54 protein-coding genes and 1 tRNA gene (1 of these 55 running past the window's edge) are annotated in these 56,930 nt (G+C 55.7%); 24 read left to right on the top strand and 31 right to left on the bottom strand.

The window, feature by feature from the left end; genetic code table 11:
* Nucleotides 1-32 precede the first annotated feature (32 nt).
* Nucleotides 33-1,094, top strand: a complete 1,062-nt coding sequence (locus EDC90_RS08435) for a hypothetical protein (protein ID WP_132310491.1) — start codon at nt 33-35, stop codon at nt 1,092-1,094.
* A 70-nt stretch (nt 1,095-1,164) separates the two neighbouring features.
* Here the strand turns inward: EDC90_RS08435 and EDC90_RS08440 are convergent, their stop codons facing one another.
* On the bottom strand, nt 1,165-2,775 hold the full coding sequence (locus EDC90_RS08440) for a bifunctional metallophosphatase/5'-nucleotidase (RefSeq protein ID WP_207903879.1): 1,611 nt from the start codon (nt 2,773-2,775) through the stop codon (nt 1,165-1,167).
* Nucleotides 2,776-2,893: 118 nt separating this feature from the next.
* On the bottom strand, nt 2,894-3,517 hold the full coding sequence (locus tag EDC90_RS08445) for a hypothetical protein (RefSeq protein ID WP_132310494.1): 624 nt from the start codon (nt 3,515-3,517) through the stop codon (nt 2,894-2,896).
* A gap of 166 nt (nt 3,518-3,683) precedes the next feature.
* Between EDC90_RS08445 and EDC90_RS08450 the strand changes: the two genes are divergently transcribed.
* Nucleotides 3,684-3,986 carry a SelT/SelW/SelH family protein gene (locus EDC90_RS08450; protein ID WP_132310496.1) on the top strand — a complete coding sequence of 101 codons (303 nt, stop codon included), beginning with the start codon at nt 3,684-3,686 and terminating at the stop codon, nt 3,984-3,986.
* 11 nt (nt 3,987-3,997) lie between these two features.
* Here the strand turns inward: EDC90_RS08450 and EDC90_RS08455 are convergent, their stop codons facing one another.
* A complete protein-coding gene (locus EDC90_RS08455; RefSeq protein WP_132310498.1) occupies nt 3,998-4,591 on the bottom strand; it encodes a transglycosylase SLT domain-containing protein in 594 nt (197 codons plus the stop codon).
* 259 nt (nt 4,592-4,850) lie between these two features.
* Between EDC90_RS08455 and EDC90_RS08460 the strand changes: the two genes are divergently transcribed.
* A complete protein-coding gene (locus EDC90_RS08460) occupies nt 4,851-5,243 on the top strand; it encodes a TIGR02300 family protein (protein ID WP_132310500.1) in 393 nt (130 codons plus the stop codon).
* A 90-nt stretch (nt 5,244-5,333) separates the two neighbouring features.
* Here EDC90_RS08460 and EDC90_RS08465 read toward each other — a convergent pair whose 3' ends face one another.
* The gene (locus EDC90_RS08465; protein ID WP_132310502.1) at nt 5,334-5,969 is read right to left on the bottom strand and encodes an aspartate/glutamate racemase family protein; all 636 of its coding nucleotides are present in this window, start codon (nt 5,967-5,969) and stop codon (nt 5,334-5,336) included.
* A 360-nt stretch (nt 5,970-6,329) separates the two neighbouring features.
* Between EDC90_RS08465 and EDC90_RS08470 the strand changes: the two genes are divergently transcribed.
* A tRNA-Ala gene (locus EDC90_RS08470) sits at nt 6,330-6,405 on the top strand.
* Between the two features lie 260 nt (nt 6,406-6,665).
* Here EDC90_RS08470 and EDC90_RS08475 read toward each other — a convergent pair.
* From EDC90_RS08475 to EDC90_RS08490, 4 genes are all read right to left on the bottom strand, one after another.
* Complete coding sequence (locus tag EDC90_RS08475) at nt 6,666-8,081, bottom strand: hypothetical protein (RefSeq protein WP_132310504.1); 1,416 nt, start codon at nt 8,079-8,081, stop codon at nt 6,666-6,668.
* Between the two features lie 439 nt (nt 8,082-8,520).
* A complete protein-coding gene (locus EDC90_RS08480) occupies nt 8,521-11,178 on the bottom strand; it encodes an alpha-L-rhamnosidase (RefSeq protein WP_132310506.1) in 2,658 nt (885 codons plus the stop codon).
* Nucleotides 11,179-11,255: 77 nt separating this feature from the next.
* Nucleotides 11,256-11,927 (bottom strand): GntR family transcriptional regulator, encoded by a 672-nt coding sequence (locus tag EDC90_RS08485; RefSeq protein WP_132310508.1) that lies wholly within the window; start codon nt 11,925-11,927, stop codon nt 11,256-11,258.
* A gap of 24 nt (nt 11,928-11,951) precedes the next feature.
* The gene (locus tag EDC90_RS08490; protein WP_132310510.1) at nt 11,952-12,845 is read right to left on the bottom strand and encodes a dihydrodipicolinate synthase family protein; all 894 of its coding nucleotides are present in this window, start codon (nt 12,843-12,845) and stop codon (nt 11,952-11,954) included.
* A gap of 167 nt (nt 12,846-13,012) precedes the next feature.
* Here EDC90_RS08490 and EDC90_RS08495 point away from each other — a divergent pair, with 167 nt between their 5' ends.
* The 7 genes from EDC90_RS08495 (at nt 13,013) to EDC90_RS08525 (ending at nt 20,846) form a co-directional block, all read left to right on the top strand.
* Entirely contained in the window at nt 13,013-14,002 is a 990-nt protein-coding gene (locus EDC90_RS08495) for a DctP family TRAP transporter solute-binding subunit (RefSeq protein WP_245510995.1), read from the top strand.
* 5 nt (nt 14,003-14,007) lie between these two features.
* Entirely contained in the window at nt 14,008-14,514 is a 507-nt protein-coding gene (locus tag EDC90_RS08500) for a TRAP transporter small permease (protein WP_132310512.1), read from the top strand.
* A 15-nt stretch (nt 14,515-14,529) separates the two neighbouring features.
* The gene (locus tag EDC90_RS08505; protein WP_132310514.1) at nt 14,530-15,834 is read left to right on the top strand and encodes a TRAP transporter large permease; all 1,305 of its coding nucleotides are present in this window, start codon (nt 14,530-14,532) and stop codon (nt 15,832-15,834) included.
* Nucleotides 15,835-15,974: 140 nt separating this feature from the next.
* Nucleotides 15,975-16,280, top strand: coding sequence for a hypothetical protein (locus EDC90_RS08510; RefSeq protein WP_132310516.1), 306 nt, complete (start codon nt 15,975-15,977; stop codon nt 16,278-16,280).
* A 46-nt stretch (nt 16,281-16,326) separates the two neighbouring features.
* The gene (locus tag EDC90_RS08515; protein ID WP_132310518.1) at nt 16,327-17,949 is read left to right on the top strand and encodes a fucose isomerase; all 1,623 of its coding nucleotides are present in this window, start codon (nt 16,327-16,329) and stop codon (nt 17,947-17,949) included.
* A 117-nt stretch (nt 17,950-18,066) separates the two neighbouring features.
* Nucleotides 18,067-19,692 carry an FGGY-family carbohydrate kinase gene (locus EDC90_RS08520; protein ID WP_132310520.1) on the top strand — a complete coding sequence of 542 codons (1,626 nt, stop codon included), beginning with the start codon at nt 18,067-18,069 and terminating at the stop codon, nt 19,690-19,692.
* Between the two features lie 149 nt (nt 19,693-19,841).
* Complete coding sequence (locus EDC90_RS08525; protein ID WP_165972787.1) at nt 19,842-20,846, top strand: LacI family DNA-binding transcriptional regulator; 1,005 nt, start codon at nt 19,842-19,844, stop codon at nt 20,844-20,846.
* A gap of 32 nt (nt 20,847-20,878) precedes the next feature.
* Here the strand turns inward: EDC90_RS08525 and EDC90_RS08530 are convergent, their stop codons facing one another.
* From EDC90_RS08530 to EDC90_RS08550, 5 genes are all read right to left on the bottom strand, one after another.
* A complete protein-coding gene (locus EDC90_RS08530; RefSeq protein ID WP_132310524.1) occupies nt 20,879-21,622 on the bottom strand; it encodes a hypothetical protein in 744 nt (247 codons plus the stop codon).
* Nucleotides 21,623-21,819: 197 nt separating this feature from the next.
* Nucleotides 21,820-22,638 carry an SDR family oxidoreductase gene (locus EDC90_RS08535; protein ID WP_132310526.1) on the bottom strand — a complete coding sequence of 273 codons (819 nt, stop codon included), beginning with the start codon at nt 22,636-22,638 and terminating at the stop codon, nt 21,820-21,822.
* A gap of 104 nt (nt 22,639-22,742) precedes the next feature.
* Nucleotides 22,743-24,278, bottom strand: coding sequence for a tripartite tricarboxylate transporter permease (locus tag EDC90_RS08540; RefSeq protein WP_132310528.1), 1,536 nt, complete (start codon nt 24,276-24,278; stop codon nt 22,743-22,745).
* Nucleotides 24,275-24,748: a tripartite tricarboxylate transporter TctB family protein gene (locus EDC90_RS08545; protein ID WP_132310530.1), complete on the bottom strand. Its 474-nt coding sequence runs from the start codon at nt 24,746-24,748 to the stop codon at nt 24,275-24,277. The genes EDC90_RS08540 and EDC90_RS08545 overlap by 4 nt, the downstream gene beginning before the upstream one ends.
* Before the next feature lie 20 nt (nt 24,749-24,768).
* Nucleotides 24,769-25,746: a tripartite tricarboxylate transporter substrate binding protein gene (locus EDC90_RS08550; RefSeq protein WP_132310532.1), complete on the bottom strand. Its 978-nt coding sequence runs from the start codon at nt 25,744-25,746 to the stop codon at nt 24,769-24,771.
* 119 nt (nt 25,747-25,865) lie between these two features.
* Here EDC90_RS08550 and EDC90_RS08555 point away from each other — a divergent pair, with 119 nt between their 5' ends.
* Both EDC90_RS08555 and EDC90_RS08560 read left to right on the top strand, forming a co-directional pair.
* A complete protein-coding gene (locus EDC90_RS08555; protein WP_165972788.1) occupies nt 25,866-26,636 on the top strand; it encodes a FadR/GntR family transcriptional regulator in 771 nt (256 codons plus the stop codon).
* 1 nt (nt 26,637) lies between these two features.
* Nucleotides 26,638-27,300: an RraA family protein gene (locus EDC90_RS08560; protein WP_132310536.1), complete on the top strand. Its 663-nt coding sequence runs from the start codon at nt 26,638-26,640 to the stop codon at nt 27,298-27,300.
* 66 nt (nt 27,301-27,366) lie between these two features.
* On the opposite strand, the gene EDC90_RS08565 is transcribed toward EDC90_RS08560, so the two are convergent.
* The 6 genes from EDC90_RS08565 to EDC90_RS08590 are packed head-to-tail and all read right to left on the bottom strand — an operon-like array spanning nt 27,367 to nt 33,816.
* Nucleotides 27,367-28,362: a LacI family DNA-binding transcriptional regulator gene (locus tag EDC90_RS08565; RefSeq protein ID WP_132310538.1), complete on the bottom strand. Its 996-nt coding sequence runs from the start codon at nt 28,360-28,362 to the stop codon at nt 27,367-27,369.
* Between the two features lie 14 nt (nt 28,363-28,376).
* Nucleotides 28,377-28,970: a dual specificity protein phosphatase family protein gene (locus tag EDC90_RS08570; protein WP_132310540.1), complete on the bottom strand. Its 594-nt coding sequence runs from the start codon at nt 28,968-28,970 to the stop codon at nt 28,377-28,379.
* Nucleotides 28,971-28,972: 2 nt separating this feature from the next.
* Nucleotides 28,973-29,998, bottom strand: coding sequence for an MBL fold metallo-hydrolase (locus EDC90_RS08575; RefSeq protein ID WP_132310542.1), 1,026 nt, complete (start codon nt 29,996-29,998; stop codon nt 28,973-28,975).
* Nucleotides 29,986-31,728: an ABC transporter permease gene (locus tag EDC90_RS08580; RefSeq protein ID WP_165972789.1), complete on the bottom strand. Its 1,743-nt coding sequence runs from the start codon at nt 31,726-31,728 to the stop codon at nt 29,986-29,988. The genes EDC90_RS08575 and EDC90_RS08580 overlap by 13 nt, the downstream gene beginning before the upstream one ends.
* 5 nt (nt 31,729-31,733) lie before the next feature.
* Complete coding sequence (locus EDC90_RS08585) at nt 31,734-32,708, bottom strand: ABC transporter substrate-binding protein (protein ID WP_132310544.1); 975 nt, start codon at nt 32,706-32,708, stop codon at nt 31,734-31,736.
* A 25-nt stretch (nt 32,709-32,733) separates the two neighbouring features.
* A complete protein-coding gene (locus tag EDC90_RS08590; protein WP_132310546.1) occupies nt 32,734-33,816 on the bottom strand; it encodes an ABC transporter ATP-binding protein in 1,083 nt (360 codons plus the stop codon).
* 671 nt (nt 33,817-34,487) lie between these two features.
* Here EDC90_RS08590 and EDC90_RS08595 point away from each other — a divergent pair.
* The 7 genes from EDC90_RS08595 (at nt 34,488) to EDC90_RS08625 (ending at nt 42,675) form a co-directional block, all read left to right on the top strand.
* A complete protein-coding gene (locus tag EDC90_RS08595) occupies nt 34,488-34,697 on the top strand; it encodes a hypothetical protein (protein ID WP_132310548.1) in 210 nt (69 codons plus the stop codon).
* Nucleotides 34,698-35,125: 428 nt separating this feature from the next.
* Nucleotides 35,126-36,982, top strand: a complete 1,857-nt coding sequence (locus EDC90_RS08600) for an ABC transporter ATP-binding protein (RefSeq protein ID WP_132310550.1) — start codon at nt 35,126-35,128, stop codon at nt 36,980-36,982.
* 103 nt (nt 36,983-37,085) lie between these two features.
* Nucleotides 37,086-38,948 (top strand): ABC transporter ATP-binding protein, encoded by a 1,863-nt coding sequence (locus EDC90_RS08605; protein WP_132310552.1) that lies wholly within the window; start codon nt 37,086-37,088, stop codon nt 38,946-38,948.
* 191 nt (nt 38,949-39,139) lie between these two features.
* Complete coding sequence (petA, locus tag EDC90_RS08610; protein ID WP_132310554.1) at nt 39,140-39,718, top strand: ubiquinol-cytochrome c reductase iron-sulfur subunit; 579 nt, start codon at nt 39,140-39,142, stop codon at nt 39,716-39,718.
* A 17-nt stretch (nt 39,719-39,735) separates the two neighbouring features.
* Nucleotides 39,736-41,016, top strand: coding sequence for a cytochrome b (locus EDC90_RS08615; protein ID WP_165972790.1), 1,281 nt, complete (start codon nt 39,736-39,738; stop codon nt 41,014-41,016).
* A 16-nt stretch (nt 41,017-41,032) separates the two neighbouring features.
* Nucleotides 41,033-41,893: a cytochrome c1 gene (locus tag EDC90_RS08620; protein WP_132310558.1), complete on the top strand. Its 861-nt coding sequence runs from the start codon at nt 41,033-41,035 to the stop codon at nt 41,891-41,893.
* Nucleotides 41,894-42,135: 242 nt separating this feature from the next.
* Nucleotides 42,136-42,675: an adenine phosphoribosyltransferase gene (locus EDC90_RS08625; protein WP_132310560.1), complete on the top strand. Its 540-nt coding sequence runs from the start codon at nt 42,136-42,138 to the stop codon at nt 42,673-42,675.
* A 34-nt stretch (nt 42,676-42,709) separates the two neighbouring features.
* Here the strand turns inward: EDC90_RS08625 and EDC90_RS08630 are convergent, their stop codons facing one another.
* Nucleotides 42,710-43,192 (bottom strand): glutathione peroxidase, encoded by a 483-nt coding sequence (locus EDC90_RS08630; protein ID WP_132310562.1) that lies wholly within the window; start codon nt 43,190-43,192, stop codon nt 42,710-42,712.
* 122 nt (nt 43,193-43,314) lie between these two features.
* Nucleotides 43,315-44,418: a redox-regulated ATPase YchF gene (gene ychF, locus EDC90_RS08635; protein WP_132310564.1), complete on the bottom strand. Its 1,104-nt coding sequence runs from the start codon at nt 44,416-44,418 to the stop codon at nt 43,315-43,317.
* Between the two features lie 238 nt (nt 44,419-44,656).
* On the opposite strand from ychF, the gene clpS reads away from it, so the two are divergent.
* Nucleotides 44,657-44,968: an ATP-dependent Clp protease adapter ClpS gene (gene clpS / locus EDC90_RS08640; protein WP_132310566.1), complete on the top strand. Its 312-nt coding sequence runs from the start codon at nt 44,657-44,659 to the stop codon at nt 44,966-44,968.
* 114 nt (nt 44,969-45,082) lie between these two features.
* Here clpS and pth read toward each other — a convergent pair whose 3' ends face one another.
* From pth to EDC90_RS08650, 3 genes are read right to left on the bottom strand one after another with little or no spacing between them, the layout of a single operon-like run.
* Nucleotides 45,083-45,814: an aminoacyl-tRNA hydrolase gene (pth, locus tag EDC90_RS08645; protein WP_132310568.1), complete on the bottom strand. Its 732-nt coding sequence runs from the start codon at nt 45,812-45,814 to the stop codon at nt 45,083-45,085.
* Nucleotides 45,815-45,845: 31 nt separating this feature from the next.
* Entirely contained in the window at nt 45,846-46,013 is a 168-nt protein-coding gene (locus EDC90_RS20860) for a hypothetical protein (RefSeq protein ID WP_165972786.1), read from the bottom strand.
* Nucleotides 45,979-46,611: a 50S ribosomal protein L25/general stress protein Ctc gene (locus EDC90_RS08650; RefSeq protein WP_132310570.1), complete on the bottom strand. Its 633-nt coding sequence runs from the start codon at nt 46,609-46,611 to the stop codon at nt 45,979-45,981. The genes EDC90_RS20860 and EDC90_RS08650 overlap by 35 nt, the downstream gene beginning before the upstream one ends.
* Before the next feature lie 351 nt (nt 46,612-46,962).
* Here EDC90_RS08650 and EDC90_RS08655 point away from each other — a divergent pair, with 351 nt between their 5' ends.
* On the top strand, nt 46,963-49,047 hold the full coding sequence (locus EDC90_RS08655) for a putative bifunctional diguanylate cyclase/phosphodiesterase (RefSeq protein WP_132310572.1): 2,085 nt from the start codon (nt 46,963-46,965) through the stop codon (nt 49,045-49,047).
* Between the two features lie 201 nt (nt 49,048-49,248).
* On the opposite strand, the gene EDC90_RS08660 is transcribed toward EDC90_RS08655, so the two are convergent.
* The 6 genes from EDC90_RS08660 to lgt all read right to left on the bottom strand — a co-directional run bounded on the left by EDC90_RS08660 (nt 49,249) and on the right by lgt (nt 55,545).
* Nucleotides 49,249-50,181, bottom strand: coding sequence for a ribose-phosphate pyrophosphokinase (locus EDC90_RS08660; protein WP_132310574.1), 933 nt, complete (start codon nt 50,179-50,181; stop codon nt 49,249-49,251).
* 140 nt (nt 50,182-50,321) lie between these two features.
* Nucleotides 50,322-51,206, bottom strand: a complete 885-nt coding sequence (locus EDC90_RS08665) for a hypothetical protein (RefSeq protein ID WP_132310576.1) — start codon at nt 51,204-51,206, stop codon at nt 50,322-50,324.
* A gap of 84 nt (nt 51,207-51,290) precedes the next feature.
* Entirely contained in the window at nt 51,291-52,442 is a 1,152-nt protein-coding gene (locus EDC90_RS08670) for a M24 family metallopeptidase (RefSeq protein WP_132310578.1), read from the bottom strand.
* A 128-nt stretch (nt 52,443-52,570) separates the two neighbouring features.
* A complete protein-coding gene (gene pgeF, locus EDC90_RS08675; protein ID WP_132310580.1) occupies nt 52,571-53,362 on the bottom strand; it encodes a peptidoglycan editing factor PgeF in 792 nt (263 codons plus the stop codon).
* Between the two features lie 222 nt (nt 53,363-53,584).
* Entirely contained in the window at nt 53,585-54,685 is a 1,101-nt protein-coding gene (locus EDC90_RS08680) for a class I SAM-dependent methyltransferase (protein WP_132310582.1), read from the bottom strand.
* Nucleotides 54,682-55,545 (bottom strand): prolipoprotein diacylglyceryl transferase, encoded by an 864-nt coding sequence (gene lgt / locus EDC90_RS08685; protein WP_132310584.1) that lies wholly within the window; start codon nt 55,543-55,545, stop codon nt 54,682-54,684. Before lgt ends, EDC90_RS08680 begins: the two co-directional genes overlap by 4 nt.
* 195 nt (nt 55,546-55,740) lie before the next feature.
* Between lgt and EDC90_RS08690 the strand changes: the two genes are divergently transcribed.
* Nucleotides 55,741-56,007, top strand: coding sequence for an accessory factor UbiK family protein (locus EDC90_RS08690; protein WP_132310586.1), 267 nt, complete (start codon nt 55,741-55,743; stop codon nt 56,005-56,007).
* A gap of 63 nt (nt 56,008-56,070) precedes the next feature.
* On the opposite strand, the gene EDC90_RS08695 is transcribed toward EDC90_RS08690, so the two are convergent.
* Nucleotides 56,071-56,505: a DUF4174 domain-containing protein gene (locus tag EDC90_RS08695; protein ID WP_132310588.1), complete on the bottom strand. Its 435-nt coding sequence runs from the start codon at nt 56,503-56,505 to the stop codon at nt 56,071-56,073.
* Nucleotides 56,506-56,855: 350 nt separating this feature from the next.
* Between EDC90_RS08695 and EDC90_RS08700 the strand changes: the two genes are divergently transcribed.
* Nucleotides 56,856-56,930, top strand: the 5' end (the start) of a protein-coding gene (locus EDC90_RS08700; RefSeq protein ID WP_132310590.1) for a YbjN domain-containing protein. The gene runs 426 nt beyond the window's last position; 75 of the gene's 501 nt are visible here — the first part of the coding sequence; it begins with the start codon at nt 56,856-56,858; the stop codon falls past the right edge of the window.

Genomic DNA, 56,930 nt, shown 5'->3' on the forward strand with positions numbered 1-56,930 from the left:
TGCCAGCGGCAATCAGGATGATAACATCACAAATGACGCGACATAGAATCTCAGACAGATTGTCGCCGGCGTCTCAGACAGATTGTCGCGCTATAGATGATACTTCCGCTGGCGACGAACCGCGTGTCAGCAGCCTAAGCCGCGCCTTTGAAACGCTTTCAATACCGCGTTCGATGATCCGGACCGATCCTGCGACCGGTGCGCAGACCGTCACGGTTCTCAACAGTGAGTTACAGCAGAGCAGGCTTGCCTATCAGCCTTCTGTCGCGCAGATCCGTGCTGCATTTTACACCACCGGCCAGCCTTCGGAGAAAACTGAGATCTACAGGTTTGATGAGCAGGCCTATCTGAACCGCGACTATCTGCGCCAGTTCGATATCAACACCTATGCGCCACAGCAGCAGGATGCTGGTGCAGGCGATCAGGTTTCCCTCTCGACACTGCCGGCAGGCACACCTTTGCCTCAGGGAGATCCGGTGGCGGCATCCTCCACCGCGACAGCGCGCAGTAGCACCTCTTCCTCGAAGTCATCCAGCGCTGGCAAGACAACATCGGGCGGAGGCGCGTCATCATCCGGGAGTTGCTGGTCCGGCCGTTCTCCCGAAGGTCTTTCGCCAGCAGCTGCTGTTCAGCAGGCCTGGTGCCTGATGGACCTTGAACGACCGATGGAAGCGGCGAAGGCATTTGAAGTGGGACTGGGATCAGGATCGTCCAAAGTGCGGGAAGAGGCCGCCTATGGCCAGAGCCTTGCCTATATGCGCATGGGGCTGAACAGCAAAGCAGCTGTATCGGCATCGCAGGCACCACTAAACCGTGAAAGGCAGCTCGACGTTCAGATCCAGTTGCTGACCAACCGGGCGCTGGCAGCCTATCAGGGCGGTCATTATAACGATGCCCTGATGCTTCTCAGTCAGCGGGATCAGCTCGCCCCCCTTGAGGCCGGTCTGATGGTGATCCGTGGATATTCCTACTACAATCTCAAACGCTATTTCGATGCGCGTCAGGTCTTTGAAGCGCTGGCAGAGATGGGAAACCGCGATGGCATGGAAGGTCTGTCACTGGTCAATCAGGCGCTTGGTCTGGAAACGCAATAAGGCTTGGCGAAGAATATGATAAAGAATGAAAAGGCCCGGTTCAGTCGGGCCTTTTCCCGTCGTGGCTGCGTTATTCGGAAACGTTTTGAATGCGGCCGTCTGTCATCGGCTGATAAGGGCTGTTTTCAGCAAGATATTCAGCAACAACATCTTCCAGATTAGGACCGAAATCATAGGCGTTCATGCCAGCTTCGGCGAAAATCGCGTAACCGTCACCGCCGCTGCGAACATAGTTGTTGGTGACAACACCGTAGACCTTGTCAGCGTCAAGCGGAACGAATTCGCCGTTCTGCATGACCTCCACGGAGACAACGCGACTGCCGGGCTCCTTGCTCGGGTCATATGTGTATTTCATACCAGCAACCTGCGGATAACGACCGGCGCCTTCATCAATTTTCGAAAGACCGTTTTCGAGCGCTGCTTTGATGCCCGAGCCTTTTATCTGGAATGTGGCCAGCGTGTTCTGGAACGGCAGGACCGTCAGTACATCGCCCATGGTGACCACACCTTCGCCGATGGAGGCGCGTACGCCACCGCCATTTTGAATGGCGACATCAATGCCCTGGTCTTTGACGCGTTCGAGCATGGCATCGGCAACGAGATTGCCCATCGAGCATTCTTCAACACGGCAGACCGTGCGGTCTCCGTTGATCTGACCGTCGGTTTCACCGACTTCGCGTTTCTTCAATTCTTCAAGCGGTGCATCCAGTTCGGCGACACGCTCTGCAAATGCTTCGTCAGGTTTGATGCTGCCATCAAGCAGGATCGGATCGCCATTGGCCGCGGTCACAACGCCATCATCGTCAAAGGTCACCGAAAGGTCACCAAGATATTTCGAGTAGGCATAAGCTGTGACGACAGGAACCGCGACACCCGAGGGGTTTGTGACCATGGTCGGGTATGGTCCGGCTGCATCCTCATCCGAATTGGAAAGCAAGGTGTGGCTGTGACCGCCGACAATCACATCGATACCGTCGACAGCGGCAGCGATTTCCTGATCGCGCTTGTAACCGACATGTGAAAGCAGGATGATTTTGTTGACGCCCTGTGCCTCAATTTCAGGAACAACCTCTTTCAGGTATTCAATCTCATCCCGGAATGAAATCGCCGCACCCGGTGAAGAGGTTTCGCCGGTATCGGTTGCCAGCACAGAAACTACGGCAACCTGCTCACCGCCGACATCGAAAACCTTGTATCCGTCGAATTTGCCATGAACGACACTGTCTTCGCTGGCGATGGTATTGCCGGAAAGGATCGGGAAATTGATCGCGTCAATGAAGTTCAGAAGCTCTTCCGGGCCATCATCGAATTCGTGATTACCGATGGCCATGGCGTCAAAGCCGATGCCGTTCATGAATTCGGCGATCGGAGCACCCTTGTACTGGGTGTAAAACAGTGAGCCCTGAAACTGATCACCCGCGTCCAGAACCAGAATATTCTCACCGGACAGCGCTTCACGTTGCTGATCAACCGCGCTTTTTACACGGGCAATGCCGCCAAAGCATTTTCCCTCGGCATCATCTTCAGCCGAGCAGGTCGAATCATAGTTGTTGATCGGCTCAATGCGTGAATGCAGATCGTTGATGTGAAGGATATTCAGATCGTATTCGGCAAACGCACTACCTGCGGAAATCGCAAGCGCCGAAGCCCCCAGAAGCACGGCTCTGGAAAAAGACATCATGTCACACTCCTCGTTTGATGACACGCGGACCTACCCGAAAGGTCCGCGCTTCAAAAGCGAGCTTAACGTGGTTTTATGAAAATGCGATAGTGGCAAATCGTCAGAAAGTTGCGATGTGTCAGTAGTTCGCGTTCATGCTGGTTGACGGGAAACCGGTATTGCTCATCGAAGATGATGAAACCGGGCTGCTCATCGTCCCTGACATCGCTGGTTGTCCGGTCATTGGCTGGCCGGATACAGGCTGGCCCGGGACCTGTTGACCGGGAACCTGCTGGCCGTTCGCATTCGCTGCATTTGCAATGGCTGCAGGTGCATCTGCCAGCGTGAAACCGTAAGGGGCTGTCGATGGCTTGTAGAGTGAGAACTTGTCACCCTGGCTCGGCGTACAATTCATCAGGTAGTCTGAGATCACCGAGCAGTTGACCCGGCTGCGGGTCTGGCGCAGCACTGAGGTCAGGTCAATTTCGACCACATTTCCGGCGACCTCTGTGTAGGATCCCGTCGCAAGGATCTGATTGGAATCGGCTGTGCGCGTTTCAAAACGCCCGGCAGAAAAGTTTGAAATAATCCCGTTCTTATCAAGCCACCGACCATCAATGGCAGAGGTCGGAACCTGTGGACGAACAGAACCGGGGTTATACTGCGGTGTGGAATAGGTGGAGCAGCCTGCCACAATGACAGCGCCAGCGACAGCGGCGATCCGGATCGTTTTCTTGTGTGCGCTCAAGCGAAACTGTTTCATTTTGTGACAAAGGCCTCATCTGCCCGGAAGGCAATCATTAAAGGGTGAACGGATTTCAACAGCCTCAGGCTATCCTAAAATCACCAAAAGAAAAATGGCGTTCTGACTGTGTTGTCGGTCGCTGATCGTTTAAGCCTGCTGCATCGCTCGTGAACAGGAGGATTTTATGACCAACAAGCCTGAAGTCAGAATTACCTATTGCAGCATGTGTAACTGGCTGATGCGTTCGGCCTGGATGGCGCAGGAGCTGCTTTCGACCTTTTCGCACGAGCTGGCCGCAGTAAAGCTTGAGCCGGGAACCGGCGGTATCTTCGAGATCCGTGTTGATGAGGTTCTGATATGGGAGCGTAAGCGTGATGGTGGATTTCCCGGACCGAAAGAACTGAAACAGCTGGTGCGCGATGTCATCGATCCTGAGCGTGATCTTGGTCATGTAGACAAATACAATCCCGAACCTGAGACAGACTGAAATTCTGTTTGTCAGCCTGGGCAGCGGCGAAGCTGTGCTTCATATACCTGCGTCATTTTCTGCGCCCGCGCCGCCGCACTCTTGGCGACAGGTCTGTTTTTCCATACGCCGCGTGAATACCCGGCGTGGCCAGAGTGATAGGCTAGGTAGAGATTGTAAGGGTCGTTCAGCGCAATACCGTTCCTGATATGGCTTTGATAATGATACCAGGCGATAAAGTAGATCGCGTCTCCGAAATCAGTGCGGGAAACACCGCGCTGCCCGGTGCGCGATTTATACTCTGACCATGTGCCATCGAGGGCCTGGGAATATCCGAGTGCGCTTGAGGCGCGCGGCCCGGGAATGAAGCCCAGAATTTTCTTGCGTGGTGGCCGCGCATGAGAATCGAATGAGGATTCGACGTAAATCGTTGCCATCAGCACCGATACAGGCACGCCATAGTCTCTGGATGCTTTTTCCGCATCCCGCCGCCAATTTTCAAACAGGCCATTGCGTTGATCGAAAATGGCACAACTATTCCCGACGTTGCTGACGGTGGACGAGCAACCCGATAAAATGGCAAGGCCGAGAATAACGGCGACTACTGACAGGCGCGAAATAGACATGCGGCATTGTCTACCGGGCGCCTGTTAAGAAAAGGTTTTTAAAAATGGTTAACGGATCGGTGTTTTTTTTAAGACTGTAAAGTGAAACCCCTTTTTTGCCGGTGTTTTTCGGTTACATTCCACCCGTGCCGCAATCGATGAACTTAGTCTTTGACAGACAGCGCATAGCGCTATAAGGGGACCGCCTAAAGAAAGCGCGAAAACTGCTGGCGGATTAGCGCGTGCCAGCCTTTAATCCGGAATTTATGAGGGACTGAACGTGGCTAAAGCGGAATTGGGAACGAAAAGAACCTGCCCAGACACGGGCAAGAAATTTTATGACCTCAACAAGGATCCGGTGGTCTCTCCCTATTCGGGCAATTCCTGGCCGCTGTCCTATTTTGAGGATACGGCTTCGATGGCCGTGGTCGAGGAAGAAGAAGAAAACGACGTCGCCGAAGTCGATACGGAGAACTCGGATGTCGAAATGGTTTCTCTGGAAGAATCCGATGACGACAGCCCATCCGATAATATCCCGAGCGTCGATGGCGACGAAGACGACGAAGTCGAAATTTCAGACGATGACGACGATACCTTCCTCGAAACTGACGACGATGATGACGATGACGTTTCCGGTATCATCGGTGTTTCCGACGAAGACGAAGACAACTAAGTTCAGTATTTCCTGAACGTCTGATTTCCAGGAAAAGCCGCTGGCCAGCGATGGTCCGGCGGCTTTTTGTATGAGATGCGGCCGGGAGGTTTATGAAGACGCCTTTTTAACCGCGGCAGCAAGGCCGGCCTTGGGGCTCGTATATGGAGCGGGACCGTGCTTCACACGCTCTGCTGCGCCTGTCATGGAAGCCTGGGCCAGCGCGACAGCATCGGCCCCATCGCGGTAAGCCTGATCGGCGGCCTCGGAAATCATATGAAGGTATCCATCGCTGTCATCCGCCTTGAGCTTTTCCCAGGCACCTGGAACCAGCACCATCTGAAACTGTCCGCCATGTGCATTGGCTACTTTTGAGAAGAGCGCTTCGGTCGGTTCCATCGTGGTTTGCGCGGCACACAGCACGGTTAGTTTCCTGTCCGCTGCCAGCGCCGCTTCAGCAAGCGCTTCATCAACCCTTAGAACCGGCGCATCGGGAAAATCCTCAACAGCGGGACCGATTGAAGAACATGTCAGCAGCACGGCATCCGCCTCTTCGAGATGCTGGCGAAGCTCTCTTGCGACTTCTTCACGCAGTTGTGGTGTCAGCCATCCCTGTTCTTCTGTGGCCGCCAGCAGGTCCTGACGCAGATGGTGAGACAACGTCTTCGGCGGCAGGCCAAGCCCTTCGGCGGCCCTCTCGAAAATGTCGATATTGCCTTTGGCTGTGTGGACACAGGCGATGTGCATGGTGTGTTACCTCTTGTTCTAATCGTTTTGCAGCGCAGGTTGCTTTGTTCGCGGCCATAACCTTCCAATGCTGCAAAGTCATGAATCGTTTCATTTCCGACAGAACTTTCGGGTCACATGCCACGGACTGCGGGGAGGGGGCCTTAACGGCTGCGGTTCGGGCGTTTTCTTCGGCTGTTTCCAATGGCGCACAAGTGATTGCAGGCAACCAATGGAGGCTTTTGCGATTTGCTGGGCATTTTTTTATTTCTGGCGCTTTTTGGGGCTTGCATCTGTCATGAAACCTCAGTATCAAGCCGCCACCCGACGCGATCAAGCGTTATCACGAACCTGATTTTCCAGACGGGTTCGAATGTTGATGGGGCTATAGCTCAGCTGGGAGAGCGCCTGCATGGCATGCAGGAGGTCAGCGGTTCGATCCCGCTTAGCTCCACCAAATTCTCGAAAATTATCTCGATCAATCAGTCAAGCAAATCGCGTTTACCATGTTAGCGTGGGTATGCTGATATTGGCGGTGGCTTTCAACCTTCATCCGGGGACCAGTATTTTGGACATGGCCGGAAGCCGGGTTTTGCTGACGGTCGGAGGCATCCTGCTTGCCGTGCTGATGCTGCTGCTCCTTCCGAGGAAACAGTCCTCATAATGCCGCTGGCTGGCATGCCGCCTCCGCGAACAGAGGCGGTTGGGTTTAAAGCTTCAAAACCGTGTGATTTGCGCCCCGTCACCCGTCTCATCAATGGTTTCAATCGTTGTTGACGGTTGTTGATCTTGCGCCAGCCGGTCAGGCTGTGATGAAATATCCGGCATGCTGCGTGATCGGGCCTGCGGCGCTGGCGAAAGCCTTAAGCTTGCGCCAAAGATATCCTGTGCAGCGGGAGCGGACTGCCGCCGGGAAGCAACGGGTCTCAGCGAAGTCGGTGCTTGCGGGTTTTCAGAAGCATCCCGTGAGCGTGCCGGCAAAGCGCCAAGCTCGATATCGCCGTTTTGAATGGCAGCCTGGTTTGCTTCATCAATCGCATCCTGCCGCGGCGTCCATATGTCGATGATCGCTCGGCCCGGGTTCTCAGCAGTCGCGTTTTGGATTGCGCTGCGAGGCTGGCTGTAACTGGGGCCGACCCCAAAGTTCACACGCGGATACCATGTTGCAGCCGCTGCGCCGTTCAGCGGTGAGCCATTGCAGTCCACGACGCCAACCGTTGGCAGGTTGTTCCAGAAATCAATTCTGTCGGGTAAGGCAACAAAGGCCTTAGCCTTGTTGGGCCATTTCGAGGCTACCAGATACTGACTGTGGCTAAAAGCAAGGCGCGCAGCTTCCGCGAAGCCAAAACGTGTCGCCAGTCCGGAAGTGCTGCCAAAGGGATTATCACCTGTTGCAAGAGCTGCTGATGCGCCAGCAATGCTGCCGAAAAGGCCTGAAGCGAGATGAATTCCGCATGCCTGCACCCAGCCAGGATTATCCTGCATGTTCCAGGATACTGTCATGCCGGCCTCTGATCCAAGCGTGCCTTGAATGGGACCGCCCGGAAGCGGAGGACGAGCGTTGCCTTCGGTTGCAGAGGTTGTCGTTTCGCTTTCAGGGGGCGGAAGATTTGTATATGGCAGCGCCATTTCACCACGGACCAGAACCTCCTGTACATATTGGAAGTTGCTGAAGTGTTTCTGCTGGCCCCGCATTTTCAGATCAAAGCGGAATCCCATCTGGTCAACCATCAGTCCGCCGGCCTTGACGTGATCAGCAATGGCGCCGCCCAAACCTGCTTCATCGTGAAGAAGAAACAGTGTCGCAGTCAGTGATGTGCTTCCATCGCTGTGTCGGGTCAGTGCGGGCGAGAACTGCAGCTGAACGCCGATTTTATTGTAAGCCGACAATGTCCCGATGCCATTGCCTGATGACGGAGTCCATGCAAGCTGGTTGATATTGAGACCATGGCTACGAAAGCGCTCGTTGACCAGGCTCAACACCGGGTTGTCCGGCCATTGCCTTTCAACCGCGCTGAGAACCTGGTTAAGGACACTTGCTTCGACCTGCTGCGTAAAATCGCGCCGCTCGTTCAAAATGCCGTCCTGCTGAAGCTGCCGGACTGTCTCGACGGGAAGGTCTGCAATGTTCATGGCCGGCTGTGAGAAAGACCTTTGAATGTTGCCGGTCTCCGCTCTGGCAGAAGAAGGGCTGGCGGCCATAGAGCCTGATCGCACCCTTAGAATATCTGAAATTCGTTCGGCCGAGGTGTCATTCGCGCCCTCTGGTTCGCGTTGATGTGGCACATCACCTCTGGTGGGTGATGTCTGCCTTGCCCTGTTCCCTAAGGATATGACTGTGCTTACCTGCGGGGGCGTATTGCTGGTATGAGAAGCTCCAACGGACGTTAGTTCAGGCAAGTTTCTATCCTCCGGCACATTTCGCTGATGCCTGAGGATAGGATTTTAAACCGCAATAACGAATTCGGATAAGGCGATACCATGCGGGCCGGAATGCCTGATGGATCGAGCCTCAGATGGTCTGCTTTCTGGCAGGCCTCGGGAGCGGACTGTCAGTGTGAGAAAACCCCTTTCAGCCCGCAACGGCAAACGTCAAACGATGTGTGCCGGATGAAAGGTGCATAACCGCATCGGCAACCGGTTCGCCGTCGTGCCGGAGTGCGGTTACGTTTTCAGGCATCGTGACAGTTGCCGAAACGCCGGGCGGAATTGTTATCGACCACTGGCCTGTGCTGCCATCAAACTGCCACTGGCTTTCAATGGTGCCGGTGCGCGCATGATACCGGGCCTTCACATGACCTATTCGTTTGTCAAAAACCGGTTTCATGGTGAGGTGGCGATAGCCCGGACCAATCTCGCACCAGTCAATGCCCGCCAGTCGCGACCAGATCCACTCGCCGACGGAGCCATAGGCATAGTGGTTGAATGAATTCATGTTCGGGCTTTGAAAACCGTCTTCGGGCGTCCAGCCATCCCAGCGTTCCCAGATGGTTGTGGCGCCATGGCGGATTGAAAAGCCCCATGACGGATAGCTTTCCTTCAGCAGCAGATCGACCGCCTTTTCAGCGCTGATATGGTTGGCAACCACAGGGCAGACATGGCGGACTCCGAGAAAACCGGTCTGCAGGTGCCAGCCGGCATTTTCGAAGAGGTTTTCAAGGTGCTGTGCAGCAGCCGGGCGTATATCCTCGGGCAAAATCTCAAAATCGAGCGCCAGCAGATAGGCCGTTTGCGTGTTGCTTGAAAGTCTTCCCATGCCGTCACAGAACTCTTCGCAGAAGGCGTTTCTGAGCCGTTTGGACAAGACTTCCCAGCGCGCGGATGTTCGCCCGATCGCGCCCGCGATTTTTGCCATCAGATCGGAGATGTAGATCCAGTAGGCAGAGGCAACCAGAAAGGGATCGGTTTTCGGCCCGACATTCAGCCAGTCGCCGTAATTGTTGTTATTGCGGTTGCGGCGAATGCCATCCGGATTGGCCTCCTCGATATAATCCATCCAGGCGACCAGATGTTCATAGGCGCGCGACAGAAACTGATGGTCGCCATAGCGCAGATAGTGTTGCCACGCCATGATGATCGGTCCATCGCCCCAGCCAGGCGCGCCGGGCTGCGGGGTCAGACGATATGGATTGAGCGGCTTGGTCGGGGCCACGTCCGGAAACGCGCCTTGCGGTGCCTGACCGTCGATCAGATCTTCCATCCACTTATTGAGGAATGCCTCGACATCCATGTTGTAACCGGCTGTGCGCCAGAAAACCTGTGCGTCCGCGGTCCAGCCATAACGCTCATCCCGTTGCGGGCAGTCGGTCGGGACAGAAAGAAAGTTGCCGCGCTGCCCCCAGACGATATTGGACAGAAGCTGATTGACAAGCGCATTCCCGGTTTCGATTTTGCCTGTCGCCGGCGTGTCTGTCTGAATTGCGATGGCGCAAAGCTTCGGTTCAGCGGAGATCGCACCTTCAATCGTCAGGCTGGCATATTGAAAACCGCGAAAGGTGAAGCGTGGTTTGAATGTTTCCTCGCCTTCACCTTTCGCGATGTAGATATCTTCGTTGACCGCATAGCGCATGTTGTCGAGGTAGAGCGCGCCGTCATCGGTCAGGCGTTCGGCAAAACGCAGCCGGAAAACCGTTCCGGCTTCGGCCTGAACACGCAGCTTTGCATAACCGGCGAGGTTCTGCGAAAAATCATAAATGCGCGCACCGTCCTTTTCGTGCAGGAAACGGCCATCAAAGCGTGCGACTTCACGGGCGGGCTGAACGCGCTGGGCATCGAGGTGCGGGGCTGCCGGATCAGGTGTGAAGACTTCAACCGGCTGCCAGTTTGAGGCATCGAAGCCGGGCTTGTCCCATCCGGCGATCTCAAGGCGTGCATCATAGGCCTCACCGGCGAGAAAGTCGCTGTAGAGGATAGGCCCTTGCGCTGTCTGCCATTGTTCATCCGTGACGACCGTCTCCCGCCGTCCATCGGCATATTCCAGGCTTAGCTGACAGAGAAAGGACGGACGACCGCCATAATGATTGCCGGCGCGGCGTTGGTTGTGGCCGATCCGGCCGGAATACCATCCTTCGCCCAGGATGGCGCCAATCACGTTCTCGCCCTCCTGAAAGCTATCGGTGATATCGAAGCTTTGGTATTCGGCGCGCTGGTGGTAGTCGGTCCAGCCCGGTGCCATCACGTAATCGCCAATGCGTTTACCGTTGACGGAAAGCTCGTAAAGTCCAAGCGCGGAGACATAGGCGCGAACGCGCACCGGTTTTTCCGGCAGGACAACAGCCCGGCGCAGGTAGTCTGCCGGGCGGGCCTGATAGCGATTGTCGTAGCGATTGCCCTGTGGGACTTCGCGTCCGGCCGGCAAAACGAAATAGCGTGCGATCCATTCCGCCGACCAATCCTCGCGGTTCAGCCCGGTAAAGAAGTTTGCCGGTTCCGAGAAACCAGCACTGTCGCCATTTTCGTCCCAGAGGCAAACAGACCACCAAAAAACACAGTCAGACTGCGGTGGTGCACCGTCCCAGACCAGACCCGGCCAGTCGCCTTCGCGCTTGCCGCTGTCCCAGATATCCGCTGTTCCATTCATGGCCAGATGCCTGTTGCTGCTGACAACCACCCGGCAGGCTTCCTGGCGTTTGGCCTTGCCCGACACAGACCATGAAAAACGTGGGCTCTCGCCGTTCAGCCCTGATGGTGTCTCAAGGGCGTTGACGCGCAGATTATGCGCTTGCAGCATGGGTTTTCCTCCCGCAAGTCAGTTTGAATACGCCGGAGCAGGTTCCTCCACGGCAACAGGTGTTTTTTTCGAAGCCTTCAGAGCTGCAATGCGCGCTCACGCGCATTACGGACATGGCGATCCATGGCCTCAATTGCCTTCATTGTATCGCGCTCCTGAATGGCGGAAATAATGTCTAAATGGTCGCCGAATGCATCCGGCAGAACGTGTTCATTGAGCTTGATCCGGTCCAGCTTGATCAGGCGCATTCGAATGGCATTGATATTATAGGTATTGCGCAGAAGTTCGTTACCCGTTGCCGCAATCAGCAGGTTATGAAATCCCGTGTCGATTTCCTGTCCGCGCGCCAGCGCTTCCGGCGTGGGCTTGCTTCGCACTGTGTCAATGATATCGGTATGGAGCTTGCGCTGGTTCTCCAGCACACTGTCCGGCATTTCGCGCACGGCATAGATGACGGCTTCACGCTCAAGGGCGGCGCGCATCTGGAAAGCATTGCGGATCATGGGAAGATCAATGGCGGGGATCAAAATTCCCCGCTGAGGCAAAACGTTGATCAGACCTTCTGCCTGCAGCCGAGGCAGAAGTTCACGCAAAGCCCCGATCGACAGGTGCAGCATTTCCACAAGCGCGCGCTGGCTGACCATCTGGCCCGGTCGGAGGTTGCCACTCATCAGCGCTTCCTGAAACAGGTCGTAGGCGGCATCTTTCACGCCCGAGCTGCTTTCTCCGGCGGCATGAAACTTCGTCATCGCACCGACTTCCTCTCCGTTTGCTTATTCCTTGAGTGTCTCATCAATACGTTTGTAAACTGCCTTCATTGTCTCTTCACTGGCCACCTTAAGCGGTGGAACCGCTGTTTTGAAAGCTGCCTCTTTGCGCTGCTCTGCCACCATAGCCTTCAAAACGGTAAGCCCGCCAAATGCATCGACAGCTTCAATGCGCGAAGCGGCCTGCCTTCTGAAATCTTCAGTCACAGGGCCGGTATAAAGGCGAACAGTATCAGCCGGAAAGGGATTGGTCATGCCACCGATCATTCCCGCGCCACCTGCGGCAACCATCTCCGGCAGAATACGGTCATCACCGGTAAAGACCGAAAGCTGCGGAAAGCGTCTGATCAGTTTCAGGCCAGCGTCAAGATCTCCGGTGGAATCCTTGATACCGATAACTCGCTCACCAAGCCGATCAAGCACGATCTGAACCAGCGTCTCATCGAATGTCACGCCGGAAAAATGCGGAAAATTGTAGAGAATGATCTCCGTATCCGGGGCCCCGGCCCTGGTGATCATCGCATCATAAAAATCGGCGACAGCTTCAGGTGAAGACGGAGCATAGTAGAATGGCGGGATCACCAGCGCTGCCCGCGCATCAACCTCGGCGATCGCCCTGAACATGCTGGCGGCCTCGTCCAGCGAAGATGAAACCACGCCGGGAATATGGCGCTTCATATCCATACCGGAACCGGCGATTGCTTTCAGAGCATCGGCTTTTTGCCGCGTTGAAAAGGATGCGCCTTCTCCGGTCGTGCCGAATTCGGAAACATAGGCACAGCCAGCGTCTAGAACTGTTTCCATATGCGCCTTGAGGCGGTCCGTATCGATATCGTAGGTCTTCGTGACCGGCGTTACACACGCGGCAACAACGCCTTTGAGATTACTCTCGGCTTTCATTCTGGCTCCCCCCAGATCAATCATCCTCTCAATTTGATCAGATGAATTACAGTATTACTGATACAATCAGCATTTACATCAGTACGCTTAGGCCGTAAAGTCTGTTTCGGTCGCCGGGAGGGAAGAAGACTGAGGAGCCCGGCCGATAAATTTTTGGAGGACTCAATTTGACCAAGAACACTTTCGCCAAGGCACTATTGTGCTCTGTGATGCTCGCCACACCTGTTATGGCGGCTGATCCCATCGAAATGAAAATGACGGTTCCCAGTGTGCCAACTGATCTGCACACCAAAGCCCTTCATGTTTTCAAGGATGCCATCGACAAGGAAATGCCGGGCGCCTTTGACGTTCAGATTTATGATTCCGGCTCATTGTTCGGTCAGGGGGCTGACCTCGATGCGCTTCAGCGCGGCAATGCCGAAATGACTTATGTATCGTATCAGTTGATCGCCGATGCGCTGCCGCAATATGGCCTTTTGACGGCTGGCTACCTGTTCCGCAGCCCGGCGCATTATCGTGCGTTTCTCGACAGCGATATCGGCCAGGAATTCCAGCAGACCGTTTCCGATGAAATGGACATCAAGATCCTTGATGCGTGCTACCTCGGAACGCGTCAGCTCAACCTGCGCGATACGATGGACATTGAAACGCCGGAAGACCTGAGCGGTGTGAAACTGCGCATGCCAAGTTCCGATGCCTGGCTGTTCCTCGGCAAGGCGCTGGGCGCCAACCCGACGCCGCTGCCTTTCGGGGAGGTTTATCTTGGCCTGCAGACCGGCACGATTGATGCACAGGATAATCCTTTGCCAACCGTCGAGGCCGCAAAATTCTATGAGGTGACAGACCAGATCACGCTCACATCGCATCTTGTCGATGCCATCAACTTCTCGGTTTCGAACCAGTTCTGGGATGAGCTTGACGATGCACAGAAACAGGCGGTGACAGCCGCAGCCAAAGCCGCGTGCGACTGGAACAATGCAGAACGGGTGAAGGTTGAAAACGATCTCGTTGAATTCTTCGAGGGCGAAGGGCTCACGGTGACGACGCCGGATGTCGATGCCTTCAGAACCCATGTTCAGAAGGCTTACATGGATTCGCCGCGTGCCAAGGACTGGCCGCAAGGCTGGGTCGAAAAGATCAACCAGCTGGCCGAGTGATATCAATGCCGCTCGCAATGAATGGTAATGCCCTGCGCAAGTGGGGCATTTTTCTCAAAATGGTCGCCGATACGATCGGCGCTCTGTTTTTCCTGTCTGCCTTTGTCGGGTTCATCATCCAGATCTTCTATCGTTATGTGATGAACCAGCCGCTGCTGTGGACCGAGGAATTCACCATGATTGCCTTCGTCTGGGCGGTTTTCTGGGCGGCGGCCTTTTGTGTGCCCGTTCGCGAGCACGTGTCGTTCGATGTTGTCTATGACATCGTCTCCGAGCACACGCGCCGCCTGTTCACGATGTTTTCCATGGTGGTGCTTATCGTCGCATTTGCGATGCTGATTCCGTACACGTGGGATTATCTCGACTTTCTGACGCGCAAGAAAAGCTCGGTTCTGAGGCTGCCGATGAACCTGGTATATGGCTGCTATCTGCTATTCCTGTTCGGCTTCACCGTGCAGGCGATCTGGCGGCTTATGCGGCTTTTCGGGCCGGAATGGCGCGACGAAATCTGACCCGGGGGCAATGAGATGACGTTCCTTTCCGAGCATGCGCTTATCGTCATGCTGGTCATTATGGTGACCATAACGATCACCGGTCTGCCCTTCGGCATCGCCATGATCGTTTCCAGTATCTTCTATCTGTTTTTATCCGGCCGTGATGTCGGGCTTGCGGCTGAGAACGTTTTGAACGGCGTCTTCGGCAATTTTGTCGCGCTTGCCGTGCCACTGTTTATTTTTGCGGCCAATGTCATGAATGAAGGCAAGATTTCTGACCGGTTGCTGAATTTCGCACTGGCGCTTGTCGGGCGGTTGCCCGGCGGACTGGCGCAGGTGAATATCTTCACCAGCCTGATCTTCTCGGGCATGAGCGGGTCGGCAATTTCCGATGCCGCCGGCGTCGGCAAGATCATCACTGGCATGATGATGAAGGAAAACCGTTATCCGCGCGGCTTTGCCGGTGCGCTGACTGCAGCCTCCGCTGTTGTCGGGCCGATCTTCCCGCCATCGATCCCGATGGTGTTCTATGCCCTGATTTCCTCGACATCCGTGGGGGTTCTGTTTCTGGGTGGCGTCGTGCCAGCGCTTTTGATGTGTACCGTCATGGCCGTGGCGGTCGGGATCATGGCAAAGGTCCGTGGTTTTCCGATTGAAGATGCCATTCCTTTCAGGGCTATGCCGCTGATCTTCATCAGAGCTTTTCCGGCATTGCTGATGCCGATCATTTTGCTCGGCGGCATCTATTCCGGCATCTTCACCCCAACCGAGGCCGCTGCTGTTTCTGCTCTTTATGCGTTGCTGCTGGCCGTTTTTGCCTATCGGGTTCTGGGGCTTCGTTCTTTCTGGAATGTGGTCGTTTCCAGCATGAAAACGACCGCCGTCGTGACCATGGTCCTGTGCGGCGCCTTCATCTTTAACTACGTTATCACGGTCGAGCGCGTGCCGCAGGCCGTCTTCCAGACATTTGAAGCCTTCGAGCTGCAGACCTGGCAATTCCTGCTGCTCCTGAATGTGCTTTATCTGCTTCTCGGCTGTATCCTCGATGTTTCCACGATCATGCTGGTGGTCACGCCGCTGTTTATTCCAACGGCCGCGGCTATGGGTATCGACCTCAATCATCTCGGCATTGTTCTGGTGTTCAACATGATGATCGGGCTGATCACGCCGCCATACGGGATCCTGCTGTTTATCATCAAGGCGTTGAACGGGATTCCGCTTTCGGAGTTGATCCGCGAAACGTGGTTCTTCATGGCCATTTTGATCTCGATGCTGATGGCGCTGACGTTCATTCCCGCGCTCTCACTATGGTTACCGAGAGCTGCAGGCATGTTGTGAGTTGGAGGCTCCGGTTTGTGCCGGAGCCTTTTCAGATTCTCAAGCACGGGGACGTGCCGCAAAGGCGGGTGTTGCGGATCCGCTAATGTGGTCATTTCCAAAGGGTCTGACATTTTCTCAGCCAGAGGGCCGGATTGCTCTTGCTGCATCGCTTCAGAAAACGTATAAAACCTTTGCTAACTCGTAACAGCAAACGCTTCTGGGAAGGTGTTGAGACAGGAGAGGGGTCGCTGCGCTGTCATCGCGTGCCTTTCTTTAAAGCGGATATATGGCTGTTGCCAGCCGCCTGGTGCCTTTCGTTTTCTCAGAAAAAACGCAGCCTGTATCTGAGCTGCGGCGGGTTTGATCTCCAGGCATTGCTTCAGGCAGACGATCTGCTGGCGGGAAGCCTGAAGTCCGGTCAGGCTCCTTCAAAAAGCCGGGCTTTAAAGCCGGAGCCGAACTGAAACATAATTCTGCGCAAGAGGCGCAACTGCGGAAAGGACATATACCATGTCGACGGGACCTCATATTCTGATGGTGGCAAGCGGCGACCTTCGCGAGAGCGCGAATGTCAAATGCTGGCCTGCGCAACAGGCGCTGGAAGCTGAACTCACGGCAGCAATCGAAAAGCTGGGCGGCTCGATTGAGCGTGCGCATCCGGTCAAGGCCGATCTCGGTCACGGTTTTATTGCCAGCCAGAAAGAAGGCCTCGATATCTTCGCCAATATCGACAAAAAGGCGCCGCTGATTGTCGCAGAAGCCGTCTGGCAGTATTCGCTGCATGTTCTGCCCGGCCTGATGGCACATGAAGGCCCGATCCTGACGGTGGGTAACTGGTCGCCGACATGGCCCGGCCTTGTTGGCCTGCTGAACCTCAACGGTTCGATGACCAAGGCCGGTATTGACTACTCGTCGCTCTGGACGATCGATTTCAAGGATGAATGGTTCCTGACACGCCTTGAACAGTGGATGAAGACCGGCAAGGTCGATCAGGATACATCGCATGTCACGTCTTACGCCGGCGCCAAAAATGAAAAGGCCGCGGCACTGGCGAAAGACATTGCCGGCGACCTGAAATCCCGTCGCACGATCATGGGCGTCTTCGATGAAGGCTGCATGGGCATGTACAATGCCATCATTCCCGATGAGCTTCTGTTCCCGCTTGGCATTTTCAAAGAGCGCCTGTCGCAGTCGGCACTTTATTACGCCACGACACAGGTGCCAGATGCCGAGGCACAGGACGCTTTCGACTGGCTGAAGGAAAAGGGCCTGAACTTCCATTTCGGTGAAAATGGCGCCGAAGAGCTGACGCCGGATCAGGTTCTTTTGCAGTGCAAGATGTATATCGCGGCTGTGCGCCTTGCCGAACAGTTCGGATGCGAGGTTATCGGTATTCAGTATCAGCAGGGGCTGAAAGACCTGTTGCCAGCATCTGACCTTGTTGAAGGCCTGCTCAACAACTCTGAACGTCCGCCGGTCAAGGGCATTGACGGCAAGATCATCCGTGAAGGCAAGCCGGTTGTTCACTTCAATGAAGTGGATGAATGCGCTGGCCTCGACGCACTGATGACCAACCGTATCCACTCAGCGCTGGAGCAGCCGGTAGAGACAACGCTGCACGACATCCGCTGGGGCGACTATGACCCGACCGGCTCGACAGATGCGTATGTCTGGACCTTTGAAATCTCCGGTGCTGCTCCGGCTGCCCATCATGGCGGCTATGACAAGTCATCGTCCATGCGCCAGCCACCGATGTTCTTCCCGGCTGGCGGGGGTACGCTGCGCGGTATCGCAAAGCCCGGCGAAATCATATGGTCGCGTATCTTCGTTCAGGATGGCAAGCTGCATATGGATCTCGGTCGCGGCAAGGCTGTCGAGCTGCCGGAAGAAGAAACCGAACGCCGCTGGACGTCGACCGACTATGCATGGCCGATGATGCACGGTGTTCTTTACGGCGTTTCCCGCGATCAGATGATGGCGCGGCATAAGTCGAACCATATCCAGGTTGTTTACGCCAATGACGCCGAAGCCGCTGATATGGCCATGGCCGCCAAGGCCGCTCTGGCGCATGAACTTGGCATGACTGTCAGCCTTTGCGGAACGGCCGCTGACGGCAGCCCGCTCAAGGTCTGATCGCGGTCCTTGAACAAAAACAGGTTGCCGCTTTTTCGCGGCAGCCTTCAATCGACAGGAAATCGCGGCATTCCTCGTTGCGGCCGCATAAAAGAATGATCTTCAGGGAGACATGATATGGGCCATCACTTCATTGGTGTTGATGTGGGGACCGGCAGTGCGCGCGCCGGTGTGTTCGATGAGACCGGCAAGTTGATTGCCGCTGCCAAGCAGGACCTGACGATCTGGCGCGAAGAAGGCGACATTGTCGAGCAGTCGTCGAACAATATCTGGGCGGCGATCTGCTACTCCACGAAGGCAGCGGTCAAAAAGGCGGGCATCGACCCCGCGTCTGTCAAAGGTCTTGGCTTTGATGCCACCTGTTCGCTGGTCGTACTTGATGGAGAAGGGGCGCCGCTGGCCGTCGGTCCGTCTGAAGATCCCGAGCGCAATATCATGGTGTGGATGGACCACCGCGCGATGGAGCAGGCCAATCGTATCAACGCCGGTGGTCATGATGTTCTGAAATATGTCGGCGGTCGTATCTCGCCGGAAATGGAAACCCCGAAGCTTTTATGGCTGAAGGAAAACCGGCCGGACATTTTCGCAAAAGCGGCCCATTTCTTCGACCTGGCTGACTTTCTTTCGTGGCGCGCGACCGGCTCGAAAGTTCGCTCGGTCTGCACCGTCACCTGTAAATGGACATATCTGGCCCATGAGAAGCGGTGGGACGCGGACTATTTCCGCGCCATCGGGCTGGAAGAACTGGTTGACGATAATTTTGCGCGCATTGGGTCTGAGGTTGCCGATATTGCGACCCCGCTCGGGGAAGGTTTGAGCGCGGCGGCGGCTGAAGAACTGGGGCTTTTGGCCGGGACACCCGTTGGCGCATCGCTGATCGATGCCCACTGCGGCGGCGTTGGCACATTTGCATGCCGCGGCCCGAATGGTGAGGATCTGCCGCCGGAAACGCAGATGGCGCTGATCATGGGCACATCGGCTTGCGCCATGACGCTGGCAAAAGATGCGAATTTCGTGGATGGCGTCTGGGGACCGTATTTCGGTGCGATGGTTCCGGGTTACTGGCTGCTGGAAGGCGGCCAGTCTGCCTATGGCGCTGCGCTTGACCATTTGCTGACGCTGCATCCGGCCCATGCCGGCATGAAGGAAAAGGCCGAGAAGGAAGGCATTGCGCTGCCGGTCTATCTGGAACATCGCGCAATCGAAAAGGCCGGGTCTGCAGAAGAGGCGGCAAAGCTGTCCCGCGATATTCATGTCGTTCCGGAATTTCTCGGAAATCGCGCGCCCTATGCGGATCCGCAGGCAACTGCCGTCATCAGCGGTCTGACGCTGGATGCTTCAGAAGACAGCTTCATCCGTCTTTATGTCGCCGGGTTGTGCGGCCTTTGCTATGGAACGCGGCAGATTATCGAGGCGGAGAAGGCAAAGGGCCTGCCGCTGGAAACGCTGGTGGTCTCCGGTGGCGCGGCCCAGAGCGCGCTTCTGCGCCGCATCCTTTCCGATGCAACCGGCATGAAGGTGGCATTGCCGGAAACGGCGGAACCGGTTCTTCTCGGCGGTGCCATTATCGGTGCGGTGGCTGGTGGCTACCATGACGACCTTCGCAGCGGTGCGGAGAAAATGTCGAAGATACGGGAGATCATGTCTCCGGCAGCCGGCGAGATCACCAAACTTCACGACAAGAAGTTTGAGGCCTTTGCCCTGTTGCAGGAAACGGATCGCAAAATCCGGAAGCTCGGCTGAAACGGCTGTTAAACGGCATGCTGTCATGCCGTTTCAACTTTCCGACGCTCTTCGTTTGTGAAAGTAAGGAAAATGCAGCCCCTGCCCTGCGCTTTCGGGCGTTGAGGGGCTGCTATCAAGAACAATCACAAGAGGATGACCGGAACAGCATGGCCAAGACGATATCCGAGATTGCCGAGGCGACCGGTTATTCGCGCACGACCATCACGATGGTGCTCAGCGGACGCGCCAGCCAGTATCGTATCAGCGCGCGCGCTCAAAAGATCATTCAGGCCTATGTCGATGAACACGGGGTCACGATCAACCAGACGGCACGTAATCTGAAAACGAAACGGTCGCAGACCGTCGGCTTTATCGTTCCGGATATCGCCAATGCGTTTTTCGCACATGTGACGGCACATCTCGAGGGGCTCTGCCGGGCCGAGGGACTGGTTCTGGTAACCACGTCCAGTCTGGAAGATCCCGAAACGGAAAAGCGGGCCATCGATAGTCTTTTGGCCCGGGGCGTTGACGGTCTGGTGCTGGCGCCCTGCGCGCCGCGGCCGCCCGAGCCTTCCAGAAAGCGCGGCCGGAATACGCCGCTTATCCTGATTGACCGCGCCTATCCTGAAGATCAGGCACCGGTGATTTCGAGTAACCATCAGGTCAGTGCCCATCTGGTGACCCGCGAAATGATCGCTGCCGGTGCTTCACGGATCGCCTTTTTATGCGGGCATCCGGATAACCCAAGCATTCAGGATCGTATCGAAGGTTTCCGCAAGGCCGTGGTCGAGGCCGGACTTTCGGATGAGGATGTGCAGCTCCTGAGTGCACCGGAAGACAGCGCAGAAGCCGGGCATGCAATGATGGGCCAGTTGATGTCTGCGGCCGGAAGAGCGCCGCCCGCGATCCTGTGTTCATCGCTTCTGGTTCTGGAGGGCGCGCTAAAGCGCATGAAAGGCGAGCTGGGCGCTGTGCCACGCGATGTCATCATCGGGACATTCGACTATGACGGATTGCTCGAGTTTCTGCCGAACAAGGTGTTTGTGGTGCAACAGGATGAGGAGGCCATGGCGCGCGCCGTGTTCGATCTCCTTCTGCAACAGATGTCCGGCCAGAAAGCAATAAAGCCCGGCCGGACAATCCTTGAAACGCAGCTTGTTCATCTCGGCTGACCGGCAGAAGATTTCTGTCGGTCTGTCTCAGATCATGACAGTGTGAGCGACGCCGAAACGCTGAACTTGTCGCCGATCGTGCCCACCATTTCGCAAGGCGCATTAAAGGGTACAGCACCGCAAAGCGATCCGGTGGTGATGAACGAGCCTGCCTGCAACATGCCGATCCTGTCTTCACCGCTCTTGGCATAAGCGATGACCGGCTTCAAAACGCCGCCGAACGGATGTCTGGCGGGTTTGTTGAAGATTTCGGCGCCATTGGCAGTCAGGACCAAAGGTTCGCCGTCAATATCGAGTTTGCCGGTATATTTCTCTCTTCCTGCTACGTAACCGACGCCTGTCAGGTTATCGGCAAGTTGAGCCCAGACGGTCGATTTCGGCTGATCGCGAAAACGCGTTCCGATGATCTCCATGCCGAAGACGAAGTGGTCGACGGCTTCCAGCACAGCGTCTTCACCAGCTTCGGCCATTTCCGGCGTGATGGTTTTGCCGAGAACAAAAGCGAGCTCGAACTCAACGCCCATAACACCTTCGGCAGGCAGTGCCAGGCTTCCGCCCGTGCTCGTGAACTTGCTGGCATAAATCGGTGCAGCAACGGCCTTGCCTTCGCCGTTGATTGCAACTTTGAAGCCTCCGGGCGTCTGTCCAAGGCGCGTCATAACAGCGGACTGTACCGCATAAGCTTCGTCCTGGGCGATGCCGGAAAATGCGTCCTGGTCGATCAGCTTCTTATTTTCATAGGCGCTGACGAGCAGGTCTTCATATTGATTGCTCACGGGAAAATTCCTTTGTGTTTAAACGTCGAGGCTACTTTTTACCGATGTCAGTCGCCGCGTTAAGGTCGAATCGGAAATAGCCGATCTGGTTCGAGTTTAATGGAATTATCTTTCCCGATCATTGCGTTATCGAAAATTCACTCTTTCCGAAATGCTTAAAAAGCCGCCGGCAATGAAGCCGGCGGCAGGCGGGAGGATTACCAGGATGTGAAGCCGCCATCGACGACGACATTGGACCCGGTCATGTAAGAGGACGCATCCGAGGCGAGGAACCGAATGACGCCGTTATACTCATCCACCTCAGCCTGACGGCCAAGCGGGACGCGTTCGAGAAAGGCATCGATAAATTCCTTGTCGTAGGAGCCGGTTTTCACACCGCCGAAGGATACGATATTGCAGCGAACCTTCTTTGGCGCCCAGTAGGTGGCAAGGTAACGCGTCAGGTTCAAAAGTCCGGATTTGGATGCGGCATAAGACACGGCCTTGACGAAAGGCACGCCGTCGCGCTCCAGCCGGTAGGCATAAAGTGCCTGGTTCGGCGAAACCATACCATACATGGAACCGACATTGATGATGGAGCCGCGCTCCTTCTCGGCCATCTTGGTGCCGACAACCTGGCTGGTCAGCATCACGCCGGTCAGGTTGGTATCGATGATCTCATCCCAGTATTTCTGCGGATATTCCTCGAATGGGGCATTCTGGTCGGCCGCGCCATCCGGCTTGGAATCGATACCGGCATTGTTGACGAGGATGTGCGGGACACCCCAGTCGGCAATCAACTCATCGGTGGCAGCCTGAAGTGCTTCCTTGTCGGTGACGGAGGCTTCATAGATCCGGATACGGTCCTCAAGACCGGGAAACTTTTCCGCAACCTGTGCGGCTGAAAACGGACGACGCGAAAAGATCGCGACCTTTGCGCCGGCCTCAGCCAGTGATTTGGAAAACTGGGTTCCTAGCTGACCAAGTCCACCGGTAACAACGGCAATGCGGCCTTCGACGGAGAACATATTGTCCATGGTTTTGTCCTTTCAAAAGAGGTGAAAATTTGAATTTGAAGATGTGTTGCGGCGACCGGTCAGGCGTGAAGCTGAGGAGGTGACGGCCGCCGCAATGGGAGAGCTCATGGTGTCTCCTCGGCGTCGGCTGTATCTGTGGTTTCCGCGCCCGCCCGTCGGAAAACGATGATTGCGTGAACCGCCGTTGCCACAAGGATCAGGCAGACGGTAGCACCAAGCGTTGCCGCTATCGGGCGTTCAAAGAAGCCCATCAGGTTGCCGCCGGAAATCTGCATCGACATGATGAAGTTGCGTTCCAGCACCGGGCCCAGCACGAGGCCAAGAATGACCGGGGCAATCGGAAAGCCGTTGCGCTCCATCACATAGCCGACGATGCCGGAAATCAGCATCACCCACACACCGAACAGTGTGTTGTTGACGGCATAGGAACCGAGGAAGCAGCAGACCAGAATGATGGGAACGATCACGGACCGCGGGATCGATAGAACATGACGGGCAAGTTTGATCGCCGCAAAACCCAGCGGGAATAAAAGCAGGTTGGCGGCGAAGAAGCAGAGAATGATCGCCGTCGGCATCGACGGGTTTTCAACGAACAGCCGGGGGCCGGGATTCACGCCCTTCATGAACAGAACACCGACCGCGATTGCGGTGACGGCATCGCCGGGGATGCCGAAAACCAGTGCCGGAATCCATGCGCTGGAAAGACCGGCATTGTTGGAAGATGTCGATTCAATCAGTCCCTCGGGATGGCCGGTTCCGTATTTCTCCGGCGTCTTGGAAAAGCGCTTGCTCATGCCATAGGCAATCCATGCAGCGAGATCGCCCCCGATGCCCGGCAGCGCACCGACGATCGTGCCGAGTGAGGCACCGCGTACGAATGAGAAGGGGTATTTGCGGAACAGCCCGAAGATGCCCTGAAACGGCCTGATCTTTCCAAGCTTCGGCATCTCGTTGCCGCCGGTCTGGTTGGTCGTGAAGCCACGCAGAATTTCGGAAAAGGCGAACATGCCGATCATCACCGGGATGAAGGAGACGCCGCCCATCAGCTCCATCTGTCCGAAAACGAAGCGTGGCGCGCCGGTGGTGATATCAAGTCCGACGGTTGAGATCAGAAGGCCGATCATCAGCGAGACGAAGCCGCGGGCGGCATCATTGCCGGAGACAAGTGCACAGGTCAGAAGGCCCAGCACCGCAAGCCAGAAGAATTCGAAGCTGGAGAAATTAAGAGAAATCTTTGCCAGAAGCGGTCCGGTCAGAAGCAGGACACAGGCACCGACAAGGCCGCCCATCGCAGAAAAGAAAAAGCCGATGGAAAGCGCCGTGCTGGCCTTTCCGTGAACAGTCATCTGGTAGGATTCGTCTGTATAGGCGGCTGAAGCCGGGGTGCCGGGAATACGCAACAAGGTGCCGGGCATGTCGCCGGCTGAGATCGCCATGGCTGTCGATGAAACGATCAGCGCGATGGCGGGCACAGGCGCCATGTAGAAGGTCACGGGGACCAGAAGCGCCGTCGACATCGTTGCCGTCAGCCCCGGCAGGGCGCCGATAAACAGGCCATAGACTGCGCCGAGCAGGATAGCGAGCAGAACATCGGTCTGCATGACGATTGAAAGCGCCTGAAGCAGTGTTTCCGTGCTCATGGCAGAATTCCTCCCAGAACGCCGGCGGGCAGAGGCACCAGCAGTCCTTTCGAAAAGCCGAAATAGAGGATGAGGACGACGACAGGGCTGAGAACTGCGGTCAGGGGCCAGGACGCGCCCATCAGCAGCATCAGCACCGCCATGTAGATCATCGCGTAAAGGGGAAAACCGACAGACTGGAACAGCAGGATGCCGACCAGCAATCCTGCGAGCGTCCAGAAGGCCGCAGCTTTCCTGCGCCAGGGCACGCGCCATTCAGAAAGGTCGAACAGCTTCTCGCCGCCACCGGCTATGAAATCGCCGAGACCGATCGCAATACCCAGTCCGATAAAGCCGATGCCGATCAGCATTGGCATGAGGTCCGCACCGAAACGCACGCCCGGGACTGTGGGAAGCTGAGACGCTCCCACAATCACGGCCACTCCGAAGAGTGACAGAGCGGGTCCGGTAATCCGGTCGCTGATTTTCATTGCATGTCACTCCGGTGGCGTTACTTCGCCAGTCCCAGAACCTTCATGGTTTCAGCAAGACCTTCATAATCGGCGTAAACCGTGTCTTTGAAAGTCGCGGAATCCTGATAGGCGACCGAGAAACCACGTGATGACATGAACGTCTGGAAGTCGGGATCGTCGCAGATTTCCTGCAAGGCCGCTGCCAGCGCGGTCACGGTTTCCTCCGGCATACCATCCGGTCCGGCAAGGCCACGGAACGGCATTGGCGACCACTGGACGTCGAGCGCTTCGGTGGTCGTCGGAATGTCGGGGAAGAGCGGGCTGCGCTCATCAGCGATCAGCGCCAGCGTCTTCACCTCTCCGGCTTCAACCAGAGAACGGGCCTCGGCGGGCGAGGTGGAAACAACATCGATTGCACCAGCGGCCAGCTGCTGCAAAGCCGGAGCAGACCCATCCGAGGCGACCCAGGGGCTGGCGTCGGGCGCGATGCCGAGCTTGTTTAAAAGGCCAGCCCAAGCCAGATGCGAAAGCCCGCCGCGGTTGGCTCCCGAAGCGGTGACCGTGCCCGGATTTGCTTTCACGTCATCGATGAGCGCCTGAACATCACCGAAGTCGGCGTCAGCCTGTAAATTGATACCGATCGCATCGGCATTGTATCGGCCGATATAATCGTAGTCTTTCGGCGTCACGCCGGGCAGGCCCTGCGTTTCATACATCGTGCTTTCGATGGTGATTACGCCGATCGTGTAGCCGTCCGGCTTGGCATTGGCGATTGCCGAGTGGCCGACCAGACCGCCGCCGCCCGTGCGGTTGACGACGTTAAACGGCTGGCCGAACTTTTCCTCCAGGTCCGCTGCAACCGCGCGTGCAGTGGCATCGGTGCCGCCGCCAGCCGACCACGGAACGATGATCGTGACGGCACGCTCCGGCCATTCTGCATGGGCAGCACTCGCCAGCCCCAGCAGGGCCGCGGCAGCGACGGACGTGTGAACCAAAGTCTTCAGTGTGGATTTCATTATAACCTCCCGTTGTGTGTCTTGCGCGTTTCCGTCTCGTACGCGAAAAATGCAAGAAACTAACACTTGACTTATGACTCATGACATAAGTACTGTCAACAGGCGAAAGGATGCTGGTTATGAACTCTGACATCGGGATCGACAAAGAAATGCCCTTGCGTCGGCGCGGCCGGCTCTATTCTGAAGTCTCGAAGATTCTGGAAAACCGGATTCTGGCGGGCGAGCTGAAGATCGGCGACCGTCTGCCGTCTGAAAGTGCGATTGCCAAGGAGTTTGGCGTTTCGACGCGTGCTGTGCGTGAAGCTGTGCAGGAGCTTGAGGTCAAGGGGCTGGTGCACCGTCGGCACGGCGAGCGAACCGAAGTCGTACGCGACGATGTGGATGGCTATCTCGACACGCTGGCCATTACCGTTCGTCAGCGGTTTTCGACGGATCCGGACTATCTTCTGCAACTGATGGCGGTGCGCCGGATGATCGAGGCGGAAGTTCTTGAGTTGATCACCGACAACGAAACGCCCGTCACACCGGAGGTCACCGCAGCCCTGGATGCGATGCGCGCGGCGCGGGACAGTAAAGATTTCTCGGGCTTCGTGAATGCCGATGCGCAATTTCATCTGGCGCTGGTGCATGCCACCGGCAATCAGATTCTTCAGCTGATTTATGACAACCTCGCCGGTCTCATCAACGAAGTGATCCATGTGTCCAGCCGGGTGCCGACCAAATCGCTGGATGAGGCTTATTCGGAACATGCCAGCATCTACGACCTGATCATTGCGCGCGACAAAGCTGGTGCGAAAGCGCTTCTGCGTGCGCAGATCGACAACAGCGCCGACTATTTGCGTCAGGCGATTGAGAAATCCAACCAGAAAAAGGCCAGAAAAGAGGATTGAAATGGCTGAATTTGATTATTCGGACACCGATTGGGACGCAATCGAGCGCCTGAAAAAATGGTATTCGGGCGATATTCACGACAGTATGGAGGCACTCGGCCTCTGGGGATGTCTTGAGGGCATTTCGCTTCTGGGTGCGCTTGCTGACGGTGATGTGGTCTGCGGTCCTGCGGTGACGGTTCTGTTCGAGCCGTCTGATCGCAAGGGCGAGCCGCAGGATGTCTATCACAACGCTATCGACAATGCCCCTAAGGGCGGCATCATGGTGTGCGATGCCTCCTGTGCGCCCGGCTCATGCTCCGGCGAACTGATGAGCACCGGAGCCAAAACCCATGGCTGCGCGGCGACGATCGTAAACGGAACGGTTCGCGATCTGGCACAGGTGCGTGCGCTTGGCTATCCGCTGTTCGGCACCATGCCGAGTCCGATTGGCGTGACCGGCAAAAAGGAACCGAAGAAAAGCCAGGTTCCGCTTCAGATCGGAAAGGCGACCGTTCGTCCCGGCGATGTGATTTTCGGGGACGTTGACGGTGTCGTCGTGATCCCGAAGGAACACCTTAAAGCCGTTGCCGATCAGGCCGATGCACTCGGCAAGGAAGAGGCGGCCAATCGCGACCGTATTCTGGCCGGTGAAAAGCTTCAGGAAGTCTGGCCTGCAAGCTGAGCTTCACGGTTTTTGAGAAACTGAATGAGGGCCGTTGGTTTTACGACCGGCGGCCCTTTGATCGTTTCAGCGTACCGATGCCCGTTCAACAAGACTGACGGGAATAAAATGATGCGATGGCGGTGCGTCTGCCGGTCCGGTTATGGCGTCGAGTGTCGCTCTGGTCAGTGAGGAAAGTGACTGACGAATGGTGGTCAGCCGGTGCGATGACCAGTCGGAAATTGGCGCGTCGTCAAAGCCGATAACAGAAACGTCATCCGGTACTTTCAGGCCCAGCTCATTGCGGGCCGTATTCATGACCCCAAGGGCGATTTCATCTGTGACACCGAAGATGCCGTCAATGCCGGGTCTTGAAAGCAAACCACGCGCGGCCTCAATTCCGGTTTCGTAAGTGTTGCGGCCCTGGCTCCATTCGGTGACGGGTATCCTGTTTTCCTCCATGACCTGAATGAAGGCTCTGGCGCGGGCCAGCTTGGCAGATGTTCTGGACGCGGAGAGAACCACTGCAACATTTTTACATCCCGCTTCAATCAGCCGTTTTGCGGCGAGCGCTCCACCTGCGTCAGAATCGGCTTCGATCTGGTCGACAAGCCCGACATTATCCGGCAAAGGACGGTTTATCAGCACCAGCCGCGTGCCATTTGCGGCCGCCAGTTTCATCAGCATGTCTGGCACCGCGCCTGATAAAAGCACAACCGTGCGGACGCGGTACTCCAGAAGCTTGGCAAGCGCGTTTTCAACATCGTTTTCCGCACCGGCAAGGTTGAGCATCATGCATTGCAATCCATGGCCGTAGAGGGCTGCCGTCAATGCATCCACCTGCGCGGAGATATATGGATTTGAAAGGTTTGCGCCGACAAGGCCGACTAGGTCAGAGCGCTCCTTGTGAAGCGTGCGCGCAAGAAGATTGACACGATAGCCAAGTGCCTCTGCGGCTTTCATCACCCGCTCACGGGTTTTCGGCGCAACGCTGGCGCCTTCGGTGAAAGTGCGGGAAACCGCCGAGCGGGATACGCCCGCTGCCCGCGCCACATCCGATGCGGAGACAAATTTTTCTGCCATGCCGTGCCTTGTGCTCAGTTCCGTTTCCCTAAAAGGTTGCGTAAACGCACCTCTTCGGCAAGGGCGAGCATAGGCGGAAGTGGATATTTCTCATCCAGCCCACGCAAATTTCTAAGGTGGTCGAGCGCGGCTTCAAAGGTTTCAAACTGTTGCGGCAAAAAGGCTGCAAGCCACAGAGCAATCAGTGAAACCGAGCGCGAGCGGCCCCCCCGGCAATGCACCAGAACATGTCCGTTTCTATGCTTGGGGTAATGTGGCTTGGCTGGAACATAACTGCTCATCAGGCCCTCGACCGTGTGAACGGCTGCCGCCATCAAGTGCGGACTGTTACCCGCACCGTCAATCATCCCGATCTGATAGCGGCGGACATGCACTCCGTCTGCCAGCGTCAATGGACCGGGAAACATATTGATTGAAACGTTCAGCGTTTCAGTGATCCCGGCCTGAAGCAGGCAACCGGCATCTTCAGCTGCTGCAAGGTTGCCCAGAAACAGGGTTTTATTGTGCGGACCGACATTTTCAGCGACGGGATAAAGAAGCGGGCGCACGTCTTCCCGGGCTTCGGATAAAGGCACCTGATCGGGAACACCGAGGCGTTTTTCTGTCATCTTTAAATCTCCGTCTCAGTTGTTTTTCTAAGCCGCTTTTCCAGTGCCGCGCAGAGCTCCGGCGCATGATCCACGTTGACGAAAGCAGGTATAACCTTTTCAGCACCGCAGGCGTCAGCCAGCTTCAGAATGTCGCGCTTGCGGGGGTGTACATTCCAGGGCAGCCATATGGCGTCACCCTTTTCGGTCAGGCGATGTGCAGGTGTGCCATGCGGCACGTGACTTGAAAAGATGAAACGAAATCCGCCACGCGCCAGGAGCTCGGCAGACAGGCCCGCTTCGCCGTTGGATTCAGTGGCGATGATCACTTGATCCGGACGGGCCGTTTCAGCCTTGACCACAGGAAAAGCCTGTCCGGTGGCAGCCATAATTTCATCTGCAATAACCTGACTTGTATGAACGGTATAGCCATGAGCGGCCATGGCCAGTGCCATATCCGTGCCACGACCGGCTGCCGGACAGCAGAGCACTGCGCCGTTTGCCGCTTGTTGTGCGATTGCCTTGATCTGGGTGTTCAGAGACTGGTCACGATCACCGTAGGAGGCATCAATCAAAAGTGTTCTGGCCGAAGGCAGAGGATCAAACACCATGCCTTGCGATTCCAGGCTGATATCGCCTGTATAGATAAAGCCGCCATGTTCCGTTTCCAGATGGAACCATAGGCCGCCCGGTGCATGGCCGCAGCGGCCGCTTTGAAATCTCAGGCCTTCATACTCGAAATGCCCGCACTCCGGAATAACCCGGATATGCGCGGGTTTGTGTGTTTCAGGCAGAAAGTCGAAGGTTTTTTCACTCGCGAAGGCTATGGGGTTTCCGACTTCGCCAAGACGGTTGAGGGAACCGGCGTGATCGGTATGGGCATGGCTGATAAACACGGCGTCAATTTTTCCGATATTCGAAAGATCGGGGTGTTCACCGGGTTCAAGGCCATCGCCAAGATCGAAGAGGATACGTTTGCCATGAATCTCAACCAGAAAAATGGCGGCGCTCTTGCGATTCAGTCCGCTTAGGGCTGTCAGTCGTGCCAAGGCAGAACTCCCTGCGGCAGCCGCTTCGCGAATGTCAGGCTGATCAGCATCAATGAGAGGATCACAATCACCATCAGGCAGCCAACCGCTGCAGCCAGCGTCGATGAGCCTGCTTCCTCCAGAAAGATGATCATCGGGCCGATGGTTTGCGCGCGGGAGGAGACCAGAAGAACTGACGTCTGAATTTCGTTAATGGCCGTCATGAACACCAGAATGGCAGAGGCGGCAGCTGCCGGAGCAAGAACCGGGAGGATGATATCTTTCAACCTGCGGAAAATGCCCGCGCCGGTCACCTGCGCTGCTTCATCGAGAGAGCGGTCGATCTGGGAAAAACCACCCAGAACGGGCTGTAGGGCGAGCGCCAGGAAATTCGACATATAAGCGGCGAGAATCACCCAAACCGTGCCATAGAGACTGGTACCCAGAAGCGGGATCGGTCGCAGGAAGAACAGGATCATCGCGACGCCGATGATGATGCCGGGCAGGGCATAAGCAAGCTGTGATGAGAGATAGAGCATGCGTGGCGTTGCGCCTTTTCGCCAGCTCAGGAAATAGCCGAGCGCAACGGAAACCGGAACCAGAACCGCCACGGCAAGACCTGTAAGCCACAGGCTGGTGAAGAAGGCTTCGCGAATGCCTTCGTGATGGAAAAGGGCGTTTGAGAAGTTCTCGAATGTCAGTGTTTCAAGATTGAGCGGTTGACCATAGCCGCGCACCAGTGCTGAACCGGCCAGGGCCGAAAGCGGCAACGCCAGCGCAAATAGAAGATAGCCCCAGGCAAGGCCGGTGATCGGAAGGCACCAGCGGCCCAGCGGAAACTGAAACGGTTTTGACGCGCCATCGACGCGCTGGTCGCCCATGCGGCTCAGCCATCCGGCAATTGCCATGCCGCCAATCGTCAGCACGGCCAGAAGCAGAGCCAGAAGCGCCATATCGTTGAGCGCTGACGGGCCGTAGGAGTTCAGCCGACGATAGATCAGCGTGATCAGCGTTGAAACGCGCGCGGGAATGCCGAGCATGGCCTGAATGCCGAAATTTCCGATGGAAGAGACAAAGGCCAGCGCCGCACCGGCAAATATGCCGCCACGAATGAGGGGCAGAATAACGCCAAGTGTTGCCCTAGCAGGCGAAGCACCAACAGCGCGGGCGGCTTCCACCAAAGCGGCGGGTACACGGCGCAGGTTGGCGCGAACGGACAGGAATACGAGCGGAGCGTTATAGATGCCCAGCAGAAGCACAATGCCGCCTGAGGAATAAAGCGGATGACGCATGCCGGGCTCGAGCGAAAGTCCGAAAAAGCTCATGACCGGACTTGCGGGAGAAAAGGCCTGAATCCACGCAAGCGCAATCACCTGCGGCGGGATCATCAGCGGCAGAACAAAGCCGAAAACCCATGCGGTCCGGCCTTTCATGTCGCTTGCTCCGACCAAAAGGGCAGCCAGAGTTCCGGCAATCGTTGCAAGCGCTGTTGCCGCCAGCGAAATCCAGATGGTGTTGATGGTTGCTTCCATCACGCGTCGTCCGCCGAGCACATCTGAGATGCGCGCAAGATCGAAACCTGTGTTGGTGACAAGCGCAGCATAGACGAGGCGGGCGAGCGGCAGGATCGATAACAGGCCGACGAAAAGCGCCAGAAGAAGCATCAGCGTCCGCTCATGCTTCAAAGCGCGGGAAACGCTGGAGAGCGCCCGAAACGGACGCTCCCCGGATATTGCGGTCGAAAGAGACATGGTGATTAGAGGCCGAAAATCTCAGCGAACTGTTCGCGAACCTGTTCGTTGTTCTTCACAGCCTCGTCTACGTCGTAGCCGAGGAGTTTCATCGAGGAGAGTTCAGGATAGCCTTCCGGCGCGGCAACGCCTGGCAGCAGCGGCAGGTTGCCCTGTTCAGACACCAGCTCCTGGCCTTCCTTCGACAGGAGGAAGTCAACAAACTTCTTGGCAGCTTCTTCGTGTTCTGTTGTCTTCATGATGGCGACCGGTTCACCGATGAAGGATACGCCGTCCTTGGGCGCAATGTAATCGATCGGCGAACCATCAGCCTTGGCGCGCAGTGCATTGGCATCAACGATGATGGCGTATTTGGCCATGCCAGAGGCAACAGCCTTGGTTGCCGGTCCGTTGCCGCCTTCCGGCACGATATCGAGATCGTTCAGGCCTTCATAGAAGTCCCAGCCGATGGACGGATCGTTGATCAGTGCGTGCAGGTGGTTCAGTGCTGCGCCGGAATATAGCGGGCTTGGAACCGCAATCTGACCGCGATTGTCTTCAACCAGAAGGTCGTTCCAGCTGTCGACCGGTTCTGCAATCTCGGTGTTGTATGCGATGCCGGTTGTGATTGCCTTGGTGCCGAAGAAGGTCATGTCCTTGTCGTAGGCTGCCTTGTCGTAGCCTTCGACCGGCGCATCGGGATAAGCCATCAGGTGGCCGTCAGCTTTCAGTGTGCCGAGGTTGATCGGATCGGCGACCAGCAGAACGTCGGGCTGGATCTGACCGGCCTGAATTTCAGCGCGCATGACATTCATCAGTGCTGACGTGCCATTGCGGGTCCAGTTGACCTTGATGTCAGGATTGGCCGCTTCAAACGCGTCAACCGTCTGCTGGGCCTGTTCCGGCGCCTGGCTGGTGTAAAGGGTGATGGTTTCTTCGGCGTGGGCGGCCGAAACGGCAAGAGCGCTGACGGCAGCAAGGGCGAGCATGCGGAGTTTCATGGAGATTTCCTTGGGTTTTCGTCGTTTAAACAGGGGCTTGCTCGGGTTTCAGGTCCGGAAGGACCCAGCCGTCAGCAAGCGTGACGGCTACGCGCTGCCCGGCTTCTATCCGGGCCGGAGCAGGAACGTTCATGAAGAGGGGCTGATCGTGCGGGCCAACGCCAAGCTCGACCTTCAAAATATCACCGCGGTAGGTCATCCGGCGGATCACGGCATCAATTCCGCCCTGATCCGTCAGTTTCAGGTCGCCGGGATGAAAGGCGAGACGGGCATGCGCGCACGGCCTGTCATTCGGCTGGCAGCGGGCACGTACCGGCACTCCGAAAAGTTCGGCAAAAGCATAGCCGCTGTGATCGGGCTGATAGTTTTCGATGTCGCAGATCTGTCCGTCGCCAATAAAAGTCGCGACCATTTCGTTGGCGGGCTGACTGTAAAGCGTTTCGGGGGCGGCGAATTGGGCAATGACGCCCTTGTTCATAACCGCGATGCGATCTGCCAGTGCCAGCGCTTCAGCCTGATCATGAGTGATGTAAAACATGGTGGCGCCGGATTCGCGCTGGAACCGCGCAAATTCAGCTTCCATCTCACCACGCAGGTGCACATCAAGGTTGGCAAGCGGTTCATCCAGAAGCACAACGCCGGCATCCATCGCCAGGCAACGTGCGAGGGCCACGCGCTGACGCTGGCCTCCGGAAAGCGCTGTAGGTCGCCTGTTCGCAAAATCAGTCAGTCCCACCGTTTCCAGAACGCGTTCGGTACGGTTTTCGCGCTCCTGTCTTGGCAGACCTTTGACCTTGAGGCCGTAACCGACATTGCCTGCCACCGTCATATGTGGCCAGAGTGCGTAATTTTGAAAAACGACGCCGATGCCACGGTCTTCCGGCGGCATGTGCTGTCCCTCGCCGGAAAGCAAAGTATCGCCGATGCGGATCGAACCCCGGTCAATCGGTTCAAAGCCCGCCAAGGCGCGCAACAGTGTCGTCTTGCCGCAACCTGAAGGACCGAGCACGGCGACGAATTCGCCAGCTTTGATGGAAAGCGAAATGCTGCGCAGGACCTGTGTGTCGCCGAATGATTTATCAACCGCTTCGATTGCAATGGCACTCATGAGCGCAGGCCTCAGCTCTACCGACAAGCCCGGTTATGATCTGGACTTGTCTGACGTTCGTTGTTTTGCACAGCTGTGCAATCTCTTGCGCCATCAATGCACCGCTTATGTGACAGTTCGATTGCAGAGATTTTTCGGTTCTGTGAAACTTGGCGCGAAGACAGGACTGAATTGCCTGAACCGGCGGAGGCTCTGAACAGAAGCATGAGGCGAAGAATGCACAGCTGCAAAATTTCGCCAGAAGCGATATCCGCAAGGAAAAACGGGCTGTTCTGAAATGGGGATATTTTCTCTCACAGTCTGCCGGAAGCAGTCTGTGTTTTCTGATCAGAAACGGTTTTGCAGCGTATTTATCCTGGCCGCCAAGTTGCTCCTAAACTGCTTAACAAAATCTACACGTTAACAGGACAGATGTTCATTTATACGCATTAATCATTCGTATAAGTGGCGTTTCAAGACATGCCCTAGCGGGTTTCCCATGCCGCTCCTCGCCTGAGACTTTGCGACGGGGCGCCGCGTATTGCAGCGCGCGAGCATAAAAACTGCCGGACGGGCGGGAACCGAAATGAAGCACGGCAAAGACCTGCTGACTTTCGGTAAAGAGGAACTGGTTGCGTCGAAGAAGAGCTTTCTTTCGTTTTTACGCTGTTCGTGTGACACGCCGGAACCAGTTGGAGATCATCAAGGTGTTGGATGATGACGAAATCATTCTGGCACAGCGGCCCTTCGACTTGTCGTTTGAACGTGCCGTTCCAATTGAGGTCATGGTCCGCGGTGATGTGATTTCAGCAAATGTTGCCGGGATCGACATTGAGGCACAGGACCCAGGCCCCAGGCCCTGGAATACTCTTCTATGGCGGTTTTGGTTTTTTGATGCATGACGGCGCGCTTTCGGTCGATGAAATCCGGGTCTCGCCGGTCTGACTGGCCTTACCACCTGCAAAACGACAACGGTTCAGATACTTCAGGAAACGTCAAACTGTTGCCTATGAGTGACAGTATTCGCTGAAATGGCAGGCGTTGTGAAAGGTGGAGGCTGGTCAAAGCTCAATATTCGGGCCTATATGGTTTCAGGATTTTTCTCTTGGACGAAAGGAGGCATCAGCATGATCGATATCAGCACCGCAGCGATGCTTCGCGTCCCGCCATTCCGGCTCGTGTGACCTTTCACACCACCTTCTTCTTTTAACTTTATCTCATCGTTATTACATCGCGGTAATCTTTGCCGCCTATGTCCCTTGCAGGGTTCTTGTCGCCGCTGGACCGGCTGCACCTGTTTTGAACCCTCGGGACGATCTGGAGACTGAACATGTTTAGCTGGTTTGAACAGCGTCTGAACCCTTATCCGGATGCGCAACCAACTGCGCCGCCAAAAGGGCTTATACCGTTCTTGTGGTATTATTCTAAGCCTGCGGCGCCTTGGCTTCTGGCCATGGCTGCCGGATCCGCTTTGATCGCCATCGGCGAAGTCATTCTGTTTCAGTTCCTCGGCAATGTTGTCGATTGGCTTTCATCGGCCGACCGGGCAACCTTTCTTGCAGACGAAGGCTGGAAGCTCTTTGCCATGGGCTTTCTGGTTCTGGTGGCCTTGCCTGCAATCGTAGCGCTTGATGCTCTGGTTATGCATCAGGGCTTGCTGGGAAACTTCCCGATGATTGCTCGCTGGCAGATGCATCGCTATCTGTTGCGACACGGGGTGAATTTCTTCGCCAATGAGTTTTCGGGGCGGGTGTCACAGAAGGTAATGCAGACGTCACTGGCGATCCGCGAAACCGTGATGAAGCTGCTGGATGTTTTCGTCTATGTGATGACCTTCTTTGTCACGATGTTCATCGTGGTTGGTGCGGCAGACTGGCGACTGTTGATGCCGCTCCTTCTCTGGGTTGCGATCTATCTCGGATTGACCATTTATTTTGTGCCGAAGTTGCGCAGGATTTCCGCAGAGCAGGCCGATGCGCGTTCATTGATGAGCGGGCGTATCGTTGACAGCTATACCAATATCTCAACGGTAAAGCTGTTTTCCCACGCCGGACGCGAAGCCGTCTATGCACGCGAAAGTATGGACGGCTTTCTGGATACGGTTTACCGGCAGATGCGTCAGGTGACCAAGTACCAGACACTTGTTTATCTGAACAACTCCGTTGCGCTGTTCGGTATCGCGGGTATGGGGATCTGGCTGTGGCTCGATGGCAATGTCGCCGTGGGGGCCGTTGCCGCCGCAGTTGGCCTTGCGATGCGTATCAGCGGTATGTCGCAGTGGATCATGTGGGAGGTTTCGGCTTTGTTCGAAAATCTCGGCACGGTCTATGACGGCATGGAAATGATGAGCAAGCACCATGAGGTTGTCGACAGGCCGGATGCCAGAAAGCTGTCCGTCAGTGAGGGTGAGATCGTTTACGATCACATTGCATTTCATTACGGCAAGGAAGGTGGCGTTATTCAGGATCTTTCGCTGACGATCAAACCGGGCGAAAAAGTCGGCCTTGTTGGGCGCTCCGGTGCCGGCAAGACCACAATGATGAACCTTTTGCTGCGGTTTTATGATCTGGAAGGCGGCAAGATCACGATCGACGGGCAGGATGTATCGGCGGTGACGCAGGATAGTTTGCGCGAAAACATTGGTGTGGTCACGCAGGATACGTCTCTGCTGCATCGTTCTATCCGCGATAACATTGCCTATTCGCATCCGGATGCTACGGATGAAGAAGTCATCGACGCAGCGAAACGTGCCAATGCCTGGCACTTCATCAAGGATCTCTCGGACCTTCAGGGACGCACCGGCCTTGATGCGCATGTCGGTGAACGCGGTGTGAAACTCTCTGGCGGTCAGCGTCAGCGAATCGCGATTGCACGTGTATTCCTGAAAAATGCCCCGATTCTGATCCTGGATGAGGCAACATCGGCGCTTGATTCCGAAGTCGAAGCCGCCATTCAGGAAAGTCTCTTCGGTCTGATGGAAGGGAAAACGGTTATCGCGATTGCCCATCGGCTTTCGACCCTGACCGAGATGGATCGTCTTGTCGTCCTCGATAAGGGGGAAATCGTCGAGATGGGGACGCATCAAGAACTTGCTGATGCTGATGGCATTTATGCCGATCTGTGGCGGCGCCAGTCCGGCGGCTTCCTCGGTGAAGAGGCCAGCGCAAAAGGTCAGGCTGCTGAATAAAATCCTGTCCGGCCCCGATCTTGGATGATTGGGGCCGGATTTTTGTTGGCATGTTTGACAACAGCACATTTGCGCGCTGCGTGAATCCCTGTATGGAATTGTCATGATTTTTCGCCGTATCGCCCAAATCTTCGAAAACTGGATCGACCCGCTGGCCGGTGACGCGCCCGCACGCCCGCCGGAAAAGCTGTGGGCTTTCCTCTGGTACTTCCTGAAACAGGCTAGATGGCCGTTTTTTGCCATGTTGATCGTCGGCGGTGGCGTGGCGGTGATGGAAACGGCATCGTTCTGGTTTATGGGCGTGCTTGTTGATTTTCTCGATGACACGCCGCGTGCGGAAGGCTGGCAAGGGCTGATCGCGGTGCATGGCGGTGCACTTCTGGCCATGGCTGTTGCCATGATTGTCGTGCGTGTCGGTCTCACGACATTGCAGATGTTGATTGAAGAGCAGACCATCGTGCCCGGCTTTAACAATCTGGTGCGCTGGCAGTCTTATCGCTATGTCGCGCGGCAATCGCTCGATTTCTTTCAGAATGATTTTGCCGGCCGGATCGTCACCAAGGTTACTGCAGCCGGGCAGGCGATTGGCGATCTGATGTCTTCGTTGCTGCAGGTCGTCTGGTTTATGGCGATTTATGCGATTTCGACGATGGCGCTTGTGGGACGCCTCGACTGGCGGCTGGCTGCGCTGATTGCGGCCTGGATCGTCATCTTCGCAGCGCTTGCACGGTATTTTGTGCCGCGCATCCGTGAAAACGCCCGTGAACTGGCTGAAGCCAATTCGGTGATGTCCGGCCGGATGGTCGACTCGTTTTCGAATATCTCGACGCTCAAGCTGTTTGGCAGCGATGAGGGCAATGATCGCTACATGCGCGGCGGGTTTGAGCGGCTGATCGCGACAGTACAGCGCTTTACGCGTTTTATTACGGGTGTGCGGGCTTCGCTCAGCCTGCTTTCAGGTGTGATGATCACGCTGATCGCAGCCCTTTCTGTGCATTTGTGGTTTTCAAGCGATATCTCTTCAGGAGACGTGGCCTTCACACTCGGACTGGCACTCAGGCTGTCCATGCTTCTGGGGCGCCTGATGATGCAACTTAATGGTATTATGCGGGCCATCGGGACCATTCAGAATTCGGCTGAATTGATTTCAAAGCCGATCACACTCATTGATAAACCCGATGCGGCCCGGCTTGTGGTCGAAGAGCCATCGATCCGCTTTGAGAATGTTGGTTTCAGTTATGGCGGTGAGAAGGGGGTGATTGACGACCTCACTCTTGAGGTCGCCGCTGGTGAAAAAGTCGGGATCATCGGGCGTTCCGGAGCGGGAAAGTCGACGCTGGTTAATCTTCTTCTCCGGTTTTACGACGTTGAAGCCGGACGCATTCTGATTGACGGGAAAAACGTGGCTAATGTCACGCAGGAAAGTCTGCGGGCCCATATTGGTATGGTTACGCAGGATACCGGGCTTTTGCATCGTCCGATCCGCGATAATATCCGTTTCGGTAGTGAAGATGCCGACGATGATGCGCTCTGGGAGGCCGTTGAGCGCGCGGAGGCTGACGGCTTTATCGCCGATCTGGCGGACATGAAGGGGCGCAGAGGCTTTGATGCTTTTGTCGGCGAGCGTGGTGTGAAGCTTTCCGGTGGTCAGCGGCAGCGCATCGCGATTTCAAGGGTTATGCTCAAAAACGCACCGATCCTTGTTTTGGATGAGGCGACGTCTGCGCTTGATTCCGAGGTTGAGGCGGCGATTCAGACCAATCTCATGAAGCTGATGGAAGGCAAAACGGTGCTTGCCATTGCCCACCGCCTGTCCACGATTGCAGCGCTTGACCGGCTTGTCGTCATGGATAACGGGAAAATCGTTGAGCAGGGCACGCATCAGCAACTGCTGGATCGCAGCGGCCTTTATGCAACGTTTTGGGCGCGCCAGTCCGGCGGTTTCCTGCCGGAGCTTGATGTGTGAGTTATCATCCTTCCCGCAGACAAGACCGATCTGATCGTGACGGAAATCAGCCACCCACTGGACATCGTTTCCGATCACGCCTAAAACTTTTGACTTAAATAACACGTTGCCGATGCGTTTCCGCAGTGAAGGGACATTGCGCAAGGAGGAGGCGCAAACCGGCAGCGGCATCAGCTGATGGAGGGCTGGCTGTGCAAGACGAGACTGTTTCGACGGATCATTCCGCCGAACCGACCCGGCGTGATTTCCTATATCTGACCACTGGTGTGGCGGCTGCTGTTGGCGCGGCTGCTGTGGCCTGGCCATTCATCGACCAGATGCAGCCGGATGCTTCGACACTGGCGCTTTCAACTGTGGAGGTGGATGTCTCCAGCCTTGAGCCAGGCATGTCGCTGACGGTGAAATGGCGCGGGAAGCCGGTGTTCATCCGCAATCGCACAGAGCAGGAGATTGAAGCTGCAAAGCAGGTTCCGCTTTCCGATCTGAAAGACCCGGAAGCGCGCAATGAAAATCTGCCTGCGTCCGCACCGGCGACCGATGTTGACCGTTCGGCGGGTGAGGGCAAGGAAAACTGGCTCGTCATGATCGGTGTTTGTACTCACCTCGGCTGCATCCCGCTCGGCCAGTCGGGCGAGTTCGGCGGGTGGTTCTGTCCCTGTCATGGCTCGCACTACGACACGGCGGGCCGTATCCGAAAAGGCCCGGCGCCGGAAAACATGGCGATACCGCTGTTTGAATTTACATCCGACACTGTCGTCCGGATCGGGTGAGGGGGAGAAACTGACTGATGAGTGGACACTCGAGCTATGTGCCCGGCAATGGTGTGTCGAAATGGGTGGATGCACGCCTGCCGCTGCCAAGAATGCTGTATGACAGCTTCGTTACCTATCCGGTTCCGCGTAACCTGAATTATGCCTACACATTTGGTGCCATGCTTTCGGTCATGCTGTTGGTGCAGATTGCCACCGGGATCGTTCTGGCAATGCACTATACTGCCTCGACAGACGGTGCATTTCTGTCTGTCGAAAAGATCATGCGCGATGTGAATTATGGCTGGCTGCTGCGCTATATGCATGCCAATGGCGCTTCGTTTTTCTTCGTCGCCGTTTATCTGCATATGGCCCGCGGGCTTTATTACGGGTCATACAAGGCGCCACGGGAAATCCTGTGGATGCTTGGGGTTATCATCTACCTTCTGATGATGGCGACAGGCTTCATGGGCTACGTTCTGCCCTGGGGGCAGATGTCGTTCTGGGGCGCAACCGTGATCACCAGTTTCTTTTCTGCCTTCCCGTTGATTGGTGACTGGATTCAGCAATTGCTGCTCGGTGGCTTCGCTGTCGGTGAGCCGACGTTGCAGCGTTTCTTCGCACTTCATTATCTGCTGCCGTTCATGATTGCAGGTGTCGTGATCCTTCATATCTGGGCGTTGCATGTGACAGGACAGACAAACCCGACTGGCGTTGAGGTGAGAACCGAAAGCGATACGGTTCCGTTTACGCCTTACGCAACCTTAAAGGATGCGCTTGGGGTTACGGTTTTTCTGATTGTTTATGCATGGTTTATCTTTTACCTGCCGAACTATCTCGGCCACCCGGATAATTACATTCCAGCGGACTCTCTCAAGACACCGTCGCATATCGTGCCGGAATGGTATTACCTGCCTTTCTACGCGATGCTGCGTGCCATTACCTTCGATATCGGACCGATCGATTCCAAACTCGGCGGTGTTCTGACAATGTTCGGCTCGATCCTGATCTTGTTTTTCCTGCCGTGGCTCGACACGTCAAAAGTGCGTTCAGCTGCCTATCGGCCATGGTACAAGCTGTTCTTCTGGCTATTCATTGCCAATGCGCTGATGCTGGGCTGGCTTGGGTCTCAACCTGCCGAGGGCGCGTTTGTGATCATGTCGCAGATGGGAACGCTTTATTATTTCGGTTTCTTCCTGGTGATCATGCCGCTGCTCGGGCTTTTCGAAAAGCCAACGCGCATTCCAAACTCCATCACCGAGGCTGTGCTGGAAAAGAAGGCTGGAAAAGCACCAGCCGAAACCGGTTCACAGGAATAGGGCGAGGGGAAGAAAAATGAAAAAGCTTTTATCACGTTTTCTTCTGGTCGCTTTTCTGACGCCGCTCTGTCTGGCGGCCGCCCATGCGGCAGAAGAAGGGGGAGAAGGCGGTGGTACACCGCACTATCCGCTGAAACATCCTGAGCACGAAGACTGGAGTTTCGCCGGGCCGTTCGGTACCTATGACCGCGGCCAGCTTCAGCGTGGACTTAAGGTTTACCGGCAGGTCTGTTCGGCCTGTCACTCACTTGATCTGGTCGCCTTTCGCACGCTCACAGATCTCGGCTATTCCGAAGCGCAGGTAAAGGCGCTGGCAGCTGAGTATGAAATTGAGGCGGGGCCGGATGACGATGGCAACATGTATATGCGGCCGGGTATTCCATCAGATTATTTTCCCGCACCCTTTGAAAATCCAGAGCAGGCGGCTGCCTCCAACAATGGTGCGGCGCCACCGGATTTGTCGCTGATGGCGAAAGCACGCGGCATTACCCGGGGTTTTCCGACCTTTATCTTTGATATGTTCACCCAGTATCAGGAAGGCGGACCGGATTACATCCATGCGCTTTTGACAGGTTATGAAGATCCGCCGGAAGGTGAGAACGTGCCGGTTGGTTCTTATTATAATCCCTATTTCGCCAATGCGGCTGCACTTGCGATGGCGCCGCCGCTTTCTGAAGGGATTGTCGCTTATGATGACGGCGCACCGGAAACGGTCGATCAATATGCCAAGGACATCTCCGCGTTTCTGATGTGGACAGCTGAGCCGAAGCTTGAAGCGCGCAAACAGCTGGGTCTCACGGTCATGGTTTTTCTGGTCATCCTCACCGCGCTGGTCTATCTGACCAAAAAATCGGTTTACGCGTCCAAGCGCGATTGATTTTTGCGTCACAAACGTGAACAAAAGAGGCGGTTGTGACCGCCTTTTTTCATGGCAATACGCTACAGAATGCGGCGGTCTGTATGCTGGCTGATGTTCAGCCAGCTTATCGAATTCAAGGCGTCGGGGTTTGCCATGTGATGGCGGCTCCAGCGTTTGCGCCGGTGTCCGTTCCGGTGCTGCTTGCAAATGATTTTTCGCTTGGCGAACGAACAAGCGGACACTGAAAAGGACTGTTGACGATGCGCGACAAATACGAACTGGTCGATTCCATTCGCTCGATCCCGGACTATCCAAAGCCCGGCATTATCTTCCGTGATATCACGACGCTTTTAGGTGATCCGCGGGCGTTTCGCTGTGCGGTGGACGAACTGGTTCAGCCCTATGTCGGCATGAAAATTGATAAGATTGCCGGTATTGAAGCACGCGGATTTATTATCGGTGGTGCCATTGCCCACCAGCTTTCTGCCGGCTTCATCCCGATCCGCAAGAAAGGCAAGCTGCCTGATAAAACTGTTTCCATGACCTACAGCCTTGAATATGGCGAGGATGAAATGGAAATGCATGTTGATGCGATCAAGCCGGGCGAGAAGGTCATTCTCGTTGACGACCTTATCGCCACCGGGGGGACGGCAGAAGGCGCGGTGAAGCTGCTGCGTCAGATCGGTGCGGAGCTGGTTTCAGCCTGTTTCATCATCGACCTGAAGGATTTGCCCGGACGCAAGAAACTGGAAGATATGGGTGTTGAAGTGCGCTCGCTGGTGCAGTTCGAAGGACACTGAATACCCTTCGCTCGCAGGCGGTTAAAATGGTGGATCAGGCAGCCAGAGCGCTTTTGATATCGTCTTCGATGTCTTCCGGTTTGACGGTTGGTGCGTAACGCTTCAGCGGTTCACCGTCTCGGCCGGCGAGAAACTTGGTAAAATTCCACTTGATCAGGCCGGAGCCCATAAATCCGGCCTTTTCCTTTTTCAGATACTGAAACAGCGGATGGGCCTTGTCACCATTCACGTCGACTTTCCCAAACATCGGAAAGCTGACATCAAACTGCGTCTTGCAGAAGGTTTCGATCGCAGCTTCGTCGGCAGGTTCCTGCCCGCCAAACTGGTTGCAGGGAAAGCCAAGGACAGAAAAGCCCTTGCCGCGATAGGTCTTGTAGAGCATTTCCAGACCGGCATATTGCGGCGTGAAACCACATCCACTGGCCGTGTTGACGATAAGAAGAACGTCGCCGCGGAAATCGTTAAGGCTTTTCGCCTCGCCAGTGATGGCTTTTGCTTCAAAGTCGTAAACGCTCATAAGAGACTCCGGTTTTTATTCTGTTTTTTACTGACATGTGTGCCGGTCATGCGGACGTTTCAAGAAAAAAGACCGGCTTTATGAAAAAGCCGGTCCGAAAAAAATCTGCTTGTGACGACTGATCAGGTGTTAAACCTGAAATGGATGACATCGCCATCCTGAACAATATATTCCTTGCCTTCATCGCGGGCTTTGCCCGCATCCTTGGCGCCCGTTTCGCCGTTAAAGGCGATGTAGTCCTCATAAGCGATGGTGTTGGCGCGAATGAAGCCGCGTTCAAAATCCGTGTGGATCACACCGGCAGCGCCGGGTGCCTTGGTGCCACGCCGCACCGTCCATGCACGGGTTTCCTTCGGTCCTACGGTGAAATAGGTGATCAGGTCGAGAAGCTTGTAACCGGCGCGGATAAGGCGGTCGAGGCCGGCCTCTTCCAGCCCCATTTCAGACAGGAACATTTCTGCTTCTTCTGCTTCCAGCTGCGCCACTTCGGCCTCAATCGCTGCAGAAATAATAACCGTTTCAGCGGATTGTTCTGCCGCCATTTTGGCTACGGCTTCGGTTTTCTCATTGCCGTTTGACGCATCGCCTTCGGCAACATTGCAGACGTAAAGCACCGGCTTTGATGTGAGCAGGTTCAGCGTCTTTAAGATTTTCAGCTCTTCGGCATCGATGTCGGACAGCAAGGTGCGCACTGGTTTGCCGTTCTGCAGAAGCTCCAGCGATGCTTCCATGACCGGCAGTACGGTCAGGGCTTCCTTGTCCTTGCCAGTGGCGCGTTTACGCGTCTGGTCAACGCGGCGCTCAAGGCTTTCAAGGTCAGCAAGCATCAGCTCGGTTTCGATTGTTTCGGCATCGGCTACCGGGTCAATTCTGCCTTCGACATGGGTAATGTCGTCATCTTCAAAGCAGCGCAGAACATGAACGACTGCGTCCACTTCGCGGATATTGGCCAGAAACTGGTTGCCCAGCCCTTCGCCCTTGGAGGCGCCGCGCACCAGACCGGCGATGTCGACGAAGGAAATGCGGGTGGGAATGATTTCCTTGGAACCGGCGATCTTTGCCAGTGCGCTCATACGGCTGTCGGGAACCGCGACCTCACCGGTATTGGGTTCGATCGTGCAGAAGGGATAGTTGGCGGCTTGCGCAGCGGCGGTCTTTGTCAGCGCATTGAAAAGGGTCGACTTGCCGACATTGGGCAGGCCGACGATTCCGCATTTGAAACCCATGGGAGTTTATCCTGCTTTTGTTTTGCTATCTGGCCTGAGGCTATGGGCGATGAAGGCCCCTGAGGTCAAGGGCTGAGCACTGAAACGCATGTTTTCTGTCCATCCGCATCTTGCGTATTGAAGGCCGAGCGCGCAAAATAGCGAAAATTGCCGATCATCATTTTCGGCGACGGCTTGTGGCTTTGGCCCGCCGTCATCAACACCCATTTATTCTATAAAGGATCGGATCGCGTCTCTCATGAGCGGAACAGGCACCGATACCAAACAGACGACCAGCGTTAAGCCAAAGGTTGAAAAACCACGCCTTTACAAGGTGATACTGGTGAACGACGACTACACACCGCGTGAATTTGTAATCATGGTGTTGCAGGCCGTTTTTCGCACCAGCGAGGATGAGGGTTACCAGATCATGGTTACAGCCCATCAGAAAGGCGCGTGTGTTGTCGCGGTTTATAGTCGCGACATTGCCGAGACCAAGGCCAAAGAGGCCGTTGATCTGGCCAAACAGGCCGATTTTCCGCTGATGTTTACGACCGAGCCGGAAGAATAGAACCAAGCGGTTCCTGAAGCATCGGGTTACGAGTTGCGCATCGTTCGATGTTTTGAATTTCTTGTTGGGGGCATCTGCTTAGCGAAAACCAGTCACCGCTTCTCGCTCGACGCTTTAGTCTTTTTTCTGACCGAACATCTTCTTCAGCATGTCAGCCATGGGGCCGGTTTCTGGCATTTTAGAATGACCATTCTGGCGCGCTTTATGAATATGCGACTGGGCTTTCGGCTTTTTGGGTGAAGCCGATCTCTGCGCGTTCTCGGGTGGAGCGGGGGACTTTCCGCCGGTTGCCAGTGCCAGTTTGTTCATCAGCTGGGAGTCATCACCTTTCGCCAGCAGATCAGCATTTCGGCCGAGTGCTTCCAGCAACGGTTCGAGCCAGTCTGCATCCGCCTTGGCAAAATCGCCCAGAACATGACCGTGGACTTTCTCTTTCATGCCAGGATGGCCAATACCGAGGCGTAACCGCCGGTAATCCTTGCCGCAATGGGCATCGATGGACTTGATGCCGTTATGTCCGCCGGAGCCGCCACCGGTTTTGATGCGGGCCTTTCCGGGCATAAGGTCGAGTTCGTCGTAGACCACGATCAGGTCGGCTGGTGTCAGTTTGAAAAAGCGCATGGCTTCACCAACGCTTTCCCCGGAGAGGTTCATGAAGGTCTGTGGCTTGATCAGCAGCGCTTTTTCGCCCGCAAGTTCGCCTTCGCTGATCAGCCCTTTGAATTTTTTTGACCAGGGTGAAAAGCGGTTCTCATCTGCGATGGCGTCGGCGGCCATGAAGCCGATATTGTGACGGTTCTTCGCATATTGTCCGCCGGGATTGCCGAGCCCTGCAATGATGATCATGGCGATATCCTTCCTGAACGTCGGGCCTGTTTCATCCCGGCAGGCCGCAGATGTCAAGGTTGAGGTCAATGACCGCAGAGGATGTGGGCGAGCTTTCAAACAAAAAAGGCCGCAGGCAGTGCCCGCGGCCTTTCAATACGGTCAGAAGCAAGATCGAAACGATCTTATTCTTCGGCTTCGCCTTCTGCGCCTTCTTCATCAGCAGCCTCGCCCTCATCGGACTTAAGACCAGCCGGTGCAGCGATCGTGGCGATCGTGAAGTCACGGTCGGTGATCGTCGGTGTCATGTTCTTCGGCAGGTCGACAGCCGAGATATGAACGGAATCACCAAGCTGAACGTCGGCCAGATCAACCGTGATGTAGTCCGGGATCGCGTTGGCCGGGCAATGGAATTCCACTTCGTGACGAACAACGTTCAGAACACCACCCTGCTTGATGCCGGGGCAGGTTTCGTCGTTGACGAAGTGAACCGGAACCGAAACGGTCACGACGCTCTTTTCCGAAACACGCAGGAAGTCAACATGCATGACAAAGTCGCGGACGGGGTCGAGCTGGTAATCCTTCGGCAGAACCAGATACTTGTCCTTGCCGACCTGGATCGTAAAGGTTGTGGTCATGAAACCGCCGTTGAAAATACGACGGGTAATCTCATTGCGGGAGACCGCAATTGAAACGGGGGCTTTCTTATCGCCGTAAATGACAGCGGGCATCATACCGTTGCGGCGCAGTTCGCGGGAGGACCCCTTACCAACCCGATCGCGCGCTTCGGCCTGGAGCATTGCCTGTTCCTGGCTCATGGCATTTCCTTTCAGATGTTGCGGAGCGTTTGGCCGGATGTCAAATTTCCGGCGAAACGGAGAGATAAATCTCCCATTCGCACTGCCTCCAAGGGTGTCTGTGCGAACGAGGTGCCTATAGAGCAGCTCCGGTAAAAACGCAAGCACCCGCCTTCACTATACTGTGTTCCCTCCGTTTGCGCGCTGCTTACGGTATTATTGCCGGTTATGTCTTTTAGGATGCAGCAACAGTCAAAATTGGATGACATCGCCGCCGGGACGTGCGTTTTGGCGTTTATAAATCATTATAAAAGGATATATAAAAATTAGTTGGAACAATTCTACCCTGTAGAGCAAAGTCGGGGATGACGTTTGGATAGACTGGTCAGTTGCCTCACTGTCGAGCATACGCCGACAGCGTTCTTTGCTTCAGTTGCGGTTGCGCTGGTCGGTGGTTATCTGACAGTCAGCCTTTCCCAGCGCATCCGCAATGCGCCGGTCGTATCGTCTCAGATCTGGCTGCTGCTGGCTGGATTTGTGGGTGGGGTTTCCGTGTGGTGCGCCCACTTTATAGCGATGCTGGGTTATCAGGTCGCACAACCTCACGCCTATGATCCAGTTCTCACATTTGTCTCGCTCGGTCTGGTGGTTGTAACAGCGACAGCGGGAATTTTTGTCGGTGCATATGCACGGCGAGGCCCACTTCTGGAGGCCGGCGGCGTGGTGATGGGTCTGGGCGTCGGGCTCATGCATTTCGTTGGGATGGCCGGTTTTCAGGCTTCGGGAGCGGCAGTCTGGTCGGTCTGGTCTATTCTGTTGTCTCTGGTACTGGGTGGCTTTTTCGGCGCTCTTTGTTTTACCACGGCTGTGCGCCTGCCTCTTCGGGTAAGAACATTCGTTGCAGCGTTCTTTTTTCTGCTGGCGGTTGTTTCGGTTCATTATATTAGCCTTGCTGGCCTGACGATCGTACCGAACGGCTCTGCCGCTGAACCATTCAGCGGCTTGCAGCGCCAGACGATGATTTTCTTCACAGCACAGGGAACATCACTTGTCTTTGTCCTTGGCTTTGCCTTGCTGGTTCTTGATGTCCGCAACAGGCAGAGCCTCAACGATCAGGTTTTCAATGCGCGCGCTCACGACGCACTGACAGGGCTTCCAAACCGCTGGGCGCTGGGCGTTGAGCTTGATAAGGCTGTTGAAGACGCTGAAAGTCGGGGTGGACAGCTTGCGCTTCTGCTTCTCGATGTCGAGCGCTTTAAAGAAATTAACGATGTTCACGGGCATTCTGCCGGTGATTATGTACTGAGTGCGGTTGCGAGTCGGCTGTCTTCCTCTGCCGGGCTGAGCGGCTTTTTGGCGCGGGCGGGCAATGATGAGTTTGCAATCATTCTACGGTATTATACGCATCGCAGCGAAACGGTTAGGCTTATGCGGCGCATTGCCCATGAGCTGGAGCGGCCGGTCGAGTGGCGCGGGTTGCAGTTTTCTATCCAGGTTTCTGCCGGTGTTTCCGTTTTTCCGGCGAATGGCCGTGCAGCCGATCAGCTGATTGCCCGTGCCGAGGCAGCTCTTCAAAGGGCTAAACGAAAAGGCTCAGGCACAGCGTTTTATAAGTCAGAGCTTGACCGTGGCGCGCGAAGACGCAACGAACTTGCGCTTGATCTCCGCCGCGCGCTCAGTGACGGTGAGTTTCGGCTATTTTATCAACAACAACACATGATCGACAGTCAGGAGGTCTTCGGCTTCGAAGTTCTCTTGCGCTGGTTTCACAAAGAATATGGTTTCATTGGTCCGGATGAGTTTATCCCATTGGCTGAACGGACCGGGTTCATTGATACGCTCGGTGAGTGGCTGCTGCGTGAAGCCTGCGCCGATGCTGTCAACTGGAAGAATCCCCTCCAGGTGGGGGTTAATGTTGCGCCCCAGCAGCTTGCTGACTATCGTTTTCCAGAGAAAGTCGCGGCCATTCTGGAAGGAACCGGTCTGCCGCCGGAAAGGCTTGAACTCGAAATCACAGAAAGCGGTTTCATCGATGATTTTAATCGAACATTTGAAGCCATCAGAGCGCTTAAGGCGCTTGGCGTGAAAATCGCGATGGATGATTTCGGAACCGGCTACTCATCGCTTTCGATGTTGCAGCAGTTCCCCTTTGACAAAATCAAGATCGACCGCTCTTTCGTTCAGGGCCTGCCTGAAAATGATCTATCTGCCGCTATCGTTCGCTCGACACTGATGATCAGCAAAAGCCTTGGAATTCGTGTACTTGCAGAAGGTGTTGAGACGGAAGAGCAGCTTCGCTTTCTGCTGCAGGAGCAATGTACCCGCGCTCAGGGCTTTTATTTCGGAAAACCTGTTCCGCGCGTTGAAATCGAAGACTATGTCAGCGGCCCCTGCCCACCGTCAGAGCGTTGCTGCACACCGATTAAGATAGAGCCTGGTGATAGTGGAAGGGCTTGAACGGGACATGGCAATCGGCCCCGTCCGGCAGTGTTGGGCCTATTAGAGCATTTCGCAGTCAGATGGAAACATCTGACGTCCGCGAAAATGCATCAAAACAAAGAGATAGAGCGGTTGCGCGTTGCCATGAAAGATGGAGCAGCTCGAGAGCGCCGTGCATCCATTCGGATGAACAAAGCACGATGCTGTAGCCAGGCAAGATCAATCGAAAAGGCTGGAGACCGATGACTCATGGCTGGTCCGGTTGATCGCTTCGCCAATCAGAGATGCCGTTGTGACCACCCGAACTTTCGGCGACGACACCATCTCACCGCGCGGCTGGATGGAGTCGGTGATGACCAGCTCTTCAAGCCTGGATGATGTGATGCGCTGCACGGCATTGTTGGAAAGCACGCCATGTGTGATGTAGGCACGCACGCTTAGCGCCCCGTTCTTCAAAAGTGCGTCAGCCGCATTGCAGAGCGTTCCGCCGGAATCGACGATATCGTCGATCAGGATGCACTCCTTGCCTTCGACTTCACCGATGATATTCATGACTTCCGACTCACCGGGGCGCTCGCGCCTTTTGTCAACGATGGCCAAAAGACAGTCGAGCCGCTTTGCCAGAGAACGGGCGCGAACCACGCCGCCGACATCCGGTGAAACCACCATCACGTTCTCAAGGTTGAGACGCGATTTGATGTCTCTGGAAAGAATCGGCAAGGCATAAAGATTGTCGGTCGGAATATCGAAGAAGCCCTGAATCTGACCGGCATGCAGATCAAGTGTCATCACCCTGTTGGCGCCTGCCTGGGTTATGAGGTTGGCAACCAGCTTGGCTGAAATCGGTGTGCGGGGGCCTGGCTTCCGGTCCTGTCGCGCATAGCCGAAGTATGGCAAAACCGCCGTGATGCGTCTGGCTGAGGACCGGCGAAACGCGTCGATCATGATCAGCAATTCCATCAGGTGGTCATTCGTGGGAAATGATGTCGACTGGACGACAAAAACGTCTTCCCCGCGCACATTTTCCTGAATTTCTACGAATATTTCCTGATCGGCAAATCGCCTTACACTGGCTTTGCCCATCGGGACGTTAAGGTAGTTGCAGATCGCTTCGGCAAGTTGTCGGTTCGAATTGCCCGCGAATACTTTCATATCAGATCGCCCGTTCCGTCACTCTGGCTCTGCTTGCCTTTTAACCGCTCTCGTGCCGATTGCAAGATGCGGGACGCATGTAAGGCCTATATCTTCAGGCCTTTTTCACCGTGTAACCTAAAATGCTAAAATTTTATGACTTAGTTCTGCGAGTCGATCCATGTGATCAGGGTTGCAATCGTATCCTGTCCGATGGTGGCCATCATATCGGGTGTGACCGATTCCCACGTATCGCTGGCACCGGCTGTCGCCGGTCCGGATTGACTGCCCTGAATGCGATGAAGCCGGCTTCCTTCCGGACCAATTACATCCCAGACATAGACGACCTGTACTTCATCGTCCTGACTGACGGCAGAGAAATATCCCTTCAGGCTGAGACTTGCTGTTTCGTCATCCATACGCGTGATCGTCAGGCCAGATGCGCGTGCAGCATCGCCAAGCCGCTTTGAAAGCGGCTGAAGTTTATCGGCAGGAGCGCCGATCAATGGCAGAAAGCGGACCGTATCGTAGGCCGCAATCGTTGCCGTTGTTCCACCAGATGTTGTTGTCACCGCAGATGTTCGTGCTGGCGCACTTTGCGTCACTGGCTGCGTTGCTGGTGCAGCCGTCGTTTGAACCGGTGTTGCTGTCGTCTGGGTCGGAGCGCTTGTGGTTGCGCTGACCGTTTGAGGGGCGGGTGCCTGCGGTTGTTGTGTTGTCGCCGGTGCGGGGGCAAGGCCTGATGCCTGAGCACCAAAGGTGCTTGGTGCACGTCCGCGTCCGGGCGTCGCGTCCAGCGTCGTCTGGCTGGCGGCCGAAGCTGGCACATTTCCGCCAGCCGATGGCGGCGGCGCAAGCGTTTGGCGCTCGACGGTACTCTGGCGGGCAGCGGCAAGTGTTGCATCGGGCGTTTGAGATGCTGGCTGCATGGGCGCTGTACCAGTGCCAACAGGTGCGGGCGGCGTATCGTTAACCGTCAGCACGTCATTGGTCGAGCAGGCAGAAATGAGCCCTGCCGACAGTAGAATGATCGCCAGCCTACGCACGTTGCAGCTATCCCTGATCCTTGAAATCGCTAACATTTTGTGCGGTCAGGCGTGGACCTGTCAACGAAACGCGCTCAACGTCGTTTATTTTGTGTAAAGATCAAGCGGATGGCGCGAGAGCGGTTTCGGTTCATTTTCACCAGTCAGATAGGTGCGCCCCAGCGTCATGGCCGAGCCACTGTCTGAATCCATGATGATGATATGTACAAAAAGGGACATGTCAGGCTGGATGGGCTGCTGATTGCCTGCGTGAAACATCTGATGTTCCATCCAGGAGGGCGCGAACCGCGCACCGAGTGAATAGCCGCACGCATTCAGGCGGTGCCTGGACAAGCCGCGCTCGTCCATAATTTCTGCATGCCGGTCGAAAACATCGCCGAAAGTGTGTCCGGGTCTGAGAATTTCTTCGATGGATTCCAGCGTTGCGCGCGCGGCCCGAAACAGCGTCTGATGGCGGTCGCTGACCTCGCCAGTCAGTACTGTGCGCATGGCCGCAACATGATAGTTCGCAGCAACGCCTGCCCATTCAAGGGTCAGCTGATCATTGTCAGAAAGTTTTCGTCTGCCTGATTTTGCGCGGCATAAAAGAGCAGATTCGCCAGAACCGATTATGAAATTATTCGCCGGATAATCGCCACCTGCGGCGAGAACCGCGCCTTGCATTGCGGCCAGAATTTCAGCCTCATCTGCGCCGGGGCGCACCAGCGGCAGCGCGGCATCAAACGCATCATCGCAAAATGTTGCTGCGCGTTCGATATAGGCGATTTCTGCCGGGCTTTTGATCAGTCTCAGGTCGCTGACGAGGTAAGAGGCATCCTGTAACTGGCAGAAGGATTGCAGCTGTTCATCAAGCAGACGCGCGGAGCGTCCGGTCATGCCATGTGTATCATATTCGACGCCGATCTTTGCCCCAAGCAGGTCCATCTCGGACAACATGTCCTTCAGGTCACGACTTGGATCAGACTGGCCGCGGTCGACCCAGACACGAATGTCCTTGATGATTGAGGTCTGGCGTGCCTGCCGGATATCGGCTGAACGTGTCAGAAGCGCCATGCGCCCATCTGCTGTGACGGCAAGGCACTGGAAAAACACGAAACCGAACGTGTCATAGCCCGTCAGCCAATACATGCTTTCCTGTGCAAACAGCAAAACAGCATCCAGCTTTTTGTGAACCATCGATTCCTTGAGCCGTTCAAGACGGCGGGCATATTCGTCCGTTTCAAAAGCCAGTGCCATTTTTGTCTCCCCGGTTTCGGTCAGAACCGAAAGATTGAAATTCGAGAACATATCCGAAATGACTTTTACCGGACATGCGTGAGAACAGAAAGTCTTTCAGCCTGTGCCGAACAGCCGCACAGCTTTTCCTACATTGCGATTGCCGATATTTGTCGTCCATAATCGCTTTCCCGACAGTGCGTCGTGCGGCGGAATGAAAAGAAGTCGGCTGCATTCCTGTATGTGCAGCGATCCAGAATTTCATATTCTATGCCAGCTTCATTCAGCCGGGTGCCAATGAATGCCGGTAAATCGAAATAGGCATGATCGGGCGTTTCAGATGCTTTGAAGAACTGATCATTTTCTGGCGAGGTCTTGCAAAAACGCTCTTTGAATTCAGGCCCGACCTCATAGGCGTGGCGGCTGATTGTCGGTCCGAGACAAGCCTTGATGGTTGGTCGCGTTGCGCCGAGCTTCAGCATCGCTTCCACGGTTGCTTCCAGAACGCCGCCAAACGCTCCGCACCAGCCAGCATGTGCAGCACCGATCACGCCATTCTTAGCATCGGCAAAAAGAACCGGGCCACAATCTGCCGTCAGAACACCGAGTACAAGGCCGGGGGTTCGGGTTACCAGTGCATCGGCTTTCGGTCGTTCCCCGGTTAATGGTTGGTCCACTGTAATGACATCGGCAGAATGGTGCTGGTGCAGATTGATCAGGAATTCCGGTTTGGTGCCGAACCAATCAGCGACCCTGCGGCGGTTTTCCGCGATATGGGCTTTTATATCGTCCGAACCATTGCCGCAGTTGAGGCTTTCGTAAATTCCCCTGGACACGCCGCCCTGACGGGTAAAAAAGCCATGACGAACGGGGCTGTCGGTGCAGGCTGAAGTCAGAAGGTCACTTCGGACAGGCTTGAGAGCGTGCTTGTTTGACAGCATGACGGCGCGATCCTCGTTGACATTTTTTTCTAGTCACCCGAATCTGAAGTTCGTCTCATTGTTCCGCTTGCTCTGAACGAACGTCAGATTCAACGAGGGTGACTAGCAAGTTTATGTTTCTAGTGTGGTTTTCGAATTTGGAATTCGCATTCGAGGTTGCTGCAATAATGAGGCGAATTTCAAATTCACCACACTAGATGTTGTGGGCGGGATGTGGTGTTGTCAATCCGCCTTGTCAAAGGGCGTGAGTGCGATGCTGGTGTGAGAGATCGCGAGAACCTTGAACAGATCTCCCATGTCATCAGGCCCGTCGCCTGCAAGCCGGGTTGCAGATTCCACGATCTTTCTTTGCGTTTCGGCATCGCGTCCACGCCCGAGCGCAGAGGCGCGCGGACCGAGGCCAAGGCCGCTTAAGAAATCACCCTGATGCAAAGGAGGATGAACATGCAGCTTTTGGGCAATCGCCACTTTCACAAGGGCTTCGAAATCTACATGGCTGGTCAGGTCCGCTTCCCCCGGATGGGCAAGCGGCGGGTCAAATGCATGCCCCCGAAGAGCCTGCAAGGTATCGCCGAAGCCACTTCTTAAGTGGCCATAGTCAATCAGCAATGCTGTGCCGCCTTGTGTGGCCAGGCGCTCGCAGATATCGGCCATCAGCGCTTCGCGTGCGGGTGAAGTCTCGAAAATTGTGCCCTCCGGCTGCCTGTCTGCCTCTTTCGGAAGGGCGGTCTTCTCCAGCTGCGCCGGGCCGATCCCGAAGCTCAGGTTGCCGTTATCATCGAGCCCGACGACACGCTCGAAAAAGCCATTTGCTGTTTTGATGAACTGGCGGGTGGCTATCGCATCGAAAAGCTCGTTGGCCACAATCATCGTGAAGCCTTCTGCGGCCTCACCAAGGTTGTCGATCCATTTCAGTTTCGGGCGGTGAGCCTGAAGCGTTTCGGCCTGCTTGCTGCGTAAGGCAGGGCTGGTTTCCAGCAGGTTGACGCGAAGGCCATCATAAAGGCGGGGCTGAAGTGTGGCGATGACATTCAGGATATCCGCCATCATCGTCCCGCGTCCCGGTCCGCCCTCGATCAAAACGGTATGATCCGGTTCGCCGTTGCGCTGCCAGGCATGAACCAGAAAAACGCCGATCAGCTCGCCAAACAGCTGCGAGATTTCCGGCGCTGTCGTGAAGTCTCCCGCTTTGCCGAAAGGGTCGCGGGTTTTGTAATAGCCGTGCTCATTGTCGGCCAGGCAAAGATTGAAATACGTGCTGACGGGCATTGGCCCGCTCTCGCGGATCATTGCTGCAATCTTTTTCTGTAACGGTGTGCTCACGATCGCGGGCCCGCATTGTTGCGCCCGGCCCGATGGTTCGAATACCAGAGCCCCCACAAGCCTGCGGCAAGCATGGGCAGAGACAGGATCATTCCCATCGTCAGCCAGCCGCCGAGGAGGTAGCCAAGCTGCGGATCCGGCTGCCGGAAAAATTCAACGAAAATTCTGGAGAGGGCATAGAGGCAGACAAAGAGACTGGCGGTGATGCCGGGGCGTTTCAGCGTATGAAAAAACTGAGTGAGAACAAACAGAATGATCAGCGTGACCAGCCCTTCAAGTCCGGCTTCATAAAGCTGGCTTGGGTGGCGCGGGAGCGGGCCTGCGCCGGGAAAGACCATGCCCCAGGGAAGGTCCGGTGCGACGCGTCCCCAAAGTTCGCCATTGATGAAATTGGCAATCCGCCCGAAAAACAGGCCAATGGGCGCAACGGTGGACATGAGGTCGAAAAGCGACCAGACGCTGATTCCGTTCTTACGTCCGAAGAGAATCATCACGGTGATCATGCCAATCAGGCCACCATGAAATGACATTCCGCCATCCCAGACCTTAAAGATCATCAGCGGGTCAGACAGGAAGGCATCCGGAACGTAAAACAGCATATAGCCCAGCCTGCCACCGATCACGATCCCGAGCACTGACCATGTGATGAAGTCGTCCAGCTTCACCGTCGTCATTGGCGCCTGGTTTGCGGGCCAAAGCTGATTTTTCTTCAGCAGCCAGCGTGCATAAAGCCAGCCGAGCATGATCCCGGCTACATAGGCCAGTCCGTACCAATGGATCTGAAGTGGCCCGAGGCGAAGCGCTATGGGGTCGATAGCGGGAAAGGCCAGTGAGGCCTGAACGATCTGGTCTGGCTGCAACGCGGTACTTCCTCTATAGTCGGCGGCGAAGATGGCGGTACTTCATGGCCGGGTCAAGTCACACCTGCATCACGTCTGCTGGCCGGTTGTGGCGCGGGATGATATTTCGGGCTTGTTTCTGAGCGGCGACGCCACTACTTCAACACCCAAGAGCCGGAATTCTGGGTTTCCGGCAGTGTCAAAGGGAGACATGTCATGACGTCCGGCACGAATCGCATTCTTGATGATCTTGCAAAGCTGATGACCGACGCCGCCGGTTCGGTGCAGACGGCCGGCAAAGATCTCGAAACCGCAGTCAAGGCGCAGGTTGAGCGCTGGCTGAACAGCATGGATGTTGTGCAGCGGGAAGAGTTTGATGCGGTGCGTGAAATGGCCATCAAGGCACGGGATGAAAACGACGAGCTGCGCGCCCGCCTTGAAGCGCTGGAAGCAAAGCTGGGCGAAAAGGCTGACGCTGAGTAAGAACGGCCATTGTCTGGCCAAGGCGGTGCGATATGCGGTTGGCCCGGAAAAGCCTGCCGGGTGCTATTTGCGCATTTCGCGCTGACGCATTGGCATCGCGTCAATCATGGCGAAGATTTCATCGGGCGAGACGGCTTCACGCCAGCGTCCCTTCTCGCCACCATCTTTTCCGATCAGAATAACTGCAAACTGGTCACTGTCGACCCCGTGCGCCTGTCGCAGGTCGGCTGCTGACACATTGGGTGCGGGCGGTCCCGGCATGATCGCCGGTTGTTCATGGCTTCCTGTGATCATGATGACCGCCATATCCCGTTCCCGGATATTGGCCTCGCGGATCATCAGAGCCTCAGTTTGCAGCTTGTAGTTTCTGCTCTGGCGGTCAGGCGCGAAGATCAGGAGCGGGCGATTTTCGTAGCGGTAGGTTGCCAGCGTGTCTGCACTGGCCTGAGGGGCTATGAACGCGGCGCTCAAAGCATAAATCAGCGTTTTTTTCATCATCCCGAGCCGTCCTTGCCCACCAGAAATAATGTAGGTCTCTGACAATTTTGCATTTGTCAGGATGTTACGGCGTTATCCCGCACATGGTTTAAAAAAAGTTCAGCCTGTGGACATGGTTAAAAAAGTCAGTCTGCAGAGTCATTTAGAACCTGCTGCTGAATCAATCTCGAAAGGTTGAAAACAGCTGATTGGCGCAATGCCGCGCTGTGGGGGCTGGCAGCCCGGTTTTCCCATTATACACTGATTTTAATAGATGATTCGAAATTTTGTCCGGTGAACGATCAGCCGTCACGCATTCGGGTGGAACCTGAACGATGTAATGGTCTGTATTCGCCGCAATGGGTGGGTTTATGAGCCTTCTTGAATGGGAAATGGAACGTCAGTCCAATCCGGTGGATCTGATCGAATTCGTGGCAGCCACGAAT

The sequence above is a fragment of the Martelella mediterranea genome, from assembly GCF_004342225.1.
Classification (GTDB): domain Bacteria; phylum Pseudomonadota; class Alphaproteobacteria; order Rhizobiales; family Rhizobiaceae; genus Martelella; species Martelella mediterranea_B.

Excerpts from the sequence above, each read along its gene's own strand:
- EDC90_RS08435 (WP_132310491.1), top strand. The coding sequence starts at position 33 with ATGACGCGACATAGAATCTCAGACAGATTGTCGCCGGCGTCTCAGACA.
- EDC90_RS08440 (WP_207903879.1), bottom strand. The coding sequence starts at position 2,775 with ATGATGTCTTTTTCCAGAGCCGTGCTTCTGGGGGCTTCGGCGCTTGCG.
- EDC90_RS08445 (WP_132310494.1), bottom strand. The coding sequence starts at position 3,517 with ATGAAACAGTTTCGCTTGAGCGCACACAAGAAAACGATCCGGATCGCC.
- EDC90_RS08450 (WP_132310496.1), top strand. The coding sequence starts at position 3,684 with ATGACCAACAAGCCTGAAGTCAGAATTACCTATTGCAGCATGTGTAAC.
- EDC90_RS08455 (WP_132310498.1), bottom strand. The coding sequence starts at position 4,591 with ATGTCTATTTCGCGCCTGTCAGTAGTCGCCGTTATTCTCGGCCTTGCC.
- EDC90_RS08465 (WP_132310502.1), bottom strand. The coding sequence starts at position 5,969 with ATGCACATCGCCTGTGTCCACACAGCCAAAGGCAATATCGACATTTTC.
- EDC90_RS08475 (WP_132310504.1), bottom strand. The coding sequence starts at position 8,081 with ATGAACATTGCAGACCTTCCCGTCGAGACAGTCCGGCAGCTTCAGCAG.
- EDC90_RS08480 (WP_132310506.1), bottom strand. The coding sequence starts at position 11,178 with ATGCTGCAAGCGCATAATCTGCGCGTCAACGCCCTTGAGACACCATCA.
- EDC90_RS08485 (WP_132310508.1), bottom strand. The coding sequence starts at position 11,927 with ATGACGAAGTTTCATGCCGCCGGAGAAAGCAGCTCGGGCGTGAAAGAT.
- EDC90_RS08490 (WP_132310510.1), bottom strand. The coding sequence starts at position 12,845 with ATGAAAGCCGAGAGTAATCTCAAAGGCGTTGTTGCCGCGTGTGTAACG.
- EDC90_RS08500 (WP_132310512.1), top strand. The coding sequence starts at position 14,008 with ATGCCGCTCGCAATGAATGGTAATGCCCTGCGCAAGTGGGGCATTTTT.
- EDC90_RS08505 (WP_132310514.1), top strand. The coding sequence starts at position 14,530 with ATGACGTTCCTTTCCGAGCATGCGCTTATCGTCATGCTGGTCATTATG.
- EDC90_RS08515 (WP_132310518.1), top strand. The coding sequence starts at position 16,327 with ATGTCGACGGGACCTCATATTCTGATGGTGGCAAGCGGCGACCTTCGC.
- EDC90_RS08520 (WP_132310520.1), top strand. The coding sequence starts at position 18,067 with ATGGGCCATCACTTCATTGGTGTTGATGTGGGGACCGGCAGTGCGCGC.
- EDC90_RS08525 (WP_165972787.1), top strand. The coding sequence starts at position 19,842 with ATGGCCAAGACGATATCCGAGATTGCCGAGGCGACCGGTTATTCGCGC.
- EDC90_RS08535 (WP_132310526.1), bottom strand. The coding sequence starts at position 22,638 with ATGGACAATATGTTCTCCGTCGAAGGCCGCATTGCCGTTGTTACCGGT.
- EDC90_RS08540 (WP_132310528.1), bottom strand. The coding sequence starts at position 24,278 with ATGAGCACGGAAACACTGCTTCAGGCGCTTTCAATCGTCATGCAGACC.
- EDC90_RS08545 (WP_132310530.1), bottom strand. The coding sequence starts at position 24,748 with ATGAAAATCAGCGACCGGATTACCGGACCCGCTCTGTCACTCTTCGGA.
- EDC90_RS08550 (WP_132310532.1), bottom strand. The coding sequence starts at position 25,746 with ATGAAATCCACACTGAAGACTTTGGTTCACACGTCCGTCGCTGCCGCG.
- EDC90_RS08555 (WP_165972788.1), top strand. The coding sequence starts at position 25,866 with ATGAACTCTGACATCGGGATCGACAAAGAAATGCCCTTGCGTCGGCGC.
- EDC90_RS08560 (WP_132310536.1), top strand. The coding sequence starts at position 26,638 with ATGGCTGAATTTGATTATTCGGACACCGATTGGGACGCAATCGAGCGC.
- EDC90_RS08565 (WP_132310538.1), bottom strand. The coding sequence starts at position 28,362 with ATGGCAGAAAAATTTGTCTCCGCATCGGATGTGGCGCGGGCAGCGGGC.
- EDC90_RS08570 (WP_132310540.1), bottom strand. The coding sequence starts at position 28,970 with ATGACAGAAAAACGCCTCGGTGTTCCCGATCAGGTGCCTTTATCCGAA.
- EDC90_RS08580 (WP_165972789.1), bottom strand. The coding sequence starts at position 31,728 with ATGTCTCTTTCGACCGCAATATCCGGGGAGCGTCCGTTTCGGGCGCTC.
- EDC90_RS08585 (WP_132310544.1), bottom strand. The coding sequence starts at position 32,708 with ATGAAACTCCGCATGCTCGCCCTTGCTGCCGTCAGCGCTCTTGCCGTT.
- EDC90_RS08590 (WP_132310546.1), bottom strand. The coding sequence starts at position 33,816 with ATGAGTGCCATTGCAATCGAAGCGGTTGATAAATCATTCGGCGACACA.
- EDC90_RS08600 (WP_132310550.1), top strand. The coding sequence starts at position 35,126 with ATGTTTAGCTGGTTTGAACAGCGTCTGAACCCTTATCCGGATGCGCAA.
- EDC90_RS08605 (WP_132310552.1), top strand. The coding sequence starts at position 37,086 with ATGATTTTTCGCCGTATCGCCCAAATCTTCGAAAACTGGATCGACCCG.
- EDC90_RS08615 (WP_165972790.1), top strand. The coding sequence starts at position 39,736 with ATGAGTGGACACTCGAGCTATGTGCCCGGCAATGGTGTGTCGAAATGG.
- EDC90_RS08620 (WP_132310558.1), top strand. The coding sequence starts at position 41,033 with ATGAAAAAGCTTTTATCACGTTTTCTTCTGGTCGCTTTTCTGACGCCG.
- EDC90_RS08625 (WP_132310560.1), top strand. The coding sequence starts at position 42,136 with ATGCGCGACAAATACGAACTGGTCGATTCCATTCGCTCGATCCCGGAC.
- EDC90_RS08630 (WP_132310562.1), bottom strand. The coding sequence starts at position 43,192 with ATGAGCGTTTACGACTTTGAAGCAAAAGCCATCACTGGCGAGGCGAAA.
- ychF (WP_132310564.1), bottom strand. The coding sequence starts at position 44,418 with ATGGGTTTCAAATGCGGAATCGTCGGCCTGCCCAATGTCGGCAAGTCG.
- clpS (WP_132310566.1), top strand. The coding sequence starts at position 44,657 with ATGAGCGGAACAGGCACCGATACCAAACAGACGACCAGCGTTAAGCCA.
- pth (WP_132310568.1), bottom strand. The coding sequence starts at position 45,814 with ATGATCATCATTGCAGGGCTCGGCAATCCCGGCGGACAATATGCGAAG.
- EDC90_RS20860 (WP_165972786.1), bottom strand. The coding sequence starts at position 46,013 with ATGAAGAAGGCGCAGAAGGCGAAGCCGAAGAATAAGATCGTTTCGATC.
- EDC90_RS08650 (WP_132310570.1), bottom strand. The coding sequence starts at position 46,611 with ATGAGCCAGGAACAGGCAATGCTCCAGGCCGAAGCGCGCGATCGGGTT.
- EDC90_RS08660 (WP_132310574.1), bottom strand. The coding sequence starts at position 50,181 with ATGAAAGTATTCGCGGGCAATTCGAACCGACAACTTGCCGAAGCGATC.
- EDC90_RS08670 (WP_132310578.1), bottom strand. The coding sequence starts at position 52,442 with ATGGCACTGGCTTTTGAAACGGACGAATATGCCCGCCGTCTTGAACGG.
- pgeF (WP_132310580.1), bottom strand. The coding sequence starts at position 53,362 with ATGCTGTCAAACAAGCACGCTCTCAAGCCTGTCCGAAGTGACCTTCTG.
- EDC90_RS08690 (WP_132310586.1), top strand. The coding sequence starts at position 55,741 with ATGACGTCCGGCACGAATCGCATTCTTGATGATCTTGCAAAGCTGATG.
- EDC90_RS08695 (WP_132310588.1), bottom strand. The coding sequence starts at position 56,505 with ATGATGAAAAAAACGCTGATTTATGCTTTGAGCGCCGCGTTCATAGCC.